Consider the following 56,659-nt stretch of genomic DNA (forward strand, 5'->3'; position numbering starts at 1 on the left):
CCTCCCGGAACAGGTCGGGAAGCACCTGCATGATCGCCACGTTCGCCGCTGCGTCGCGTAGGCGGTGCAGTCGGGTGGTCTCCTGCCAGAGCTGACTAGCCGGCCGCGGGATGCCGTCGAAAATGGGGGCGAGGTCGTACCGGCGCAGCTCGCGCAGGACGGATGACGCGGTGACCTGCCATTGATTCTCTTCGGGCGAGCTGTTGTACGGACGGCCGATCAGGTCATTTGGGTGGACATGGAGCTCAGCGGCGAGCAGATTGAGCAGGCCGACCCGGTCAAGTTCGATAAGGCCGCGTTCCATCTTCGACACCCACCCCTGAGACTTCCCCAGGGCGGCGGCGAGGTCAGCCTGCGGCATCCCGAGACGCAGCCGTGCGCTACGTGCGCGACGGCCGATCTCCTCGGCTTCTTCCAACATCAGCGCGCCCCCTTTGCGGTGTGGAACCAGCGGGGTTCAAGCGGGCGGCGATGCATCCGTGCTCCATCCGTCAGGCGTATGCCTCAGACGGTACCCAGGGCGCGCGACGGGTGTGGAGCGCTACAGGGCGAGAAGGGCGCCAGTAATGACAAAAGCGACCCCGCGCGGCCATGAGCGTCCGTAGGGGGCGGCTTGCCACTGGCGCACCTTGTCCGACGCGGCCCGTTTCGCTTCCGGGGTGACGGTGGCAGCCTCGCAGCGCCGGTACTTCCGGATGTGCGGCTCTAGCCCGCGTTGCCGCTGACCGGTCAGGCAGCCGGCGGGGGCACTCTCGGCCAGCTTGGCCACTGTCAGACCTGGGGTGTAGGCGCTGACGGAATGCCAGCAATTCGGGTACTGAAGGCCGGCGAGGCGGGCCTCCTCGATGCTGTTCGCGCAACGCCCGTAGGTACGGCCATCTCGACGTGGCTGGTCAGCTGCTGGCGACGGCCGACACGGTTCGACAGACGCCCGGATGCCGCGGTCTGCGAAACGGTGCATGACGTCTTGCATGGCCTGCCGGCGGGTGCCGGAGCAGGGGCGTTGCGATGACCTCGGCCGGGGTCGCCCCGAATCCGTCGACGACGGCCCGCAGAATCGAGCGGGGCGTCGAGGTGACTACGTCAACCGTTCCCTGTGCGAGGCGGTAAACGGCCTGAGCATTGGGGTGATCTCGGCCACCAGCCGAAACGCGTCATAGGACAAGGCGCCGAACTCGGCCACCGCGGCGCGGTGACCGGTGTCGAATGGCTGCTGCGATAGGGCTAGCGAACAGCAACCCTGACATGACCCCGGCTGTATGGCACGTGCTCAGCAATGAGCCCGGCCAAACAACAGACGGCCGGGCTCACTAGCTGCACGCCAGGCAAGGGGCCTGACCCTCGGCGGCCACCGGGGGCGGGCCCTTCACCATGTCTGGACCACGGCGAGGATCGCCATTACCTCGGCTTGCATGGCGGTGTCGTCCCATGTGCGTTCAGGCGTGCTCCTTGCAGTCCGGATCAGTGAGCCGTGCGGCGAAACGTGCCTGGGTCAGGACCATGAGGGCCGCGGTGCATCCGCCCAGCGCCATGACCGTGGACGGAGAGCTGTGGTCCAGGACGACTCCCCCTGCGAGGGCGCCAAGGGAGATCGTTGCCTGGAAGGAGGCGGTGAACAGGACCGAGGCCGCTTCCGGGGCATGCGGTGCCGCCTTGGAGAAGCAGGTCTGCGACGCGACCGGCACCGCGCCGTACGCGATGCCCCACACGATCAGCAGGATCACCGCGCCCGCCTGCCAGCGGCCCAACGCCGGAAGGAGGAGGGTCGCCGCGGCGATCAGACCGGCCGCTAGCCCGAGGACGGTCCGGGGGTAGCGGGCCACCCAGGCGCCGCCCAGGAAGTTGCCGAGGATGCCGGCGGCGCCGTAGAGCAGCAAGAACGTGGTGATCAGACCGCCGTTGGCGTGGGTGACCTGTTCCAGGAACGGTGTCACGTAGGTGTACGTGCCGAAGTGGGCCAGCACGACAAGGAACGTCAGCAAGAGCGCGAAGCGGATGTCGACGCCGCGGAGCATGCCGCCCAGGACGCTCAGCCGTGTGGCCTGGACGGGAGGAAGCGGCGGGACGAGCAGGAGCAGCATGACCAGTACGCCGACCGTCAGGGCTCCCATGACGGTGAAGGCCGTTCGCCATCCGGCGAGATCTCCGATGAGGGTGCCGGTTGGTACGCCGAGGACGGATCCCAGCGGGACGGCAGAGAAGATCACAGCGGTAGCCCTGCCGACCGAGGCCGGCGGCACCAGTCGTTCCGCCAGCCCCGCCCCGATCGACCAGAAGCCGCCGATGGTGATCCCGACCATGATCCGAGAGGTCAGTACGAGCCAGTAGTCGGGTGCCGCGGCGGCGAGGAAGTTCGCCAGTGCCAGCAGGAGCATGAAGGCGCACAGCATCGGTCGGCGGTCGAAGCGTGCGGTGACCGCGGTGACCAGTGGGGCGGCGACGGCCGCCAGGAAACCGGGCATGGTCATCATCAGTCCGGCCATCCCGTCCGAGACGGTGAAGCCGGATCCGATCGAGGTCAGCAGACCGATCGGCAGGATCTCGGTGGTGACGATGGCGAAGATCCCCAGCATCACCGAGACCACGGCCGGCCACCCCTTCAGCGGGGCCCGAGGGGTTGAGAGTCGGCCGTTGGCCGAAGCGGTGGTGGTGATCGGCATGGCGGCGTTCCGTCCTGTGAAAGGCAGTGCGTTCGCCATCAGCCCAGCAGGTTCCATCAAGCGGTGGCTGGCAGGTCTGCGACCGCACCCTCGCCCTTCAGGGGTGATGTCGCATACCCGCCATCAGCGCGGGCGCAGGCCGTCGATGAGCAAGGCGCAGATGGACCGCAAGGCGGCCTCGGACCCCCGGGCCTGCCACTCGGGGGCGTGGGCCGGGTGGTGGTAGGCCATGGTGGCGTCGAAGACGGTTCGCGCCGTCGCGGTGGGGTCGGGGGAGGCGAAGTCACCGCTGGCGACGCCGTCGGCGATGATGACGCGCAGTTGCCCGATCAGGTCGGTGACATGGTCGGCGGCGGCGCTGCTGTGCTCGGCCGTCAGGACCCGGTAGGTGGCGAAGAGCTCCGGGTCCTCGGTCACCAGGGTCCGCTTGACGGTGAAGAGCGTGGTGAACCAGGTGTGGAGCCGCTCGGGCGGGGCCTGCCGGGGGTCGGCGGCGATCGCCGCGAGGGGGTCGCGCGCCCGGCCGAGCCAGCGCCGGGTGACGGCTTCGCGCAGCGCCGCCTTGGACGGGAAGTGGCGGTAGACGCTGGCGTGGCTGACTCCCAGGGCCCGGGCCACGTCCAGCACCGTGGCCTTCGCCGGTCCATGGCGGCGCAGCACGTCCTCGGTGGCCGTCAGGATGGTCTCGGCGTCGAGGGGGCCCGAACGCATCAGGGCGCGCCGTTCCGTACGAGCCGCACCGCGCGGCTCCCGGCCCCGGCGACGGGCACCGACTGCTCCCTCAACTCCAGTTCCTCCTCGGCGGATCGGCGGAATGCGGCTGCGGTTCGGTGGCGCCCCGCAGGGGCGCGGGGCTGTGCCGATGTGCGGCTCCGCCGCGCGGGCGCGACCAGCCACGACGGCGCCGCGGACGATCGACGGCAGGTCAGGGCACTTCCAACGGAGCGCTCAGTGGCTCGTCAGAAGACCGCGAGCGGGTTGACGGGCACCCCGGTCAGTCCGTGGATACGCGGCGGCGCCACGGTGAGCAGGAAAGCATAGCGGCCCAGCTCCGCGCAGACGGCGGCGAGCTCGTCCACCTCGGCGGCGTCGATCAGGGGCAGGCCCATCAACGGGAGGGCGACCCGGTGCAGCGGCAGGGGGCAGGCGGGGTCGAGGTCCGGGTGCGCGTCGCCGATGTCGCCCGCGTAGAGCGACACACCGCGCCGGTGCATCCAGCGCACCGCGTCCAGGCTCATCCCCGGCATCGGCCGGTCGGGGTCGGGCGTCATGGGCCATCCGCAGCGCACCACCAGGGCGTCCCCGGACTCCAGCCGTACGCCCTGGCGCTCCTCGGCCGCCTCGAAGTCCCGTGCGGTGACCGCGTGGCCACTGGGCAGCGGGCCGTCGGCCGCCAGGTCGAGCAGGATTCCCCGGGTGGCGATCCCGGCGGCGTACGCCGCCGTGGAGCCGTGCCGGGCACCTGCCGGGGTCACGGCCTCGTCCACGGGCCGCCCCGGATAGACCCGCCCGTCCCGGATCGTGTGCCCCAGCGCGTCGAGGTGGGTCGAGCGCGGGTGGTGGTTGGTCACCAGCATCACATCCGCCGTGGCGGGCGCCGGGGAGCCGACGTACACCATCAGCTGCTGGACCGGCGAGGCGTCCTGGGTGGCGGGGGCGAAGGGGCCGCTGATGAGCGGCGCCGGCCGGATCGGAAGCGCGAGTGACACCGTCCGCCCGGTGCGGGCCTCCGCCGCGCCCCTGGCCCGGGCCTCACCGGTGATGAGGTTGAGCGTGCCGCGCTCGTCGTCCTCGCCCCACCGGCCCCAGTTGTTCGGCAGGTCCTCCGATGCGCCGGTTCCCGTGTGTTGTGTGTCCATGGCGTCGAAACGTACCGCCACGGGTTACAGAGTTCAAAATCTGTAACCTGGCTACGACCGGGGGAGCGTGCGGCCCGCGCGCGGGTGTATCGCCCGACACCAGGAGGCCCGGAGCCCCGGCACTCCACCCGGCAGGAGCTACGATCCCGGGGCAGCCGATGACATGGGGGGAGCCGTGAGCGAAACCGCGGCGCAGCTCGTCAGCGCCCTCCGCCGGGCCCGGCGCGACGCCACCGCCGAGGTGACCGTCCTGGCCGACCGGCCCGACGGCACCGTCGTCCGGTGCGGCCATGTCGTGGCCAAGGCGCATCCGCCCGGCACGGACCCGGCCGAGCTGGCCGTCCGGCTCGGCGTCGCGGCCCACCCCCGGTGCGCGGAGATACTGCTGCCGCCGGTCGACGGCACGGACGTGCTGCCCGACGGCCGGCAGGTCACCCTCTGGCCGTACGGCGAACCCGTGGCACCCGACGCGCCGGACGCCGCCCCCTGGGCCGAGGCGGGGAAGCTGCTGGCCCGGCTGCACACCGTGCCGATCGCCGAACTGCCCGGCCCGCTCCCGGCGATGCGCGGCCCGGTCAAGGCGGCCCGCGCCATCGCCCGGCTGCGGGCGGCGGCGCTCCCCGACAGCGCGGCCACCCGGGCCGTGCTGCGGGCCTGGGCCGGACTGCCCGGCTGGGCGCGGGGCGTGGGCCGTACGGATCGCGTGGGTCTACGCGACGGCAACGAGGGCGGCGAGGACAACAGGCTCTGCCACGGCGATCTCCACCTCGGCCAGCTCATCCGCCACCGCGCCACCGACTGGCGACTGATCGACATCGACGACCTCGGCCTCGGCGATCCGGCCTGGGACCTCGCCCGCCCCGCCGCCTGGTACGCCGCCGGACTGCTCGCCGCCGAAGACTGGGAGCGGTTCCTGGGCGCGTACCGGGCGGCGGGCGGCTCCGCCGCGGGCGAGGGCGACCCCTGGCCGCGGCTGGATGTGCCCGCCCGCGCCCTCACCGTCCAGACCGCCGCGCTCGCGCTCGCCAAGGCGGCGGCCGCCGGGCGGGCGTTGGACGAGGCCGAGGAGGCGATGGTGGAGGCGGCCGTCCGTATCGCCCACTTCATGGAGGCCGCGGGATGAGGCCGTAGGGTGAAGTCCACGCGCCCGGACGCATGTTCCGGCGCGCCTGTCCGAAGCATGAGGAGTTGAGCGGACCATGCAGTGTCCCAAGTGCCATGCGCCGATGCACACGTACAACCGCAACGGCGTGCAGATAGAGCAGTGCAGCGGCTGCCGGGGGATCTTTCTGGACTACGGGGAGCTGGAGGCGCTGACTCGCCTTGAGTCGCAGTGGACCCAACAGGTGCCACCCGCTCCGCCCGGCGCGCCGCAGGCGTACCCGGCGGCACCCGCGTGGGGCGCCCCGCAGCACGGGCACCACGGCGGCCACCACGGCCACCATGGCCACCACAAGCGCGGCTTCGGGCACATGCTCTTCTCGTCCTGAGAAGCCTGCGGGTTCATGAGGCCCGGGAACGTCGGAGGGCCGGAGCGTTCGCTCCGGCCCTCCGACGATCGATGTGGACGATACTGGGATTGAACCAGTGACCTCTTCCGTGTCAGGGAAGCGCTCTCCCGCTGAGCTAATCGTCCGCAGGACTGCGTGCGCGATACTGGGATTGAACCAGTGACCTCTTCCGTGTCAGGGAAGCGCTCTCCCGCTGAGCTAATCGCGCGTGGTGGATCCGCGAGGATCCGAGTGGACGATACTGGGATTGAACCAGTGACCTCTTCCGTGTCAGGGAAGCGCTCTCCCGCTGAGCTAATCGTCCGAGGTGGAGACGGGATTTGAACCCGTGTAGACGGCTTTGCAGGCCGTTGCCTCGCCTCTCGGCCACTCCACCAACCGTGGGGGTCGAAACCCCCACTCCGAGCGGACGACGAGATTCGAACTCGCGACCCTCACCTTGGCAAGGTGATGCTCTACCAACTGAGCCACGTCCGCAGGTGTCGTTTCTCCGGGGCGCTTCCGCGTCCCGGCGACGTGTTGAACTCTAGCGGATTCCGGGGCCAGCTCAAATTCCGTTTCCGCAGCGTGCTGCCCTGCTCGCGCGCCGCACTCCCTCCCGAGGCCGCCCTGACCTGGGCACCATAGACTCACAACCGTGCCCGACCTGCCCCCGCTCGCCCGCTTCGGCGGCCTGCTCGCCACCGATCTACGGGATGTCACCAGCGACCCGTCGGCCCTGGAAACCCAGGGTTTCTGGGCCGTTGTCGCGGACTTCGAGGGCCGTCTGGTCTGCGCTCGCTTCGGCGAGGTACGGACCGAGCCGGTGCCGCCGCCCGCGCCCGGTGGCTGGCGCGGCCCCGGGCCCGGGGAGTGGACCTCGTCACTGGACCGGGCCGCCTACACCGCGGGGGTGCGCACCGTGCGGCGGCGGATCGCGGCCGGCGAGGTCTACCAGGCCAACCTCTGCCGGGTGCTGTCCGCGCCGCTGCCCGATCCGGCCGGGGCCGATGTGGACGCGCTGACCTCGCTGCTGGCCCTGGGCAACCCCGCTCCGTACGCGGGCACCGTAAGGCTGCCGGCCCACGGGGTGGAGGTCGCCACCGCCTCGCCCGAACTGTTTCTGCGGCGCACCGGGCGCACCGTGGAGTCCGGCCCCATCAAGGGCACCGGCCGCGTCCCCGAGGACCTGCTGGAGAAGGACCACGCCGAGAACGTGATGATCGTGGACCTGGTCCGCAACGACCTGGGCCGGGTCTGCGCCACCGGCTCGGTGACCGTCCCGGCGCTGTGCGCGGTCGAACCGCACCCCGGTCTGGTCCACCTCGTCTCCACGGTGCGGGGCGAACTCGCCCCCGGCGCCGGCTGGCCGGAACTGCTCGCGGCCACCTTCCCGCCCGGCTCGGTCACCGGCGCGCCCAAGTCCAGCGCGCTGCGCGTCATCGAGGAGCTGGAGACCGCGCCCCGGGGCCCGTACTGCGGCGGTATCGGCTGGGTCGACGCCGACCGCGGCACCGGTGAGCTGGCGGTCGGGATACGGACCTTCTGGATCGACCGCGGCCCGGCCGGGGCCGTGCTGCGGTTCGGCACCGGGGCGGGCATCACCTGGGGCTCCGAACCGGAGCGCGAATGGGACGAAACGGAACTCAAGGCCGCCCGGCTGCTCGCGGTAGCGTCGGGTGTACAGCAGACGACGGGTGTACAGCGGACAACGGGAAGGGCGACGCGATGAAACCGGCCATCTGGCTCGATGGATCCCTCTGCGACCCGGACAGCGCCATGGTGTCCGTGTTCGACCACGGGCTCACGGTCGGCGACGGCGTCTTCGAGACCGTCAAGGCCACCGAGGGGCGGGCGTTCGCGCTCACCCGCCATCTGCGGCGGCTGGCCCGCTCGGCCGCGGGCCTGGGACTCCCCGAGCCGGACCTGGACGAGGTGCGGCGGGGCTGCGAGGAGGTGCTCAAGGCCCACCCCGTGGCGTTCGGACGGCTGAGGATCACCTACACCGGAGGGATCTCGCCGCTCGGCTCCGACCGCGGCACGGCCGGGCCCACCGTGGTGGTGGCACTGGTCGAGGCGGCCCGCAGGCCCGACGCCACGGCAGTGGTCACCGTCCCCTGGGCGCGCAACGAGCGCGGGGCGCTCTCCGGCCTGAAGACCACCTCGTACGGCGAGAACGTGGTCGCGCTCGCCCGCGCCCGCGAGCAGGGCGCCACCGAGGCGCTCTTCGGCAACACGGTCGGCGCGCTCTGCGAGGGCACCGGCTCCAATGTCTTCGTGGTACTCGACGGCCAGCTGCACACCCCGCCGCTCTCCTCCGGCTGCCTCGCCGGGATCACCCGCGCCCTGGTGCTCGAGTGGGTGGGCGCCAAGGAGACCGATCTGCCGCTGGACGCGCTGTACCGGGCCGAGGAGGTCTTCGTGACCTCCACGACCCGCGATGTACAGGCCGTCCACCGCGTGGACGGCCACACCCTGCCCGGCGCTCCGGGGCCGGTCACCGCCGAGGCCCTGCGGATCTTCGTCGAGCGAGCGGCCGCCGATATCGATCCCTGAGCGGGCGGCGGGGACATCGACCCCTGAGCGGGCGGCGGGGACACCGACCCCTGAGCGGCCAAGCCGGGGACCTCACCGGCAGGTCGTGGCGGATCCGCGCCGGAAAACGGGTGACGACCGCCCGGCGGGCCGGTAGAACACCTTCGTGACCACCACTCTGCGCCCCACCGCGCCCGAACGGCACACCGACGGCGGCGGACGTGCCCGCGCGTACGAGGTGTGCGTCAACGGCCGCCCCGTCGGCACCGTACGCCTCGCCACCGACGCCCGCCTGGGCCCGGCGGCCGGGCGTATCGAGCGGCTCCACATCGACGAGGGCGAGCGGCACCGGGGCCGCGGCACGGTCGCCGCGCTCGCCGCCGAGGAGGTGCTGCGCGGCTGGGGCTGCACCCAGCTGACGGTGAGCGTCCCCGCGTCGGCCACGACCGCCCTCGGGCTCACGGCCGCGCTCGGCTACCGCGAGCGCGGCCGCAACATGCTCAAGCGGCTCATGGACCCGCCCGAGCTGCCCGAGGGCAGCGCGATACGCCCCCTCGGGGAGGCCGACTACCCGGCGTGGCACGCCCGCGAGCGGGCCGGATACACAGCCGATCTGCTGGCGCGCGGACTCACCCGGCAGCAGGCCGAGACCAAGGCGGACGCCGACTACGCGACGCTGCTGCCGCAGGGCCCGGACACCCCCGCGGCCCTGCTGCGCGTCCTCGCCCACAGCGGCACGGACGTGGGCACCATCTGGATCGCGCTGCGCGAGGGGGAGCCCGACGCCGCCGAGAGCGGGGAGGCGTACGTCTACGCCGTCGAGGTCGCCGAGGCGCACCGCGGCCATGGACACGGCCGCACCCTGATGCTGGCCGCCGAGCGCGCGAGCCTGGCGCACGGGGCGCACAGCCTCGGTCTGTACGTCTTCGGCGGCAACACCCCGGCGCTGCGGCTGTACGAGTCGCTGGGCTACGAGCCGATCGAGTACCAGCTCTACAAGCCGCTGCTGTAAGGGCCTGCTCTGAGCACCCTCAGGGCTTCAGGACCGCTCACCGCTCACCGTTCGGCGACGAGCCGGGCGGCGATCTCCTCGACGCGCTCCCGCAGCCCCTCCTGGCTCTTGCCGCCGTCGAGCCGCTCGCCGCCGATCACGTACGTGGGCGTGCCGGTGACCCCGATCGCCTTGCCCTCGGCCTGGTCCGCGTCCACGATCAGGATGTGCCGGCCGTCGACCAGCGCGGTGTCCATCTCCTCGGCGTCAAGACCCAGTTCCCGGGCCACCTCCACCAGCACCGGCTCACCGCGGCTCCCGAGCTCCTCGGCGCGCTCCAGGACCGCCTCGACGAACGGCCAGCCGCGCCCCTGGGCGATGGCCTCCTCGGCCGCCTGAGCCGCCGCGTGGGCGTGCTGGTGGCGCTCCAGCGGGAAGTGGCGCAGCCGGATGTCCAGCGAGTCCTGGAAGCGGTCGCGCAGCGCGCGCAGATCGCCCAGCGCGGTACGGCAGTCGGGGCACTGCAACTCGCACCAGACATCGAGCACGGGGCGGGGGGAGGGGTCGGTGTGGCTCATGGGGCCAGTCTTCCAGCCCCCGGACCCTGATCCGTACCCGGAGATGTCCCTGATCCCGGGCTCGGGCCATGGCCCCGGCCGCCTTACGGGGTGCACGATGGACGTACCGGAAGCCCAGTCCGCGGGAGGAACGATGCTGACCGACACCATCTGCGCCGCGCTGTCCGCGGCCGGTCTCGGCATCGCCGGGCTGACCGCCTACCGCAAGCGGTTCCTGGCGGCGACGCGGATCGCCGCCTACGCCCTGATCCCGCTGGGCCTGGCCATGACCGGCGTCCTGGACTGGCTGACCGACCTGGTCTTCAAGCCGAGCATCTGGCTGGGCTTCGGCCTGCTGGGCCTCTCCTGGGGGCTGTTCATGATCACGCGGGCGGTCGAGCACCGCTCCGGCGGCACCCGTAAGGAGCGCCGCGCGGCGGCCGCGGCCGAACGGGCCGGCGGGGTGTCCGCGGGGGCCTCGGAGCCCGCGCTGGGGCCCGGCCGGGGGGCCACCGGGGTCAAGGCGTCGGGGAAGCCGAAGACCAAGGGTGGAACGAGCTCTGGCACAGATGACTTCTCCGACATCGAGGCCATACTCAAAAAGCACGGCATCTGACAAGCGACCGATCAAAAAACGATCACCGCTCGCAGGCGGGCTCATGGCTGGGTCATGATCTCCGCGAGATGTTGCAATCACCGCCCGGGGAGCAATCCCCCATCGAAGGACCCCCTGTTCCGCCGAGCGACGAGACCCGTGGCTGTCTCTTCGCCCTCTCGCAGCCGCCGCTGATGCTGTTCCTGGCGTTCATCGGCACTCTGCTCTTCGTCACCGCCGTCCACGACCTCTACCGGTGGTGATGCGTCCCGCCCGGCATCCGACCGCCGTACCCGGACGGTCAGCTCGCGGCCTCGCGGCGCCGGGCGCGGTACGCGGCGACATGCAGCCGGTTGCCGCAGGTGCGGCTGTCGCAGTAGCGCCGGGAGCGGTTGCGGGACAGATCCACGAAGGCGTGGCGGCAGTCCGGGGCCTCACAGCGGCGCAGCCGCTCCCGCTCGCCCCCCACCACGAGGAACGCCAGCGCCATCCCGCCGTCGGCGGCCAGGTGGTCGGCCAGCGAGGCACCGGGCGCGAAGTAGTGCACATGCCAGTCGTAGCCGTCGTGGTCGGTGAGCCGGGGCGTGGTGCCGGCCGCGGCGATCATCGCGTTGAGCAGTTCGGCGGTGCGGCGGGCGGCGGCCTCGTTCCCGGCCGCCGCGAAGACCTCGGCGAACCGGGTCCGTACGGCCCGTACCGCGGTGAGGTCGCGCTCCCCGAGCGCGCCGATGTCGCTGATGGCATTGCGCTCGACGAACCGGCGCAGTGCGGCGACATCGGCGAGGTCGTCCTGGTCCGCGCCCTCGGGCGCGGTGTTCACCAGATCGACGACGGCGTCGAGCGCGCACCGGGTGTCGTGGTTGATCAGCACGATTGGCTCCCTGACCGGCTGGGTCGGCGGCTGCCCCTGGGCTGCCCTCGATCTGCCCGACTCTAGTCCTGCCGGGCCCCCGGACGTATCTCAGGCGGCCCAGGGCGGTCGTGGACGCTGCCGGACGGTCACACGACGGTGCCGTCACCGCGGGTGCTGCCGCGGCGACGGCACCGTCGCCTGCCTCTGCCGTTGTCGGGATTGCCATGGTCGGGATCGTCGGTACGTGATGCGGTCGCGCCCCGGCTCGCGCCGTCTCCCCGAGTCGGACGGCCGAGCGCTCAGCTCTCGCCGGGTCTCAGCTCTCCGCCAGGATGTGGGAGAGCTCTGTGTCGAGGTCGAAATGGCGGTGTTCGGTACCGGGTGGCACCGCGGCGTCGGTTCGCTTCAGGAACGACTCCAGGGCCCGCGCCGGGGCTTCGAGCAGTGCCTCCCCCTCCGGGGAGCTCAGGGCGATGCAGACGACTCCCTGGCCGTGGCTGCGGGACGGCCACACCCGGACGTCGCCGGTGCCGGTGGGCCGGTGCAGACCCTCGGCGAGAAGATCGCGGGCAAACACCCATTCGACCGTCTCTTCGGCTCCGGTGTGGAAGGTGGCGTGCACGGCGTAAGGGTCGGCCGTGTCATACCGCAGGCCCGCGGGTACAGGCAGTGAGGATTCGCTCGACACAACGAGGCGCAGGTGCAGCTCGCAGCTGACCGTGGTGTTCATAAGCGCCAGGGCCTTTCGCTCAGTGTGCGCTCGGGGATTCGCACGTCGGCGAAATCGACATGCCACCTACGGTGCCGTTGTAAACCCCTCTGACCGTTTTGCGGCTCTTCTGGTAGCTCATGCGGCCCAGCTCTGGGGCGGGCGCTACCGCCGTTCCGGTGACTTCAAACGATCAGGTAAGTTGGGTCACATGAATGCGGAGAGTGACGGGCGGCGCGGGGCCGGCGAAGCGGGGTCCCGGGTCGCGACGGGGGGCGATGAGCCGAAGAAGGAGCCGGTATGGGGCTCCCGGGCGCCGCGGTTCATCAAGCGGTCGCGCCCGCTGCACCTGAGCTGGCAGGTCGGCGTGTTCATCGTCGGCCTCGGGGTCGTGGCCCTGGGCGTCATCCTGCTGCCCCTGCCCGGTCCGGGATGGCTGGTGATCTTCGCCGGAATGGCGATCTGGGCGACCGAGTTCGTCTGGGCCCAGCTGGTGCTGGCCTGGACCAAGCGCAAGGTCACCGAGGCGGCGCACCGAGCCCTGGATCCGAGGGTGCGCAGGCGCAATCTCATACTGACCACGATCGCGGTGGTGATCTGCGCCGTGGCGGTCTCGGCCTATGTGTGGAAGTTCGGCGTCGTGATGCCGTGGAAGATCGAGCAGTGAGCGGTCCGGCGTCGTAGGACTGGTCATGAGCACGGTCCGGCATGCGCTAATGTTGTGCGTGCGCCAGGGCGATTAGCTCAGTGGGAGAGCGCTTCGTTCACACCGAAGAGGTCACTGGTTCGAACCCAGTATCGCCCACCCTGGACCGAGGGCCCGGAAGGCATCTGCCTTCCGGGCCCTCGGCGTTGTCGCATGTCCGAAGGTGTCCGGGGCCAGGTGGTCGACGCGAGCCCCAAGCGCTTTCGTTGAAGCGCTTCACCTCGATCCTGAGTGATCCTGTCCGAACCGTTGACGTACGCCTCATTGGTCCCTAACTTGTCCCGGCAAGCGCTTGCCTAAAACGTTTCAAGCTAGCGGGGGCAGTCGGACGACCTGCCCCGGAGGGGCGTGTCATGGGTGCTGGGCGATGGACGGCGAGGGCGAGAGAGGTCCGGGCGGTCGCGGCCGTGGTGGCCGCGCTGGGGCTGCTGGTCACCGGCTGTGGCGGGGGAAGCGGTTCCGGGGACGGCAAGGTGACCATCCGCTACTCCTGGTGGGGCGCCAAGGACCGCGCGGAGCTGATCCAGAAGACGGTCAAGCTGTTCGAGAAGGAACATCCGAACATCAAGGTCAAGACGGACTTCTCCGAATACACCGACTTCTGGAGCAAGTTCAATACCCAGGCCGCGGGCGGAAACGCCCCGGACGTCTTCCAGAACTCCTACGCCTTCCTGCGCAAATACGGCGACAAGAACCTCCTGCTGGATCTGAACGGTCAGGCCGACGCCGGAAATCTCAGCCTGAAGGGATTCCGCGACGGACTGGAGAAGGCCGGGGATATCGACGGCAAGCTCCTCGGAGTGCCGGTCGGCGCCAATACCTTCGCCTTCTTCTACAACCCGGACGCGTTCAACAAGGCCGGGGTGACCGTCGAGGACGGATGGACCTGGGACGACTTCTTCGCGGCCGCCAAGAAGGTGCGCAAGAGCGACGGCACCCTCTACGGCGCCAGCGACAACGCCAATGTGATGTACCTCTACGACCTGTATCTGCGGCAGAACGGCAAGGCGTTCTTCACCAAGGACGACAAGCTCGGCTTCACCAAGGACGACCTCACCGAGTGGTGGGGGCGCTGGCAGCAGCACGCCAAGGCCGATGAGCTGGTGCCGGGCAAGAAGTCCGAGCAGGCAAAGCCCAAGGCGTCGATCAGCGCCGATCTGTCGGCCTCCGAGTTCACCTGGGACAACTTCCTGGTCCGCTTCGCCGCCGAGACCAAGACCACCCTCGACCTCGGGCCCATCCCGACCACGGACGGCAAGCGCACCGGCCAGTACCTCTCCTCGCTCATGCTCAGCGGCTCCGCCCGCACCCAGCACCCCAAGGAAGTCGCCCAGTTCATCGACTTCATGACCCATGACCCCGAGGTGGGCAAGATCATGGGCTACAACCGCGGCATCCCGGCGACCACCGCCCAGTACGACGCCTACAAACCCGAGGGTGTCGACGCCAAGATCGCCGCGTATGAGAAGAGCGTGCGCGCCAAGCTGGAGCCGATCACCCCGCATCCGGCCGGCGCCGATGTCGCCGAGGCCGCCTTCCTGAGGATCTACACCCAGGTCGCGCTGGGGCAGTCCTCGATGGGCAAGGCGGTCGACCAGTTCTTCAGCGAGGCCGAGTCCGCGCTCGGCTCGTGAGGAGAGCTTCCGTGACACCGACCACGACGCGTGCGGCGGACGGAGTGCGGCATCCCGGCGGGACGACCCCCGGGAAGGCCGCCCCGGGCGCCCGCCCCGCCCCGGCGGCTGGGCGGCGCCAGGGCCGCCGGGAGACCCTCGCGGGCTATCTCTTCCTGACGCCCTGGTGCATCGGGATTCTGCTGCTCACCCTCGGCCCGATGCTTGTCTCGCTCTATCTGGCGTTCACCGACTACAACCTCTTCGACTCGCCCAAGTGGATCGGGTTCAGGAACTTCCAGGACCTCTTCGCGGACGACCGCTGGTGGACCTCGGTCCAGGTCACGCTGAAGTACGTACTGATCGGCACCCCGCTGAAGCTGGCGGCGGCGCTCGCCGTGGCGCTGCTGCTGGTCAAGCCCCGTAAGGGCCAGGGTTTCTACCGCTCGGCGTTCTACGCCCCCTCGCTCATCGGGGCCAGCGTGAGCATCGGCGTCGTCTGGCGGGCGATCTTCAACGATGACGCGGTCGTCGACAAGTCGATGAGTCTCTTCGGATGGGATGTCGGCGGCTGGATCGGCGACCCGGACTGGGCGCTGCCCACCCTCATCACCCTGACCGTCTGGCAGTTCGGCGCGCCGATGGTGATCTTCCTGGCCGGGCTGAAGCAGGTGCCCGGCGAGCTGTACGAGGCCGCCGAGATGGACGGCGCCGGGCGCTGGCGGCGGTTCCGGTCCATCACCCTGCCGATGATCTCGCCGGTGCTCTTCTTCAACCTCCTGCTGGAGCTCATCCACTCGTTCCAGGTCTTCACCTCGGCGGTGGTGATCGCGGGCTCGGGCACCAACACCGGAGGACCGGGCGACTCCCTGCTGGTCTACGGCTGGTACCTCTACGAGCAGGGCTTCCGCAATCTGCGCATGGGCTACGCCGCCGCGATGGCCTGGATGCTGATGCTCGGCATCGGCCTGGTGACCGCCGTGCTGTTCAGGACCCAGCGCGGCTGGGTGCACTACGAGGAGGATGCCCGGTGAGTTCGTTTGTGGCGGTCGGGCGGCGACGGGCACGGTCCGTCGTGTGGCATGCGGGGGCGCTCGCCGTGCTGGCGGTGATCCTCTACCCCGTGGTGTGGGTGATCGGCGGCTCGTTCAAGCCCGGTGACCAGATCGTCGGCAGTCTCCAGTTGCTGCCCACCGATCCGATCACCGACAACTACCGCCGGCTCGGCGACGGCATCGCCGACGTGCCGATCTCGACCTTCTTCGCCAACTCGCTGCTGCTGGCGGTCGGTTCGGTGATCGGGGTGCTGTTCTCCTGCTCGCTGGCGGCCTACGCCTTCGCCAGGATCCGCTTCGCCGGGCGCAACGCGCTCTTCACGCTCATGATCTCCACCCTGCTGCTGCCGTTCCAGGTGCTGATCATTCCGCAGTACATCCTGTTCCAGAAGCTGGACCTGATCAACACGTATGTGCCGCTGCTGCTCGGCAAGTACCTGGCGGCGGACGCCTTCTTCGTCTTCCTCATGGTGCAGTTCATGCGCGGGCTGCCCCGGGAGCTGGACGAGGCGGCCCGGCTGGACGGCTGTGGCCATCCGCGCATCTACTGGAACATCGTGCTGCCGCTGTGCCGCCCGGCCCTGATCACCAGCGCGATCTTCACCTTCATCTGGTCCTGGAACGACTTCATCGGGCCGCTGCTCTACCTCAACGAACCGGACAAGTACACGGTCTCGATGGGCCTGAAGCTCTTCATCGACCAGGACTCCGTCGCCGACTACGGAGGCATGGTCGCCATGTCGTTGGTCGCACTGCTGCCGGTGCTGCTGTTCTTCCTGGCCTTCCAGCGCTATCTGGTCGAGGGCGCGGCGACTTCCGGGCTGAAGGGCTGAGGCCGTCATGGGAAGGGGCATGGAAGCTGCCAGGGGAGCAGCCGCCGTACGGCGCGCCGCGCACGTCCCGCCGCGCTTCGCGCTGTTCGCCGAATGTCTGCTGACCGGCGTCTGGGTGGTGCTCGCCGCCCTGCCGCTGGTCACCCTGCTGCCCGCGTTCGCCGCCGGCTGTGCGCATCTGAGCCGCCATCTGGACGGGGAGCGGTCCACCTGGCGGGACTTCCTGGCCGGGCTGCGGGAGGCGACCCGGAGCGGCTGGCGGTTCTCCCTGCTGTGGTGGGCGGCGCTCGCGCTGCTCGCCTTCGATCTGCGGGTGGCCCGCTCCGGGGCCCTGCCCGGCGGGCCCGCGCTGATCGCCGTGAGCGTGGCGGGTCTGCTCGCGGTGGTCGTCCTCGGGCTGCGGACCGCGGCCTCACGGCGGCCCGGCACCGCATGGCCGGCCGCCGCCCGTACCGCCGCACACCAGGGGCTGGCCACCGACCCCGGCGGATCGCTGCTGCTCATCGGCGGGCTCGCGGTACTCGCCGTGGCCGCCTGGCAGATGCTGCCGCTGATCGCCCCGGCCGCGGGCGCCCTCGCGGGCTGTGCGGTCGCGGTGGAGCGCCGCGCCCGCGTCTGACCCGGCATCCACCCTCTCCAGGCGCCGCCCGCCCCACCGGCGCCTCCTCCGCCGACTCATGTCATGCACCTGCCCCCGTACGAAAGGTGAAGCCGACATGCCCCCGATCCCCCGACGCAACCTCCTCAAGGCCGCCGCCGCCACCGGCACCGCCGTGCCGTTCTCCTGGCTGCTCGCCCACAACGCCCCGAAGGCCGCCGCCGACAGCCCCGCCGAGAAGGCCGCCGACGAGCCCGTGGACATCACCTGGCTGGAGGACGGCGGCCTGGGCGCGGCCGCGGGCTCCACCTTCGGCGTCCCCTGGCCCAAGGGCGCCCATCCCGGCGACCGGACGTTCGCGCTGACCACCGCCGACGGCACACCTGTGCCCGTGCAGACCTGGGCCACCGCCTACTGGCCCGACGGCTCGCTGAAGTGGACCGCGCACGCGGCGGGGGAGGGCCTCACCGGCAGCGCCTACCGGCTCACCACCGGCACGCCCGCCGCGCCCGCCAAGAAGGTCACCGTCTCCGAGAGCGGCGGCAGGATCACCGTCGACACCGGGGTCATGAGGGCCGTCATCGGTAAGGACGGCAAGCAGCTCGTACGCTCCGTCATCCGCGGCTCCACCGAGATCGCCCGCGACGGCAGGCTGGTCCTGCTCCGCCAGGGCGCCGTGGACGACGGCGACCACGGCCGCGCCGAATGGGAGCGGTTCGACGGCGAGATCGGCGGGGCGGAGGTCGAGCAGAAGGGCCCCGTCCGCGCGGTCGTCCGCATCGACGGCAAGCACCGTAAGGGCCGCCGCGCCTGGCTCCCCTTCAGCGTCCGGCTCTACTTCTACGCGGGCGCCGAGTCGTTCCGTATGGTGCACACCATCACGTTCGACGGCGACCAGACCGCCGGTCATGAGTCTGGGGACTTCATCCGGGGCCTCGGCGTCCGCTTCTCCGTGCCGATGCGCGACGCGGCGTACGACCGTCACATCCGCATCGCGGGCGAGGGCAAGGGATTCCTCACCGAGGCCGTCAAGGGCGTGACCGGGCTGCGCCGCGACCCCGGCGCCGCCGTCCGCGAGGCCCAGTTCAAGGGCGAGAAGCTGGCCGACCCCGCCACCTGGGACCAGCGGGTCACCTCCCGGCTGCACCTCATCCCCACCTGGGGCGACTACACCCTCTCCCAGCTCTCCGCCGACGGCTTCACCCTGCGCAAGCGCACCAGGCCCGGCCACGGCTGGATCGCGGCGGGCGGCGGCGGCCGGGCGAGCGGCTTCGGCTACGTCGGCGGCGTCAGCGGCGGACTCTCCTTCGGACTGCGCGACTTCTGGGAGAAGTTCCCCGCCCAGCTGGACATCCGCGGCGCCGCCGGAACCGAGGCCGAGGTCACCCTGTGGCTCTGGTCGCCCGAGGCCCAACCCATGGACCTGCGCTTCTACCACGACGGCATGGGCCAGGACACCTACCCCGAACAGCTCGAGGGCCTCGAGATCACCTACGAGGACTACGAGCCCGGCTTCGGCACCCCGTACGGCATCGCCCGCACCAGCGAACTCACCTTCTGGGCCAACGCGGCCACCCCCGACGCCGACACCCTCGTCCGGCAGGCCGCCGCCGTGCGCACCCCGCCCCAACTGGCCGCCGGACCGGCCCATCTGGCCCGCGCCAAGGTCTTCGGCGGCCTCTTCGCCCCCGTCGACCGCTCCACCCCCGCCAAGGCGAAGGTCGAGGACCGGCTGGACTTCCTCTTCGACTACCACAAGGGCCAGGTCGAACAGCGCCGTTGGTACGGTTTCTGGGACTATGGCGACATCATGCACACCTACGACGGCGACCGGCACCAGTGGCGGTACGACGTCGGCGGCTACGCCTGGGACAACTCCGAGCTCTCGCCCGACCTGTGGCTGTGGCTGGCGTATCTGCGCTCCGGCCGCTCCGACATCTTCCGCTTCGCCGAATCCATGACCCGGCACACCGGCGAGGTCGACGCGTACCACCTCGGCAAGTGGGCCGGGCTCGGCACCCGCCACGGCGTCCAGCACTTCGCCGACAGCGCCAAACAGCAGCGCATCTCCACCGCCCTGTACCGCCGCTTCTCCTACTTCCTCACGGCGGACGAGCGGATCGGCGACATCATGCACGCCCTCGTCGACTCCGACGAGACGTTCCTCGTCCTCGATCCGCAGCGCAAGGTCCGCGACGATCCCGACTACGAGCCCGATCCGCACGCCCTGGACATCGGCTTCGGCACCGACTGGAGCGGCCTCGCCGGGGCCTGGCTCACCGAATGGGAGCGGCGCGGGCCGAAGGCGAAGAAGGCCGAGGCGCGGCTGCGCTCCACCATGGAGACCATCGCGGCCCAGCCCAACGGCTTCGTCCAGGGCAGCGGGCTGTACGACCTCGACACCGGCAAGTACGCCATCGCCGACCGGCCGAAGGTCAGCGTCTCCCATCTGTCCGCGGTCTTCGGCCTGGTCGAGGTCTGCGCCGAGGTGATCGACCTGATCGACCTGCCCAAGTTCAAGGAGGCATGGCTGGACTACTGCCGCTACTTCAACGCCACCAAGGCCGAGCAGAAGGCCCGCTACGGCACCGACTTCGGCTCGCTGATCCTGGTCCAGGGCCACTCCCGGCTCGACGCCTACGCCGCCGTCCAGCTGAAGGACGACAAGCTGGCCGCCCGCGCCTGGCAGAAGTTCACCGAGCACCACGAGGGCGACGGCTATCCGGATGCCACCGTCAGCTGGAAGTCGGTGCAGGTAGAGGGCCCGGACGTGCTGGAGCCCGGCGTCGAGGCGGCCTGGGTGAGCACCAACGCCACCGCGCAGTACGGCCTGGCCGCGATCCAGAACCTCGCGCTCGTCGGTGACAAGCTGCCGGGCTAGCCAGGCACTGATGGCCGGACCAGACTGAGGGCATGGACTGGTGTCATTACCGCTTCCGCAGCCGATGGGACCTCGACGCCCCGCCCGCCGCCGTCTTCGCGGTGCTGGCGAACGGCGACGCCTATCCGCGGTGGTGGCGCCAGGTCCGTGAGGTCCGGCGGATCGACGAGCGCAGCGGGGCCGCCCGCTTCCGCTCCCTCGTCCCGTACGACCTGCGGCTGATCGTCAGCGAGGCGCGCCAGGACCCGGCGGACGGCGTGCTGGAGATCGGCTTCGCGGGCGATCTGGAGGGATGGGCGCGCTGGACGGTGCTGCCCGAGGGGACCGGCACCCGCGCCCTCTTCGAACAGGAGGTGGTGGCCCGCAAGCCGCTGCTGCGCCGTCTCGCGCTCATCGGGCGTCCCGTCTTCCGGGCCAACCACACCCTGATGATGCGCGCGGGGCTGCGGGGGCTGCGGGCGCACCTCGCCGCGCGGACAGCGGGTCCGGCCGGGGCGCCGCCCGGTCCGGCCGCCGGGCCCTCCGGCGGAAATGCGGTTTGAACCAAACCCGCCGCGACCTGTATTGTTCAGGTCGTTCCGCCGGGGAGATCCCGAAGGGAACAACCCGGGCGATTAGCTCAGTGGGAGAGCGCTTCGTTCACACCGAAGAGGTCACTGGTTCGAACCCAGTATCGCCCACCACCCCAGGAGGCCGGGCCGCCAGCAGGCGGCCCGGCCTCCTGTTTGTGTGCTTGTACGGCCGGGAGCGGGGTATCCGGATAAAACTTCCGTGGGTGACGATGTGGAGGGGAACTCATGGCCGTCGCGACCGCAGCCGTCCTGTCCTTGGACTGTGCCGAACCCGAAGAGCTCGCCGAGTTCTACGCCCGGGTGCTCGGCGCCGAGATCCAGCCGCTGACCACCCCCGACCGGGTCGAGATCGTCGCACCCGGCGGGTCGCGGATGGCCTTTCTGCGGGACCACGGCTTCGCCCCGCCGAGCTGGCCCCGGCCGGACGACTCCCAGCAGGCCCATCTGGACCTGCTGGTGGAGGACATCGACGCCGCGGAGCGTCAGGTCGTCGACCTGGGCGCGCGACCGCTGGACACCAAGAACAACGGTGGCCTGCGCGACATACGGCTCTACTCCGATCCGGCCGGCCACCCCTTCTCGCTCCGCCGGGTCTGAGCGTTCAGGCGCACGGCGCCCGGCCCGAGCGTTCAGGCGCACCCGGGCCTGAGCGCCAGGCGCACCGCGCCCGGCCCGAGCGTTCAGGCCGCGGCCGGCAGGTCCGGCCGCAGCGGCCACGCCGGATCGCAGACCTCGTCCGAGCCGTTGAGCGCGAACCACGCCTGTAGCCCCCGGGCCTGCGCCGCGTACCAGACCGTCTGGCGCGCGTGCAGCTCGGCGGGGGTCAGCGTCTCCAGACGGGAGGCGAACCGGCGGCCCACCGCCCGTACGACATGCAGTGCGGCCGCCGCGTCCGCCGCCGCGTCATGCGCGCCGGTCAGCTCCACGCCGTAGTGCGCACACAGATCGATCAGGGTGCGGCGGCCCTTGCGATAGCGGTCCAGATGCTTGTCCAGCACCCGCGGATCCAGAACGGTCATGGAGCGCAGCGAGAGATAGCCCGCCAGGCTGGAGTTGCGATGCCGCTTCAACTCCCGGTCCAGCAGGGTCAGATCGAACGGCGCGTTCATGATCACCACCGGGGTGCCCCGCGTGACCTGCTCCGCTATCGCCCGTGCCACCTCGTCCACCACCGGCGCCGGCCATCTGCCGTGCCGCTGGAGATGAGCGTCGGTCAGACCGTGTATCTCGGTGGCGGCCGGTGGCACCGGCACGCCCGGACTCACCAGCCAGCGCCGGACCTCCGGCAGGCTTCCGGTCCCGCGCTGCACCACCAGGGCCGCCGATACGATCCGGTCATGCTCGACATCGACACCAGTGGTCTCCGTGTCAAAGGCGGCGAGCGGCCCTTCGAACCAGGACGGCATGGCCTCAACTCCTCGTGCATTTCCCCTCGATGACATCTGATCCCGCCCCGACCAGGTGATACCCGGAGGGAGGACCGCGAACCGCCGCTGTTTGCCGAGGTCCTGACGCGGAGACAACACAGGTGTACGAAGCCGGCGACGACCGGAAGGCGTCACGGACATGACGCTCGCAACACCCGACCCGGCCCCGACGGCGAGCGGCCTTGCCCTGAGCGGATCACCTCCCGTGCGTGGCCAAATCGCCACCACCGCCTGTATGGAGACCCTTCAGGTGGGCTATCTGCACGCGGTGGCCGCCGCCGCGGGCTGCTCACTGGCCCAGCCCTTCCCCGACCACGGCATCGACTGGCATGTCAGCCACAGCGCGCCCGGCCACGCCGTTGACGACGAGGTCACCATCAAGGTGCAGCTCAAGGCCACGTACCAGATCGCGCCCGACCCGCCGGGGCCGACCTTCGCCTTCACGCTCGACAACGACCACCTGGTCAAGCTGGCCCGCAGCCCGGTCTCCGTGCACAAGATCCTCGTGGTGATGATCGTGCCGCGCGGGCAGGAGGACTGGCTGCGAGCCGGGCATGACCGCCTGTCCCTGCGCCACTGCTGCTACTGGATCAATCTGGCCGGTCACGCGGTCACGGGCCGCCGCCGGACCACCGTGCGGATCCCGACCTCGCGGATCTTCGACGACCGCGCGCTCTGCGAGATCATGACCCGGGTCGGGGCGGGAGGGAGACCGTGATGGACGGACCATGGCCCCAGGACGACCAGGCACCCCTGTCGGTCCCGCGCCCCGACGAGGTGGATCCGGCCGTCCTCGGCGCCCTGCTCGCCCGGCACGGCTGGCGCCGCCGTGGCGGCGCCCCGGGGGCCTATGCCCGCTGGACCCCGCCGGGCCGGCTCGCGGGCGGCACCAGCCTGCTGGTGCCCGAGAGCCGGGACTTCCCCGACAGCGGCGATCTGCTCGGCGAGGCCCTGATGGCGCTCAGCCGCAGCGCCGCGCCCTCCGCCCGCGAGGTGCTCACCGGCCTCGCCGTGCCCAGCGACGAGATCCGCTGGCGGCGCGAGGTGCCCGAATCCCCCGGCTCCACCTCCGCCTGGACCGCGCAGGAGCGGCTGCGCGCCGCCGCCCGGGACACCCTGCTGGCCGGGGCGCTCGCCGCCCGCGGCCGCGCGGGGTACTACGGCGCCCGGCACCGCCGCGCCGCCGAGGCGTCCCTGGAGCGGGTGCTGACCGGGCCCCCGGGCGCCGGGTCCGGCGGCCGTGAGCTGACCGTCTTCGTGCCCGTCCAGGAGGACGGCCGCGCCATCGCCGTCACCCTGCTGCGCGCGCTGTACGCCCTCCGGGACGCCGCCGACTACCACCGGACGACCGGCGGGATGGAGGCGTATGACGCGGCGGTCGCGGCGGGGGCCAGCCGGGAGCTGACCGAGGCGGTGATCGCCCTGGTGCAGGGCACGGAGGGGGCGCGGGTGGCGCTGGAGTGGTCACCGGCCGCCGGTCCGCCGCCGGGGTTCGCCGCCCGGCCCGATCCGGTGGAGTTCTCGCCCGGCGACCTCCCGGGGCTGAGGGAGGCGGGCGCCCGCTATGTCCGGGGTGAGCCGTCCGTTCCGGTGTGCCTCACCGGTGCGGTGGTGCGGCTGCGCCGCACCGGCCCCGGCGGCCCCGGGACGGTGCGGCTGCGGGTGCTCTCCGGGGCGGAGGTCGCGCAGGTGCGGATCACCCTGGACGAGGAGGACTACCGCATCGCCGGCCATGCCCATCTGGTGGGGTTGCCGATCCGGGTGCGGGGGCGGCTGGAGAGCCGCGGCGGTTTCCGGCGGCTCAGCGGGGCCGGTGGCGTCACCCCGGTCCAGGTGGACGAGGCCGAGCGGGACCGGCTGGTCAAGTCGCTCCAGGAGAACCTGGACTTCTTCGAGGAGGCGTGCGGCGGCGGCCCCTGACCGCCGCCGGGCTCGTCATGGCGTCCGGCGGGCGTCACCCCGCGCGGTGACGGCGTCCACAACCGTTTCGCGGTCCCGCCCGTCGGCTCGGTACGATTCACGCTGCGCGGCATACGCCGCGGGGAGCCATCCATCAGTCAGGAGAGACCGGTGTCAGACGTCCGTGTGATCATCCAACGCGATTCCGAGCGGGAAGAACGCGTGGTGGCCACGGGCACTACGACGGCGGACCTCTTCACCGGCGACCGCTCGATCGTCGCCGTGCGCGTGGGCGGGCAGCTCAAGGACCTGGCGTACCAGCCGGCCGAGGGCGACGAGATCGAGCCGGTGGAGATCACCAGCCAGGACGGTCTGGACATCCTGCGCCACTCCACCGCGCATGTGATGGCCCAGGCGGTGCAGGAGCTGTTCCCGGACGCGAAGCTGGGCATCGGCCCGCCGATCAAGGACGGCTTCTACTACGACTTCGACGTCGAGACCCCGTTCCACCCGGACGATCTCAAGCGCATCGAGAAGAAGATGCAGGAGATCCAGAAGCGGGGGCAGCGGTTCTCCCGCCGCGCGGTCACCGACGAGGAGGCGCGCGAGGAGCTGTCCGCCGAGCCGTACAAGCTGGAGCTGATCGGGCTCAAGGGGTCGGCGGCGGACGCCGCGGAGGGCGCGTCCGCCGAGGTCGGCGCGGGCGAGCTGACCATCTACGACAACCTCGACGCCAAGACCGGCGAGCTGTGCTGGAAGGACCTCTGCCGCGGTCCGCACCTGCCGACCACGCGGAACATCCCGGCCTTCAAGCTGATGCGCAGCGCCGCCGCGTACTGGCGGGGCAGCGAGAAGAACCCCCAGCTCCAGCGGATCTACGGCACCGCCTGGCCGACCAAGGACGAGCTGAAGGCGTACCTGGACTTCCTCGCCGAGGCCGAGAAGCGCGACCACCGCAAGCTGGGCGCGGAGCTGGACCTGTTCTCCTTCCCCGACGAGCTGGGCTCGGGCCTCGCGGTCTTCCACCCCAAGGGCGGCGTGATCCGCAAGGAGATGGAGCAGTACTCGCGGAAGCGGCACGAGGAGGCGGGGTACGAGTTCGTCAACACCCCCCACATCACCAAGGCCAAGCTCTTCGAGACCTCCGGCCATCTGCCGCACTACATGGACGGCATGTTCCCGCCCATGGAGTTCGAGGGCCAGGACTACTACCTCAAGGCCATGAACTGCCCGATGCACAACCTGGTCTTCCGGGCGCGCGGGCGGTCCTACCGCGAGCTGCCGCTGCGGCTCTTCGAGTTCGGCACGGTCTACCGGTACGAGAAGTCCGGCGTCGTCCACGGCCTGACCCGGGCCCGGGGGTTCACCCAGGACGACTCGCACATCTACTGCACCAAGGAGCAGATGGCCGATGAGCTGGACAACCTGCTCACCTTCGTGCTGGACCTGCTCCGCGACTACGGCCTGAGCGACTTCTATCTGGAGCTGTCCACCCGGGACGACTCCGACAAGTTCATGGGCAGCGACGACCAGTGGGAAGAGGCCACGGAGGAGCTGCGCAAGGCCGCCGAGAAGCAGGGCCTGGAGCTGGTCATGGACCCGGGCGGCGCGGCCTTCTACGGCCCCAAGATCTCGGTCCAGGCCCGGGACGCGATCGGCCGCACCTGGCAGATGTCGACCATCCAGGTCGACTTCAACCAGCCGGCCCGGTTCGAGCTGGAGTACACCGCGGCGGACGGCTCCCGACAGCAGCCCGTCATGATCCACCGGGCGCTCTTCGGCTCGATCGAGCGCTTCTTCGCGGTCCTGCTGGAGCACTACGCGGGCGCCTTCCCGGTGTGGCTCGCCCCGGTCCAGGCGGTCGGCATCCCGATCGGCGACACCCATGTGCCGTATCTGGAGGAGTTCGCCGCGCAGGCCAAGGCGAAGGGCCTGCGGATGGAGGTGGACTCGTCCTCGGACCGGATGCAGAAGAAGATCAGGAACGCCCAGAAGTCCAAGATCCCGTTCATGGTGATCGCCGGTGACGAGGACGTCGCGAACGGCGCGGTGAGCTTCCGCTACCGCGACGGCTCGCAGAAGAACGGCATCCCGATCGACCAGGCGCTGGCCGAGATCGCCGACGCCGTGCAGCGCCGGATCCAGGTCTGATCCAAGAGCGGTCTCCACGGAGGCCGGGATTCCGAGGGGCGGCCCTGGCCAGGGCCGCCCCTCGGCTCTTCCTCACCCCTGCGGGGCGAATATGCTGGCCCGCATGACGAGTGAGCCGGAACAGCAGATCGGAGTGGGGACGCCTGACGCGTTCCAGCGCCTGTGGACGCCCCATCGGATGGCCTACATCCAGGGGGAGAACAAGCCGACCGGCCCTGGCGCGGGCGACGGCTGTCCGTTCTGCTCCATTCCGGAGAAGTCCGACGAGGACGGCTTGATCATCGCTCGCGGCGAGTCCGTGTACGCCGTGCTCAACCTGTACCCGTACACCGGCGGTCATCTCATGGTCGTCCCGTTCCGGCACATCGCCGACTACACCGAGCTCACCGCCGAGGAGACGGTGGAGCTCGCGGAGTACACCAAGGCCGCGATGACCGCGCTGCGTACCGCCTCGGGTGCGCACGGTTTCAACATCGGCATGAACCAGGGGACCGTGGCGGGCGCCGGGATCGCGGCGCATCTGCATCAGCATGTGGTGCCGCGCTGGGGCGGGGACACCAACTTCATGCCGGTGATCGGCAGGACCAAGGTGCTGCCGCAACTCCTCGCCGACACCCGCCGGTTGCTCGCCGACGCCTGGCCCCGGCCGGGGGTCTGAGCCGCCGCTCATGGGTCGGGCCCTGGTCACATGGCCAGGGCCCGACCCATTCGCGTTCGCCTTGCGCGTCGTGCCCTTACGCGTCGTACAGATCGGCCTTCTTCGGGGCGGCGTCCTGGACCTGGCCGCTGAGCGTCAGCGAGCGGTTGCCGAAGCGCTCGGTGTCCACGCCGTGGTGCTTGAGCACGCCGATGGCCGCCTCATGGACGACCCGCAGCACCGGCGTGGCGGTGCGCAGCGCGTCATCCGCCATGAAGCGGTGCCGCCAGGGCTTGTCCGCCCAGGCGTGGCGCAGACCGAACGGCTCGGGCAGCACCAGCTTGCCGCCGAGGTGGTCCAGAATCGGCGGGTACCAGGTGAAGGGGGCGCGCGCGGTCAGCCGCACGACCTCCTTCGCGTTCACCAGCGGCAGCGGGATGGACTTGGTCTCCCAGAACCGGAAGGTCTTGGCGACCGTCTTGGAGGGTGCCGAGGGCTTGCTGGTGAACAGCGGGTGCACCGGCCCGAGCGCATGCCCGGTGACCTCGATCCGCAGCGTCTTGTGCAGCAGGGTCACCGTGATCATCAGGGTGATCACCAACTGGCCGTCCCAGAGCACGAACTGCACGCCCAGGTAGTGCCGGTCACCGGCGCCGAACTGCTGCTGGTCGCAGATCCGCTGGAGGTCGACGCCCTTTATCTGGAAGCCCTCCTCCTCGGAGGTGCCGCCGCGCTCGACCGCCTTGGCCCCCTCGCCGATCGGCGACACCACCCAGTGGCGCACGGAGGGGGTGGGGAAGCCGCCGGTGTGCAGCGGGGTGCGCTCCAGCATGCGCAGCTGGTCGTGGATCGCCCGTATGACGTCCCAGCTGCGGAAGGGGTCGATCTCCTTGTCGGGATCGGCCGAGACCAGGTCCTCGGCCAGCTGCCAGCTGCCCCAGCGGGTGCCCATGCCCAATATGCCCTTGGGACCGGCGTAGAAGACCACATTGCTGTACTGCTCGGCGGTGAGCTTGTGGAGCGCCTTGCGGAGCTCCTCGGCGGAGGTCTGGCCCGGGTGGTTGGGCACCGTCTCGGGCACCTTGGCGCCGACGCCGCCGCCCCCGAGCAGCCCGCCCCAGGAGTCCCGCAGGTCCTTGGCGGTCCGCTCGCAGATCTGCTTGGCGATGTACCAGCCGATGATCGGGGCGACCACGACGCCCCGGAGATAGATCCCCCAGAAGCCCCCGAAGGGCAGCTTGATCAGGAAGATGACGACCATCACGCCGAGCGCCACCAGCAGCGCCGTGCCGAGCGCGCCCATCCGCTTGTCCTGGGCCCCGGCGACCGAGCGGCGCAGCTGGAAGGCGCCGAGCCACAGCAGCGTCCCGGGCAGGAACAGCAGCCCGAAGATCACCATGACGGCGGTGAGCCGGGCGTCACGGGTCTTGCGTATGCGGTTGGCGGCCAGACAGTGCTCGACGACCGTCTGGGGCTCTATGCCGAAGGACTGGATCACCTGGCCCCGGCCGCCGCCGAGCATTCTCGTCTGGACGGCGCGCGCGAACGCCTCGCCCAGATTCGGCTCGAAGAGCGAGATCCTCGGCTTCTTGACCTCCGAGACCGTCCACTCCGAATTGGCGTCGAGCAACTTTGCCACGGGGTCGTCGCGGTAGGCGGCCGACGCGAGTGCCTGCGTCGCCGCCGTCTGTCCCGCCGCTCCCGACAGGGGAACCTGCGCCCCGGGACTGAAGTCGAATCCGTCCGTCACCAACGCCCCCAATACGGCACGCTCTTGCGCTGCGACCTCAGCGTATCCGGGGTGTGCACCGCCTGTCGCCAGGGCGTGTGCGGCCTGTGGAAAACCCTCGTGGAGCAGACCGCCCGCGGAACCGCCGGTGGGCGGCCGACGGCGAAGGCCCGCCCACCTCGGAGCGGTTGGGGCGGGCGGGCCGTGACATACGCCACGGTCGGGCCCGGACATGGCCGTGCGCTACGCCATGGACGGGCCCTGAACTACGCCTCCGCGGCGACCTGTTCGCGCATCCGCTCGGCCAGCTGGTGGGGCATTGGCTCGTGCCGGGCGTAGGAGCGGCTGAACCGTCCCGTGCCATGCGAAAGCGATCGCAGATCGACCGCGTACCGACCGATCTCGATCTCCGGCACATCCGCCTTGATCAAGGTCTGTCCCCCGCCGGACTGTTCGGTGCCGACGACCCGGCCGCGCCGGCCGGACAGATCGCTCATGACGGCGCCGACGTAGTCGTCCGAGACCAGCACGCCCACCTCGACCACCGGTTCCAGCAGGTCGATCCGGGCGTCGGCGGCCGCCTCGCGCAGCGCGAGCGCGCCCGCCGTCTGGAAGGCGGCGTCGGAGGAGTCCACCGAGTGGGCCTTGCCGTCCAGCAGCGTGACCCGCACATCGACCAGGGGATACCCGGCGGCGACCCCGCGCGCGGCCTGGCCGCGCACGCCCTTCTCGACGGACGGGATGAACTGCCGGGGCACCGCGCCGCCCACGACCTTGTCCACGAACTCGATGCCCGAGCCCTCGGGCAGCGGCTCCACCTCGATCTCGCAGATCGCGTACTGGCCGTGCCCGCCGGACTGCTTGACATGGCGGCCGCGCCCGGCCGACTTCGCCCCGAAGGTCTCGCGCAGCGAGACCTTGTACGGCACCGCGTCCACCTGGACGCCGTACCGGCTGCGCAGTCGCTCCAGCGCGACGTCCATATGCGCCTCGCCCAGGCACCACAGCACCACCTGATGGGTGTCCGGATTCTGCTCCAGGCGCATCGTCGGGTCCTCGGCGACCAGCCGGGACAGGCCCAGCGACAGCTTGTCCTCGTCCGGTTTGCTGTGCGCCTGGATGGCCACCGGCAGCAGCGGATCGGGCATCTGCCAGGGCTCCATCAGCAGCGGCTGGTCCTTGGACGAGAGGGTGTCCCCGGTCTCGGCGCGGGTCAGCTTGGCCACGCACGCCAGATCGCCCGCGATGGCCTGGGGGAGGGTGCGCTGCTGCTTGCCGAAGGGCGCGGACAGGGCGCCGACCCGCTCGTCCACGTCGTGGTCCTCGTGACCGCGGTCCTCCAGACCGTGTCCGGACACATGGACGGTCTCGTCGGGGCGGAGGGTGCCGGAGAAGACCCGCACCAGGGAGATCCGGCCGACATACGGATCGGAGGAGGTCTTGACCACCTCGGCGGCCAGCGGACCGTCCGGATCGCAGCTCAGCGGCGGGCGCGAGGCGCCCTGCGGAGTGGTGACGGCGGGTGTCTCGCGCTCCAGCGGGGACGGGAAGCCACCGGTCACCAGGTCCAGCAGTTCGACGCTGCCCAGGCCCTGCTTCGACCCCGGCGCGGCGGGCGCCGCCGCCAGGACGGGGTGGAAGCTGCCGCGTGCGACGGCCTTCTCCAGATCCTCGATCAGCGTCTTGACGTCGATCTCCTCACCGCCGAGATAGCGGTCCATGAGGGTCTCGTCCTCGCTCTCGGCGATGATCCCCTCGATGAGCCGGCCGCGGGCCTCCTCGACCAGCGGCAGCTGGTCCTCCTGGGGCGGTGATTCGGTACGCGTACCCGAGGAGTAGTCGAAGACCCGCTGGGTGAGCAGCCCGATGAGCCCGGTCACGGGGGCGTGCCCGTCCGGCCCCGGCTCACCGCGCAGCGGCAGGTACAGCGGCAGTACGGCGTCGGGGTCGTCGCCGCCGAAGCTGTCCCGGCACAGCTCGGTCATCTCCTCGAAGCTGGCGCGGGCGGCCTCGAGGTGGGTGATCACGATCGCGCGCGGCATCCCGACCGCGGCGCACTCGTCCCAGATCATGCGGGTGGCCCCGGTGATCCCCAGGGCGTCCTGGGCGGCCGAGACAACGAAAAGGGCCGCGTCCGCCGCTCGCAGACCGGCCCTGAGTTCCCCGACGAAATCGGCATAGCCCGGGGTGTCCAGGAGATTGATCTTCATCCCGCCCCATTCGACGGGGACCAGCGACAGCTGGATCGAACGCTGCTGCCGGTGCTCGATATCGTCGTAGTCCGAGAGACAGCCGCCGTCCTCGACCCTGCCCGCTCGGTTGACCGCGCCCGTCGCCAGCGCGAGGGCCTCCACCAGCGTCGTCTTTCCGGTCCCACTGTGGCCGACCAGAACCACATTCCGCAGGGAGCTGGGCCGGTCGGCCGCCACTGCCCTTCCGGCGGCCCCTGGGTGTGTACTCGTCTTGTCGCCCATGTGTCTCGCCTCCCGGTCGACACCTTGCGATACTTCGAGCTTTCCACCCCTGTAACGGTGCGTCCATACGTCACACATGCGGCCGTACCGCGCACGGGGTCGCGTAGCCGTCCGACAGGTGCACGGCGCCCCTCCGGGGCGTGGCTACGATGGGCGCGCCGGTGGCCTCTTGACCACCCGGCCCGTTTCGACCCCCCGGGAAGGCCATGCTGAACAAGTACGCGCGTGCATTCTTCACGCGTGTTCTCACACCGTTCGCCGCCCTGCTGATCCGTCTCGGGGTCAGCCCCGACGCGGTGACCCTCACCGGCACCGCCGGCGTGTGCGCGGGCGCACTGGTCTTCTACCCCCGGGGGGAGTTCTTCTGGGGCACCGTCGTCATCACGCTGTTCGTCTTCTCCGACCTGGTCGACGGCAATATGGCGCGGCAGCTGGGGCGCTCCAGCCGCTGGGGGGCGTTCCTCGACTCCACGCTCGACCGGGTGGCCGACGGCGCGATCTTCGGCGGTCTGACGTTGTGGTACGCGGGCCGCGGGGACGACAATGTGCTGTGTGCGGTGACGATCTTCTGCCTCGCCAGCGGCCAGGTGGTCTCGTACACCAAGGCCCGCGGCGAGAGCATCGGCCTGCCGGTGAACGTCAACGGGCTGGTGGAGCGTGCCGAGCGACTGGTGATCTCACTGGTCGCGTGCGGCTTCTCGGGGCTGCACAAGTTCGGCGTGCCGCATATCGACATCCTGCTCCCGATCGCGCTGTGGATCGTGGCCGTCGGCAGCGCGGTGACCCTCGTCCAGCGGGTGGTGACGGTGCGCCGGGAGGCCGCCGAGGCGGACGCCGGGGAGCGGACGGTGCCCCAGGGGGGCGAGGCGCGGTGAGGGAGAGGCTGACCGACGCGCTGTACGGACTCGGCTGGAGCGTGGTCAAGAAGCTCCCGGAGCCGGTCGCCGTGGCGCTCGGGCAGCGCATCGCCGATCAGACGTGGAAGCGGCGCGGCAAGGGCGTACTGCGCCTGGAGGCCAATCTGGCACGCGTGGTGCCGGACGCCTCGCCCCGGCGGCTGGCCGAGCTGTCGCGGGCGGGCATGCGCTCGTACCTGCGCTACTGGATGGAGTCCTTCCGGCTTCCGGCGTGGAGCCCGGAGCGGATACGGGGCGGGTTCGACGTCAAGGACGTGCACTATCTGGTGGACGGACTCGCCGAGGGCCGGGGCGTGATCCTGGCGCTGCCGCACATGGGCAACTACGACCTCGCCGGGGCCTGGGTGACCACCCATCTGGGGGTGCCCTTCACCACGGTCGCGGAGCGGCTGAAGCCGGAGTCGCTGTACGACCGGTTCGTGGCCTACCGCGAGGGGCTGGGCATGGAGGTGCTGCCGCACCAGGGCGGGAGCGCCTTCGGGACGCTGGCGCGGCGGCTGCGCGCGGGCGGGCTGGTGTGTCTGGTGGCCGACCGCGATCTGTCGGCCTCGGGCGTGGAGGTGTCGTTCTTCGGCGAGCGGGCGAAGATGCCGGCCGGTCCCGCCGCGCTCGCCCTCCAGACCGGCGCCCTGCTGCTGCCGGTGACCCTCTGGTACGACGAGTCGCCGGTGATGCGCGGACGGGTCCACCCACCGGTCGGGGCGCCCGGGGACGGGAACCGCGCGGAGCGGATCGCCGTCATGACCCAGGAGGTGGCCGACGCCTTCGCCTCGGGGATCTCCGAGCACCCGGAGGACTGGCACATGCTCCAGCGGCTGTGGCTCGCGGACCTGGACCGCGGTCCAGGCGGCGCTGGAAGTCCCGAGGGCCCCGGAAGCCCTGGGCGCCCTGAAGAGGGCCCCGGAAGCCCTGGACGCCCTGAAATGGAGAAGCCTTGAGGATCGGGATCGTCTGCCCGTACTCCTGGGACGTCCCAGGCGGCGTCCAGTTCCACATCCGCGACCTGGCCGACCATCTGATCCGGCGCGGCCACCAGGTCTCCGTGCTGGCCCCGGCGGACGACGAGACGCCGCTGCCGCCCTATGTGGTCTCCGCCGGGCGCGCGGTACCGGTGCCGTACAACGGCTCGGTGGCCCGGCTGAACTTCGGGTTCCTGTCGGCCGCGCGGGTGCGCCGCTGGCTGCACGACGGTGCCTTCGACGTCATCCACATCCACGAGCCCACCTCGCCCTCGCTGGGCCTGCTGGCCTGCTGGGCGGCCCAGGGGCCGATCGTCGCGACGTTCCACACCTCCAATCCCCGCTCCCGGGCCATGATCGCCGCGTATCCGATCCTCCAGCCGGCGCTGGAGAAGATCAGCGCGCGGATCGCGGTGAGCGAGTACGCGCGCCGGACGCTGGTGGAGCACCTGGGCGGGGACGCGGTGGTGATCCCCAACGGCGTCGATGTGGACTTCTTCGCGGACGCCGAGCCGAAGGAGGAGTGGCAGGGGGAGACGATCGGCTTCATCGGCCGGATCGATGAGCCCCGTAAGGGGCTGCCGGTGCTGATGCGCGCCCTGCCGAAGATCTTCGAGGCCCGGCCGGGGGCGCGGGTGCTGATCGCCGGACGCGGCGACGAGAAGGAGGCCGTGGCCGAACTGCCGGCGCCGCTGCGGGAGCGCGTGGAGTTCCTGGGGATGGTCAGCGACGAGGACAAGGCGCGGCTGCTGCGCAGCGTCGATGTCTACATCGCGCCCAATACGGGCGGCGAGAGCTTCGGCATCATCCTCGTCGAGGCCATGTCGGCGGGGGCCGCGGTCCTCGCCAGCGATCTGGACGCGTTCGCCCAGGTGCTGGACGGGGGAGCGGCGGGCGAGCTGTTCGCCAACGAGGACGCGGACGCCCTGGCCGCCGCCGCGGTGCGGCTGCTGGGGGACGAGAAGCGGCTGGTCGAGCTGCGGGAGCGGGGCAGCCGGCACGTACGGCGCTTTGACTGGTCGACGGTGGGGGCGGACATCCTCGCGGTCTACGAGACGGTGACGGACGGGGCGGCGTCGGTGGCCGCGGACGAGCGTACGCGGCTGTGGGCGCGGCTGGGGCTCGCGAGGGACTGAGCGCTCCGCTGGAAGCGTCGCGATCGGGTGTCGGCTGCCGCGCCGTCGTGGCTGGTCGCGCCCGCGCGGCGGAGCCGCACATCGACACAGCCCCGCGCCCCTCCGGGGCGCTGCCCGAACCGCGGCGGACTTCCTCCGACCTGCTTGAGACCCGCCCGGAGGCGCCACACACCGCCGCGCGCGGTGGCCCCGGCTGAGGGCTCCTCCCCGGACTCCGGGGACGGCAGGCGGTAGCGTGGCGGGCCGTGAGCACCTTGATCTGGATCGCGGTCGCACTGGTCGTCATCGCCGTCTACCTGAGCTGGACCGCGGGACGCCTCGACCGGCTGCACAGCCGTCTGGACGCGGCGCGGGCCGCCCTGGACGCGCAGCTGCTGCGGCGTGCCTCGGTAGCCCAGGAGCTGGCCACCGCCGGAGTGCTCGATCCCGCCGCCTCGATCGTGCTGTACCAGGCCGCGCACGCCGCCCGGCAGGCCGAGGAGGAGCACCGCGAGGTCGCCGAGAGCGAGCTGACCCAGGCGCTGCGGGCCGTCTTCGAGGACAGCGCCCAGGCCGAGGCGGTACGGGAGGCACCGGGCGGCGAGGACGCGCTGGGGGAGCTCACGGAGTCGGTGAGGCGGGTGCCGATGGCCCGGCGGTTCCACAACGACGCGGTGCGCGCGGCCCGGGCGCTGCGCCGCCATCGCATGGTGCGCTGGTTCCGGCTGGCGGGCCACGCTCCGTTCCCGCTCGCCTTCGAGATGGACGACGAGCCACCGGCGGCGCTCGGGCGGGTGCCGGGCACCGAGGATGCCGAGCGCTGAGGAGTCCCGCCGAGGGGGCCCGTCTGCGCCGAGGCGCTGACCACCCTTCGCATACCGAGGATTCACCGGTCGCTTCGAGCCACCGGCCTTTGATTGGCCCTTGCCGATCCCCGGCCCGACGCGGTTTTGTCATTCGTGTAGCACGCACGCTCATGACCTGGACCAGATGGCCGGGTCATGTACCGGTATCGAACGGCCCTACGATGGGCTCATCGCACTTTTCATTATCGAGTGAGGTCAAACCGTGTCCATCACGCCCGCCAGCACGTCCAACTCCGACGCCCCCGCGACCGGCACCGCCCGCGTCAAGCGCGGTATGGCCGAGCAGCTCAAGGGTGGCGTGATCATGGACGTCGTCACCCCCGAACAGGCCAAGGTCGCCGAGGACGCCGGAGCCGTCGCGGTGATGGCCCTCGAGCGGGTGCCGGCCGACATCCGTAAGGACGGCGGCGTGGCCCGGATGTCCGACCCGGACATGATCGAGGGCATCATCAACGCCGTCTCCATCCCGGTGATGGCCAAGTCGCGGATCGGCCACTTCGTCGAGGCGCAGGTGCTTCAGTCGCTCGGCGTCGACTACATCGACGAGTCCGAGGTGCTCACCCCCGCCGACGAGGTCAACCACAGCGACAAGTGGTCCTTCACCACCCCGTTCGTCTGCGGGGCCACCAACCTGGGCGAGGCGCTGCGCCGGATCGCCGAGGGCGCGGCCATGATCCGCTCCAAGGGCGAGGCCGGTACCGGCAACGTCGTCGAGGCCGTGCGCCACCTGCGTCAGATCAAGGGCGAGATCGCCCGGCTGCGCGGCCTGGACAACCATGAGCTCTACGCGGCCGCCAAGGAGATCCGCGCCCCCTACGAGCTCGTCGCCGAGATCGCCCGGACCGGCAAGCTGCCGGTGGTGCTGTTCTCCGCCGGTGGCGTCGCCACCCCGGCCGACGCCGCGCTGATGCGCCAGCTCGGTGCCGAGGGCGTGTTCGTGGGCTCCGGCATCTTCAAGTCGGGCGACCCGGCCAAGCGCGCCGCCGCGATCGTGAAGGCCACCACCTTCTACGACGACCCCAAGGTCATCGCGGAGGCGTCCCGGAACCTCGGCGAGGCCATGGTCGGCATCAACTGCGACACCCTCCCCGAGTCCGAGCGCTACGCCAGCCGCGGCTGGTAACCGGCGCCCGTACGGCACCACATGGCACCGCGCGCCCCGGCCCACCGGCCCGGCGCGTGGTGCCCCTGACGTTCGAGAGGTCTGCGCTTCCGTGACTACGTCGTCCATACCGGCTACGTCCACCGCCGACGCCCCCGTGATCGGTGTGCTCGCCCTCCAGGGCGATGTCCGCGAGCATTTCGCCGCGCTCACCGCGGCCGGGGCCACGCCCCGGCAGGTCCGCAGGCCCGAGGAGCTCGCCGAGGTCGCGGCCCTGGTGATCCCCGGGGGCGAGTCGACCACCATGTCCAAGCTGGCGATCATCTTCGGGCTGCTGGAGCCGCTGCGCGAGCGGGTCCGGGCCGGGATGCCGGTGTACGGTACGTGCGCGGGCATGATCATGCTCGCGGACAAGATCCTCGACGGCCGGGACGACCAGGAGACCATCGGCGGCATCGACATGATCGTGCGCCGTAACGCCTTCGGCCGTCAGAACGAGTCCTTCGAGGCCGAGGTCGACATCCAGGGCATCGAGGACGGTCCGGTCGAGGGGGTCTTCATCCGCGCACCGTGGGTCGAGTCCGTGGGCGGCGGTGCCGAGGTGCTCGCGACGTTCGACGGGCACACCGTCGCCGTCCGGCAGGGCAATGTCCTGGCGACCTCGTTCCACCCCGAGCTGACCGGGGACCACCGGGTCCACCGGCTCTTCGTGGAGATGGTGCGGGGCGCGTAGCGCCCGGTTGAGGGTGGTGGCGGGAGACCTCGCCGCAGGCTGGGCCGATCCCGGTAGGATCTCAGGCGTTCGTACAGCAATGGGTTACGCGAAGGAGACAGGCGGATGTCCGGCCACTCTAAATGGGCTACGACGAAGCACAAGAAGGCCGTGATCGATGCCAAGCGCGGCAAGCTCTTCGCGAAGCTGATCAAGAACGTCGAGGTCGCGGCCCGGATGGGCGGTGCCGATCCGGAGGGCAACCCGACGCTCTTCGACGCCATCCAGAAGGCGAAGAAGCAGTCGGTTCCGAACAAGAACATCGACAGCGCGGTCAAGCGTGGTGCCGGTCTCGAGGCCGGTGGCGCCGAGTACGAGACGATCATGTACGAGGGCTACGGCCCCAACGGCGTGGCGGTCCTCATCGAGTGTCTGACCGACAACCGCAACCGCGCCGCCTCCGACGTCCGCGTCGCGATGACGCGCAACGGCGGTTCGATGGCCGACCCGGGCTCCGTGTCGTACCTGTTCAACCGCAAGGGCGTCGTCATCGTCCCCAAGGGCGAGCTCACCGAGGACGACGTGCTGGGCGCGGTCCTGGACGCGGGCGCCGAGGAGGTCAATGACCTCGGTGAGTCCTTCGAGGTCATCAGCGAGGCCACCGACCTGGTCGCGGTCCGCACCGCCCTCCAGGAGGCGGGCATCGACTACGACTCGGCCGATGCCAACTTCGTGCCCACGATGCAGGTCCAGCTCGAGGAGGACGCCGCGCGCAAGATCTTCAAGCTGATCGACGCTCTCGAGGACAGCGACGACGTGCAGAACGTCTTCGCCAACTTCGACGTCTCCGACGAGGTCATGGCCAAGGTGGACGCCTGACGGCGGATCGGCGCGGCGGTCGACGAAAGGGACGGGCCGGCGGGGCAGCACCCCACCGGCCCGTCGGCGTTGTCCGCGGGTGTTGTCGGCGGTAGCCGCTAGCCTGCGCAGGAACAGGTGACCGAAGCGCGGTGAGGGGAGGGGCGCGGTGCGTGTGCTGGGCGTGGACCCGGGGCTGACCCGGTGCGGCGTCGGCGTGGTCGAGGGGGTCGCGGGCCGCCCGCTGCGGATGCTCGGCGTCGGCGTCGTACGGACCGGGGCGGACGCCGCGACCGCCGACCGGCTCGTCCTCATCGAGCGCGGCATCGAGGAGTGGCTGGACGCCCACCGGCCGGAATTGGTGGCCGTGGAGCGGGTGTTCAGCCAGCACAACGTCCGCACCGTCATGGGCACCGCCCAGGCCAGCGCCGTCGCCATGCTGTGCGCGGCCCGCCGCGGGCTGCCGGTCGCGCTGCACACCCCCAGCGAGGTCAAGGCGGCCGTCACCGGATCCGGGCGCGCCGACAAGGCGCAGGTCGGCTCGATGGTCACCCGGCTGCTGCGGCTGGACGCACCGCCCAAACCGGCCGACGCCGCCGACGCGCTGGCGCTCGCCATCTGCCATATCTGGCGGGCCCCCGCGACCAACCGCCTCCAGCGGGCCGTCGCCGCCCACCGCACCACAAGCCCCGCCCGCACCCCGAGCCCCGCCCGCACCCCGAGCAACCCCGCCCGCACCCCGAGCAGCGCGCGCACCACGAAAGGCCGTACCTCATGATCGCGTTCGTCTCCGGTCCGGTGGCGGCCGTCGCCCCGGACACCGCCGTGATCGAGGTCGGCGGGGTCGGGATGGCGGTCCAGTGCACCCCGGCCACCCTGGCCGGGCTGCGCGTCGGCCAGCAGGCCCGGCTGGCCACCTCCCTCGTCGTCCGGGAGGACTCGCTGACCCTCTACGGCTTCGCCGACGACGACGAGCGCCAGGTCTTCGAGCTGCTCCAGACCGCCAGCGGGGTCGGCCCCCGGCTGGCCCAGGCCATGCTGGCCGTGCACTCCCCGGACGCGCTGCGGCTCGCGGTGTCCACCGGGGACGAGAAGGCGCTCACCGCCGTCCCCGGCATCGGCAAGAAGGGGGCGCAGCGGCTGCTCCTCGAGCTCAAGGACCGTCTCGGCGAGCCGCTCGGCTCGGCCGTGCCCGGCGCCCGCTCGGCGGCCGCGCCCGGCTGGAGCGACCAGCTGCACACCGCGCTGGTCGGCCTCGGCTACGCCACCCGGGAGGCCGACGAGGCGGTGGCCGCCGTCACCCCGCGGGCCGAGGAGACGGTGGCCGCGGGCGGCACACCCCAGGTGGCTCAGCTGCTGCGGGCCGCCCTCCAGACCCTGAACCGCACACGGTGAACCACCGCGGCCGCGGCAGGCCGCGACCGGCGGCACCACCGAAGACGACATCGCGAGGCGAAACGCAGTGAACTGGGACGAGACCCCACCGGCCACCGCCGACGACGCCCCGTCCGGCGCGGGCGGCAGGCTGGTGGGCGCCGACGCCGACGGCGACGACCAGGCGGTGGAGGCCGCGCTGCGCCCCAAGGACCTCGGCGAGTTCGTCGGGCAGGAGCGGGTCCGCGAGCAGCTGGACCTGGTGCTCAAGGCGGCCCGGCAGCGCGGCGGCACCGCGGACCACGTACTGCTCTCCGGCGCTCCCGGACTGGGCAAGACCACTCTTTCCATGATCATCGCCGCCGAGATGGGCGCCCCGATCCGGATCACCTCCGGCCCCGCCATCCAGCACGCCGGCGACCTGGCCGCGATCCTCTCCTCCCTCACCGAGGGCGAGGTGCTCTTCCTCGACGAGATCCACCGGATGTCCCGGCCCGCCGAGGAGATGCTCTACATGGCGATGGAGGACTTCCGCGTCGACGTCATCGTCGGCAAGGGGCCCGGGGCCACCGCCATCCCGCTGGAGCTGCCGCCGTTCACGCTGGTCGGCGCCACCACCCGGGCCGGGCTGCTGCCGCCCCCGCTGCGCGACCGCTTCGGTTTCACCGGCCACATGGAGTTCTACGCCCCGGCCGAGCTGGAGCGGGTCATTCACCGCTCCGCCGGGCTGCTCGACGTGACCATCGAGTCCGAGGGCGCGTCCGAGATCGCGGGCCGCTCCCGCGGCACCCCCCGAATCGCCAACCGTCTGCTGCGCCGGGTGCGCGACTACGCCCAGGTCAAGGCGGACGGCGTGATCACCCGCGAGATCGCCGCCAGCGCCCTGGCCGTCTACGACGTGGACGAGCGCGGCCTGGACCGGCTGGACCGGGCGGTGCTCAGCGCCCTGCTCAAGCTGTTCGGCGGCGGCCCGGTGGGCCTGTCGACCCTGGCGGTCGCGGTGGGCGAGGAGCGTGAGACGGTGGAGGAGGTCGCCGAGCCCTTCCTGGTCCGGGAGGGGCTGCTGGCCCGTACCCCCCGGGGACGGATCGGCACCCCGGCGGCCTGGGCGCATATGGGGCTCACCCCACCGCCGCAGACCGCCGCCGGCGGTCAGGCGGGCCTCTTCGAGACATGACGAGCCGGGGGCGCTCCACGGTGGTGCGTGGCGTGTCATGACGGGCCGGACGGGCCCTGGCAAGGCATAAGCGCTCGCTTACCCTGCATCATGGCGTAGAGGACCAATAATGGCGGGGTCAGGAACCCCGGTACCGCGCCGGGCGTTGTTCCATTGGCGTGGGCTCGCTTAGACTCCGCCGATGCCGTCCGTATGCCGTCCGCTCACTGTGCGGTATACCCACCCCCGTAGACCAGGCCGCTCCCCGCGGTCGTGTGAAGGAATTTCCGTCCCGTGAATATCGTGACTCTCCTGCCGTTCATCGTGCTTATCGGGGCCATGTTCCTGATGACGCGTTCGGCCAAGAACAAGCAGCGCCAGGCCCAGCAGATGCGCAGTGATATGCAGCCGGGTTCCGGCGTGCGGACCATCGGCGGCATGTACGCGACGGTCAAGGAGGTCCACGACGACACGGTCCTCCTCGAGGTGGCCCCCGGCGTGCACGCGATCTACGCGAAGAACGCGGTGGGAGCCGTCCTGCCGGACGACGAGTACAACCGCGTGGTGCACGGCATCGACCCCGACGAGGACGCTGCCGACGACACCCCTGTCGTTCCCGACGACGCCTCCTCGCTGACCGAGGCGGCCGACGCCGACCCGTCCACCGACAAGGTCGGGCTCAAGAAGGCCGACGCGGCCGACAAGGCCGACGACGCGGCCGAGAAGTCCGACGCGGCCGACGAGGCGGACGGCAAGGCCGGGGAGACGGACGTCAAGAAGATCGAACTCGGCAAGGACGACGCCGCCGCGGCGAGCACCTCCGAGGACGACAAGCGGGACGGCGGCACCGACGCGAAGTAAGTCCGTCACCCGGGAACCGCGGCGCGCCCTCGATCGGCGCGCCGCGGTTCCCTGGACGGTCTAGGCTCCGGCGGGGGCTTGTCCCCACAAGACTTCGTGCCGTCCCGCGCACACCCGATGCGGGGCGGTTGGACAGGGAGATACGAGAAGGTGGCAGCACCGAAGAAGGGCCGCAGGTCCTCCGGGTCACAGGGCAGGCCAGGGCGCCCCTTGGCCGTCATCCTGATCGCCATCGCGGCGCTGACCGGAGGCATGTTCGTCTCCGGTCACACCACGCCGCGACTGGGTATCGATCTCGCGGGCGGCACCAGCTTCACGCTGGAGGCCAAGAATCAGCCGGGCAAGCCCAACGCGATCAACACGGACAACATGAACACCGCCGTGGGGATCATCGAGCGGCGGGTCAACGGCCTGGGTGTGTCCGAGGCCGAGGTCCAGACGCAGGGCGAGAAGCACATCATCGTGAACATCCCCAAGGGGACGAACGCGAAGCAGGCCCGGCAGCAGGTCGGCACCACCGCCCAGCTCTACTTCCGGCCCGTGGTCACGACCACCAGCGGCCAGAAGACCCCCGAGAAGCCCAACTCCACCCCCAGCCCGTCCGCCAGCGCCAGCGGCAAGGGCCAGGACAAGGGCGACGACAAGGGCGGCAAGCCGTCCGGCACGCCGTCGGCCTCGTCATCGGCCTCCTCGTCCTCCTCCGCCAGCCCCAGCACCCAGGGACGGGCCCTCTCCGAGGGCCTCAAGGCCGACGAGAAGCCGAGCGGGAGCCCCTCGCCGTCGAACACCCCGAAGCCCGACCCGTCCAAGAGCCCCTCGGGCTCCAACGACCAGGAGAAGCTGGCCAAGGAGTTCGCGAAGCTGGACTGCACCACCAAGGCCGGACGCGCCGCGGCGGCCGAGAAGGCGGCCAACGCCAAGCCGACGGACCAGGTGCTGGCCTGTAGCCAGAAGGGCGACGCCAAGTTCGTCCTCGGCCCCTCCGAGGTCGAGGGCACCGACGTGGACGACGCCTCGGCGGTCTTCGAGAGCCAGAACGGGGCGGGCTGGATCGTCCAGCTCGACTTCAACGGCAAGGGCTCCAAGAAGTTCGCCAAGACCACCGGCGAGCTGACCAAGCAGCAGTCCCCGCAGAACCGCTTCGCGATCGTCCTGGACGGCGAGGTCGTCTCCGACCCCGAGGTCACCCAGGGCGCCATCACCGGCGGCCGGGCCACCATCTCCGGCGGCTTCACCCAGCAGAGCTCCGAGGACCTGGCCAACGTGCTGTCCTTCGGCGCGCTCCCGCTGTCCTTCGACATCGCCGACGAGACCACCGTCTCCGCCGCGCTCGGCGGTGAGCAGCTGGACGCCGGCATGATCGCCGGTGCCATCGGCCTCGCGCTCGTCGTGATCTACCTGGTCGTCTACTACCGCGGTCTCGCCCTCGTGGCCATGGCCAGCCTCGCGGTCTCCGCGATCCTGACGTACACGATCATGGTGCTGCTCGGCCCGGGCATCGGCTTCGCGCTGAACCTCCCGGCGGTCTGCGGCGCGATCGTGGCCATCGGTATCACCGCCGACTCGTTCATCGTCTACTTCGAACGGATCCGCGACGAGATCCGGGAGGGCCGCTCGCTGCGCCCCGCCGTCGAGCGCGGCTGGCCGCGGGCCCGGCGCACCATCCTGGTGTCCGACTTCGTGTCGTTCCTGGCCGCCGCGGTGCTCTACATCGTCACCGTCGGCAAGGTGCAGGGCTTCGCCTTCACCCTGGGTCTGACCACGCTGCTCGACGTCGCGGTGGTGTTCCTCTTCACCAAGCCGCTGATGACGATCCTCGCCCGCCGCCCGTTCTTCGGGAACGGCCACTCGTGGTCCGGCCTCGACCCCAAGCGCCTCGGGGCCACTCCGCCGCTGCGCCGCCGCCGTTCCGCCCGCCCCGGCCCCGCCGACACGAAGGAGGCGTGAGATGTCGCGACTCGGCAATCTCGGCGCCAGGCTCTACCGAGGCGAGGTCGGCTACGACTTCGTCGGCAAGCGGAAGATCTGGTACGGCATCTCGATACTGATCACCATCACGGCCATCGTGGGCCTGGCGGTGCGCGGCCTGAACATGGGCATCGAGTTCTCCGGCGGCGCGGTCTTCACGACCCCCAACACCAAGGTCTCCAGCACCGATGCGCGCCAAGCCGCCGAGGAGGCCTCCGGCGGCCACACCGTCGTCGTCCAGGAGCTCGGCCGCGGCGGGCTGCGGATCCAGATCAGCGAGCTGGGCACCAAGGAGGCGCTGCCGGTCCAGGAGAAGCTCGCCAAGGAGCTGGGCGTCAAGACCAACAAGATCGACACCCAGCTGGTCGGCCCGAGCTGGGGCGAGCAGATCGCCAGCAAGGCCTGGCAGGGTCTGGCGATCTTCATGGTGCTGGTGGTGATCTATCTCGCCATCGCCTTCGAGTGGCGGATGGCGCTGGCCGCCCTGGTCGCCCTGATCCACGACCTCACCATCACCGTCGGTGTCTACGCACTGGTCGGCTTCGAGGTCACCCCGGGCACCGTGATCGGTCTGCTGACGATCCTCGGTTATTCGCTCTACGACACCGTCGTGGTCTTCGACGGTCTCAAGGAAGCGTCGAAGGACATCACCAAGCAGACCCGCTTCACCTACAGCGAGATCGCCAACCGCAGCCTCAACTCGACCCTGGTGCGGTCCATCAACACCACGGTCGTGGCGCTGCTGCCGGTCGGCGCGCTGCTGTTCATCGGTGGCGGTCTGCTCGGCGCGGGCATGCTCAACGACATCTCCCTGGCGCTCTTCGTCGGCCTCGCCGCCGGTGCGTACTCCTCGATCTTCATCGCGACCCCGCTGGTCGCCGATCTGAAGGAGCGCGACCCGAGGATGAAGTCCCTGGCCAAGCGGGTGAAGGCCAAGCGTGCCGCGGCCGCCAAGGCCGAGGCGGCCGACCCGGCCGCCGAGGAGGACGACGCCCCGGCCCTGGAGGACGCCGCCGCCGCCCCTTCCGGAGTCGTCGGCCCGCGCCGTCAGCCCGCCTCCCGCAACCGGGGGCGCGGCCGACCGTCCGGCAAGCGGCGTTGAGCGGGGGAGCCCGAGAGATGACCGAGACCACGGAGACCACGGCGGGCAGCCCGGACGGATTCGGCGGCGCCTCCGCCGAGGAGCTGCGCACGCTGCTGCTCAGCCGCATCCAGGACGTGCCGGACTACCCCAAGCCCGGCGTGATGTTCAAGGACATCACCCCGCTGCTCGCCGACGCCGCGGCCTTCGGCGCCCTCACCGAGGCGCTCGCCGAGCTCTGCCTCCGGCACCGGGCGGACAAGGTGGTGGGCCTGGAGGCGCGCGGCTTCATCCTCGCCGCCCCGGCCGCCGTCCGCGCCGGAATCGGCTTCGTACCGGTCCGCAAGGCGGGCAAGCTCCCCGGGGCGACGCTCGCCCAGCGTTACGAGCTGGAGTACGGCACGGCCGAGATCGAGATACACGCCGACGCGCTGGAGCCCGGCGACCGGGTACTGGTGATCGACGACGTGCTGGCCACCGGCGGCACCGCCGAGGCGTCCCTGCGGCTCATCCGGCGGGCCGGCGCCCAGATCGCCGGGGTCGCCGTGCTGCTGGAGCTCGGCTTCCTCGACGGCCGCGACCGGCTGCTGGGCTCGCTCGACAGCGCGCCGCTGGAGGCCCTGATCACGGTCTGAACCGGACTCACGGGCCCGTGCACCGGGCCGGGAGGACCGCCGGAGGGCGGGGACGCGCACCGCCGGGTCCCCGCCCTCCGCCATGCCGCCCCACGCCCCCGTCATGCCCGGCTTGGCGGTCGAGAGGCAAGCGGAGTGGCGGGATCGATACCATGGCAGCCCGACCTTCTCGGGTCCGGACCGCTAGGAGTGCTCTTGCCAGACGAGGCCCAGCCGCTCTCGCCCAAAGTCCGTCCGGGCGGAACCCCCTCCGCACAGCCGGACGCGCCCACCGCCGCCGAGCCGACGGCGGCCCCAGGCGTGCCCAGGAACAGCGGTGACGGCGCGGTCCGGCGCGGCCCCGAGCAGACCAGCCCGAAGCCCACCGCGGGCCGCGGCAACAGCCTGCCCGCCACCACGCCCCCCGCGCGCCCGGTACAGAGCCCCGCGCCCCGCTCGGGCTCGTCCAACCGCGTCCGGGCCCGGCTGGCGCGCCTCGGCGTCCAGCGCTCCAGCCCGTACAACCCGGTGCTGGAGCCGCTGCTGCGCATCGTGCGCGGCAACGACCCCAAGGCGGAGGCCGCGACGCTGCGCCAGATCGAGCGCGCGTACCAGGTGGCCGAGCGCTGGCACCGCGGCCAGAAGCGCAAGAGCGGCGATCCGTACATCACCCACCCCCTCGCGGTGACCACGATCCTGGCCGAGCTGGGTATGGATCCGGCCACTTTGATGGCCGGGCTGCTGCATGACACCGTCGAGGACACCGAGTACGGCCTGGACACCCTGCGCCGTGACTTCGGCGACCAGGTCGCCCTGCTCGTGGACGGCGTCACCAAGCTGGACAAGGTCAAGTTCGGCGAGGCGGCCCAGGCCGAGACCGTGCGGAAGATGGTCGTCGCCATGGCCCGGGACCCCCGGGTGCTGGTGATCAAGCTGGCCGACCGGCTGCACAACATGCGCACCATGCGCTACCTCAAGCGGGAGAAGCAGGAGAAGAAGGCCCGCGAGACCCTCGAGATCTACGCCCCGCTCGCCCATCGCCTGGGCATGAACACCATCAAATGGGAGCTGGAGGACCTCGCCTTCGCGATCCTCTACCCCAAGATGTACGACGAGATCGTGCGGCTGGTCGCCGAGCGGGCGCCCAAGCGCGACGAGTACCTGGCCGTCGTCACCGACCAGGTCCAGGGCGATCTTCGGGCGGCGCGGATCAAGGCGACCGTCACCGGCCGCCCGAAGCACTACTACTCCGTCTACCAGAAGATGATCGTGCGCGGCCGCGACTTCGCCGAGATCTACGACCTGGTGGGCATTCGGGTACTCGTCGACACGGTCCGCGACTGCTACGCGGCGCTCGGGACCATCCACGCGCGGTGGAACCCGGTGCCCGGGCGGTTCAAGGACTACATCGCGATGCCCAAGTTCAACATGTACCAGTCGCTGCACACGACGGTCATCGGACCCAGCGGCAAGCCGGTCGAGCTCCAGATCCGCACCTTCGACATGCACCGCCGCGCCGAGTACGGCATCGCCGCGCACTGGAAGTACAAGCAGGAGGCGGTGGCGGGCGCCTCCAAGGTGCGCACCGATGTGCCCCGTAAGGCGGGCAAGGACGACGCCATCAACGACATGGCGTGGCTCCGGCAGCTCCTGGACTGGCAGAAGGAGACCGAGGACCCGGGCGAGTTCCTGGAGTCCCTGCGCTTCGACCTCTCCCGCAACGAGGTCTTCGTCTTCACGCCCAAGGGCGATGTCATAGCGCTGCCGGCCGGGGCCACCCCGGTCGACTTCGCCTACGCCGTGCACACCGAGGTCGGCCACCGTACGATCGGCGCCCGGGTCAACGGGCGGCTGGTCCCACTGGAGTCCACCCTGGACAACGGCGACCTGGTGGAGGTCTTCACCTCCAAGGCGGCGGGCGCCGGGCCGTCCCGCGACTGGCTGGGCTTCGTCAAGTCGCCGCGCGCCCGTAACAAGATCCGCGCCTGGTTCTCCAAGGAGCGCCGCGACGAGGCCATCGAACAGGGCAAGGACGCGATCGTCCGGGCGATGCGCAAGCAGAACCTGCCCATCCAGCGGATCCTGACCGGCGACTCGCTGGTCACCCTCGCCCATGAGATGCGCTACCCCGACATCTCCGCGCTCTACGCGGCGATCGGCGAGGGCCATGTCTCCGCGCAGAACGTGGTGCAGAAGCTCGTCCAGGCGCTCGGCGGCGAGGAGGCCGCCAACGAGGACATCGCCGAGACCGCCCCGCCGATCCGCCGCACCAAGCGCCGCTCCAGCGCCGATCCGGGCGTGGTGGTCAAGGGCGTCGAGGATGTGTGGGTCAAGCTGGCCCGCTGCTGTACGCCGGTGCCCGGCGACCCCATCATCGGCTTCGTCACCCGCGGCAGCGGCGTCTCGGTGCACCGCGCCGACTGCGTCAACGTGGACTCGCTCTCCCAGCAGCCCGAGCGCATCCTCGACGTCGAGTGGGCGCCCACCCAGTCGTCGGTCTTCCTGGTGGCCATCCAGGTGGAGGCGCTGGACCGGTCCCGGCTGCTGTCGGACGTCACCCGCGTGCTGTCCGACCAGCACGTCAACATCCTCTCCGCGGCCGTGCAGACCTCCCGCGACCGGGTGGCCACCTCGCGCTTCACCTTCGAGATGGGCGACCCCAAGCACCTGGGACACGTGCTGAAGGCCGTACGCGGCGTGGAGGGCGTCTACGACGTCTACCGGGTCACCTCGGCCCGCGCCCGCTGACCACACGACGGTGGCGGCCCCCGGCGCCTTCGCACCGGGGGCCCCCGCCGTACGCGGATCAGCGCGCGCTCAGCCGCCGAACTCCTGGAGGCCCTTCAGCGCCTGGTCCAGCAGCGCCTGCCGGCCCTCGAGCTCCTTGGAGAGCTTGTCGGCCTTCGCGTTGTTCCCCGCCGCGCGGGCCGCGTCGATCTGGGACCGCAGCTTGTCGACGGCGTCCTGGAGCTGGCCGGTGAGCCCCGCGGCGCGCGCCCGCGCCTCGGGGTTGGTCCGCCGCCACTCCGTGTCCTCGGCGTCCTGGATGGCCCGCTCCACCGCGTGCATCCGGCCCTCGATACGGGCGCGGGCGTCCCTCGGCACATGGCCGATGGCCTCCCACCGCTCGTTGATCGACCGGAAGGCCGCGCGGGACGCCTTCAGATCCGAGATCGGCAGCAGCTTCTCGGCCTCGACGACGAGCTCCTCCTTACGGGTGAGATTCTCCCGCTGCTCGGCGTCACGCTCCGCGAAGACCTCGCTACGGGCCTGGAAGAAGATGTCCTGCGCACCGCGGAAGCGGTTCCACAGGTCCTCCTCGGACTCGCGCTGGGCACGGCCCGCGGCCTTCCAGTCCGACATCAGCTCCCGGTACCGGGCCGCGGTCGGACCCCAGTCGGTGGAGCCGGAGAGCGCCTCGGCCTCGGCGACCAGCTTCTCCTTGGTCTGCCTGGCCTCCTCGCGCTGGGCGTCCAGGGCCGCGAAGTGCGCCTTGCGCCGCTTGGAGAAGGCCGAGCGGGCGTGCGAGAAGCGGTGCCACAGCTCGTCGTCGGTCTTGCGGTCCAGCCGGGGCAGGCCCTTCCAGGTGTCCACCAGGGCGCGCAGCCGCTCCCCGGCGGCCCGCCACTGCTCGCTGGCGGCCAGCTGCTCGGCCTCGGCGACCAGGTCCTCCTTGGCCCTGCGGGCCTCGTCGGCCTGGACCGCCTTGGCCGCCTTGCGCTGCTCGCGGCGGACCTCGACGTCCCCGGCGAGCTTGTCGAGCCGCTTCCTGAGCGCGTCCAGGTCGCCGACCACATGGTGCTCGTCGACCTGATGGCGGATGTGCTCGATGGCCGCTGTCGCGTCCTTGGCGGACAGGTCGGTGGTCTTGACCCTGCGCTCGAGGAGGCCGATCTCGACGACCAGCCCGTCGTACTTGCGCTCGAAGTAGGCGAGGGCCTCTTCCGGCGATCCCGCCTGCCACGACCCGACGACCTGCTCCCCGTCGGCCGTACGCACGTACACGGTCCCCGTCTCGTCGACGCGGCCCCAAGGCTCGCTGCTCACAGCGCCTCCTCCACATGATGCCGGGGCGGGCGCGCGGCCCGCGGGCATCGTCCACAGTTTCTTCCGGCCGGGATACGTCCTGGCCGGTCTCATATCAGGGTGGCGGCCATCGGGCCAGGCACCCTACACAACGCCAACATAGGCGACCGGTGCCCCGGCTGTCCGTATCCTGCGCGACCGAAATTTCGCAGTACGCGAGCCCGACGACCTCAGGACTTGCCGACCGTCGCCTTGTTGATCACCACGCTGGCGTTCGGGGCGGTGTTCATCGTCTGGTCCGGGGGAGCCGCCCCGGCGTTGGCGATCTTCTCCAGGACCTTCATCCCGGCCTTGTCCACGATGCCGAAGGGTGTGTAGTCCGGCGGGAGGTCGCTCTTCTTGTAGACCAGGAAGAACTGGCTGCCGCCGGTGTTCCGGCCCTGCTTGGTCTGCGGGTTGTACTGGTTGGCCATGGCGACGGTCCCGGCCGGGTACTTGCCGCCCTTGATCGAGGAGTCCTTGAGGTTCTCGTCCGGGAGGGTGTAGCCGGGGCCGCCCGCGCCGGTGCCCTGCGGGTCACCGCACTGGAGCACGTAGATCCCCTGGTTCACCAGCCGGTGGCACTTGGTGTGGTCGAAGTAGCCCTTGCCCGCCAGGAAGCTGAAGGAGTTGACCGTGTGCGGCGCCTTGCCGGCGTCCATGGTCACGGAGATGTCCCCGCAGGTCGTCTCCAGCTTCATCGTGTACGAGGCCGACTTGTCGATCGTGACCGCCGGTTCCTTCTTCCACGACATCTTCTTCGGCTTCTTGCCCGCGACCGCCTTCGCCTCCTTGGCACAGGGGTCGGGCGCCTTGCTGGTGGGGGCGGCCGAGGGGGTGGCGGAGGAGGCGGCGTCGTCCTTCTTGTCCTTGTCGTTCCCGGACAGCGCGCCCGTGGCCGCGACGGCACCGCCACCGGCCAGGACCACGGCCAGCACGGCGGCGATCACCACATTGCGCTGGCGGGACTTGTGCCGGGCGGTTTCGCGCCGCTGCTGCTGCCGAAGGTACTTCTCCCGGGCGAGTTGCCTCCGCCGCTGCTCGTTACTGACCACCGGGTCGTCTCCTCATGGCGTGTGCCGTCGGTGTGCTGCTGTTGTGTACGAGGGCTCGGCCGTACCGTATACGGGTTCGCTGTGGCCGGGGCGCCGCCGGTAGGCTCTGAAGCCGCCGACAATCTTCCACCGGACGACTTCTAAGGACGATCGTGCTCATTGCCGGGTTCCCCGCCGGGGCCTGGGGGACCAACTGCTATCTGGTCGCCCCCGCCGCCGGTGAGGAGTGCGTGATCATCGACCCGGGCCACCAGGCGGCCCAAGGCGTCGCGGAGGCGGTCGCGAAACACCGGCTCAAGCCCGTCGCCGTCGTCCTCACCCACGGCCACATCGACCATGTCGCCTCGGTCGTCCCGGTCTGCGGCGCGCATGACGTACCGGCGTGGATCCACCCGGCCGACCGCTACATGATGAGCGACCCCGAGAAGGCGTTCGGGCGCTCCATCGGCATGCCGCTGATGGGGGAGCTCACCGTGGGCGAGCCGGACGACCTCAAGGAGCTGGCCGACGGCGCCGAGCTGAAGCTGGCGGGTCTGGAGCTCACCGTCGCGCACACCCCGGGCCATACCAAGGGGTCGGTGACCTTCCAGATGCCCGAGCGGGCGGACATCCCGTCCGTCTTCTTCGCGGGCGATCTGCTCTTCGCCGGCTCCATCGGACGCACCGATCTGCCCGGCGGCGATCACGCCGAGATCCTCGAGTCGCTGGCCCGTGTGGTCCTGCCGCTCGACGACTCGACCGTGGTGCTGTCCGGCCATGGCCCCCAGACCAGCATCGGCCGTGAGCGCGCCACCAACCCGTATCTGCGCGAGGTGGCCGCCGGCCTGGGAGACGGCGCCCGGCGCCCGGCTCCGCGACGAGGAATGTGACGAGAGACTTCCGTTGAGCACCTTCAAAGCCCCCCGGGGCACGTACGACCTGATCCCGCCGGCCTCCGCGACCTACCTCGCGGTGCGCGAGGCGATCGCCGCACCGCTCAAGCGCTCCGGCTACGGCTATGTCGAGACCCCCGGTTTCGAGAACGTGGAGCTCTTCGCGCGCGGCGTCGGCGAGTCCACCGACATCGTGACCAAGGAGATGTACACCCTCACCACCAAGGGTGGCGACGAGCTCGCGCTGCGCCCCGAGGGCACCGCCTCGGTGCTGCGCGCCGCCCTGGAGGCCAATCTCCACAAGGCCGGATCGCTGCCGGTCAAGCTCTGGTACTCGGGCTCGTACTACCGCTACGAGCGCCCGCAGAAGGGCCGCTACCGCCACTTCTCACAGGTCGGCGCGGAGGCCATCGGCGCCGAGGACCCGGCCCTGGACGCCGAGCTGATCGTCCTGGCCCACGACGCCTACCGCTCGCTCGGGCTGCGGAACTTCCGCATCCTGCTGAACTCGCTGGGCGACGCCACCTGCCGCCCCGTCTACCGGGCCGCCCTCCAGGACTTCCTGCGCGCCCTGGACCTGGACGAGGACACCCGGCGGCGCGTGGAGATCAACCCGCTGCGGGTGCTGGACGACAAGCGCGAGGCGGTACGCGCACAGCTGGCCGACGCCCCGCTGCTGCGCGACTACCTGTGCGAGGAGTGCAAGGCGTACCACGCGGAGGTCCGCGAGCTGATCACGGCGCGGGGCGTGGCCTTCGAGGACGACGCGAGGCTGGTGCGCGGCCTGGACTACTACACCCGCACCACCTTCGAATTCGTCCACGACGGCCTGGGCTCCCAGTCCGCGGTCGGCGGCGGTGGCCGCTACGACGGCCTGTCCGAGATGATCGGCGGCCCGGCTCTGCCCTCGGTGGGCTGGGCGCTCGGTGTGGACCGTACGGTGCTCGCGCTGGAGGCCGAGGGCGTCGAGCTGAACCTCCCGGCCGCGGTCAGCGTCTTCGCGGTACCGCTGGGGGAGGAGGCCCGCAAGGTCCTCTTCGGCCTGGTCGGCGAGCTCCGTACGGCGGGCGTCGCCACGGACTTCGCCTACGGCGGCAAGGGCCTGAAGGCCGCCATGAAGGCCGCCAACCGCAGCGGCGCCCGCTACACGCTCGTGGCGGGCGAGCGCGACCTCGCCGAGAACGTGGTCCAGCTGAAGGACATGGACTCCGGCGAGCAGTCCCCGGTCCCGCTGACCGAGGTGGTCGAGGCGGTCCGCGCACGCCTTGCCTGAGGGGGCCTCAAAACGCGCCTGAGCGAGCCTCAAAAGGGGGCCCGGGGAACGTCCTGGGCCCCCCTTTCGACGCTTCCCGCCGGGGTCGTGGCCGACGGAAAGGCGCACGGCCTCACGGGCCGTCAACTCGGCCGGGGCGGATTCATCCTGCCAAACGATGCCGGTTCGGGACTGCCGCGCGCGTCCCCCGGAGGCGGGGCCCCGGCCCAGCAGGGACGACCGGGAGGCCCGTCTTATGTCCTCCGAACGGGGGACAGGGCACCATGGCATGACCGTGCTAAGCGCGCCCTACGGCGACAGCGGGTGCGGCACAATGGCCGTGCCCGACGGGGCTGGAGACGGCGGAGAGCGACGGACGGCGAGTATGGCGACGACAGTGATGGACGACGTGGAGTCCGGCGAGGCGCGGGAGGGCTCGCGGGCCGGGACGGGAGGCAGTCGCGCCTTCGCCCTCCTGCTCGTGGTCACCGGGGCGCTGGGACTGCTGGCCGCCTGGGTCATCACGATCGACAAGAACAAGATCCTCGAGTACAAGGCCGACGGTAAGGTCTTCACGCCCGGGTGCAGCCTCAACCCCGTCGTCTCCTGCGGCAACATCATGGAGAGCGACCAGGCGCAGGCGTTCGGCTTCCCGAACCCGATGCTCGGCCTCGTCGCCTACGGCATCGTGATTTGCGTGGGCATGTCACTGCTGACCGGGGCGCGCTTCCCACGCTGGTACTGGTTGACCTTCAACGCGGGCACGCTCTTCGGCGTCGGCTTCGTGACCTGGCTCCAGTACGAGTCGCTGTACGTCATCGGCTCCCTGTGCCTGTGGTGCTGCCTGGCCTGGGTCGCCACCATCGTGATGTTCTGCTACGTCACCGGCCACAACCTCAAGCACGGCTACCTTCCCGCGCCGGACGGGCTGCGGCGCGGGCTCATGGAGTTCCACTGGGTGGTTCCGGTGGTGTGGATCGGGGTCATCGGGATGCTGATCCTGACCCGCTGGTGGGATTTCTGGACCGGCGCCCAGGGCTGAGGCCGCACCTTCCGAACGCCGCGCGCGGCGGCGTTGTCGGTGGGTTGGCATAGGCTTCCCGGGTGGAGCCAGACCTGTTCACCGCCGCCGCAGAGGACCGCCAGGAGAAGGATCCGGCCAGCAGTCCGCTGGCCGTGCGGATGCGTCCGCGCACCCTTGACGAGGTCGTGGGCCAGCAGCATCTGCTGCGCCCCGGATCCCCGCTGCGGCGGCTCGTGGGCGAGGGCGGCGGGGGTCCGGCGGGGCCGTCGTCGGTGATCCTCTGGGGCCCGCCGGGCATCGGCAAGACGACGCTGGCGTATGTGGTCAGCCAGGCCACCCAGAAGCGCTTCGTGGAGCTGTCGGCCATCACCGCGGGGGTCAAGGAGGTCCGGGCCGTCATCGACGGCGCGCGCCGCTCCTCCGGGGCGTACGGGCGGGACACCGTGCTCTTCCTGGACGAGATCCACCGCTTCAGCAAGGCCCAGCAGGACTCGCTGCTGCCCGCCGTGGAGAACCGCTGGGTGACGCTGATCGCGGCCACCACCGAGAATCCGTACTTCTCCGTGATCTCCCCGCTGCTCTCCCGCTCGCTGCTGCTCACCCTGGAGCCGCTGACCGACGACGATCTGCGCGGGCTGCTGGGACGCGCGCTCACCGACGAGCGCGGGCTCGGCGGGGCGGTCACCCTGCCCGAGGACGCCGAGGCGCATCTGCTGCGGATAGCGGGCGGCGACGCCCGGCGGGCGCTCACCGCGCTGGAGGCGGGCGCCGGGGCGGCCCTGGACAAGGGCGAGTCCGAGGTCACGCTCACCTCGCTGGAGGAGGCGGTCGACCGGGCCGCGGTGAAGTACGACCGCGCCGGGGACCAGCACTACGACGTGGCCAGCGCCCTCATCAAGTCCATCCGCGGCTCGGACGTGGACGCGGCGCTGCACTATCTGGCCCGGATGATCGAGGCGGGGGAGGACCCGCGGTTCATCGCCCGGCGGCTGATGATCTCGGCGAGCGAGGACATCGGCCTGGCCGATCCCACCGCGCTGCCCACCGCCGTGGCGGCGGCGCAGGCGGTCGCCCTGATCGGCTTCCCGGAGGCCGCGCTCACCCTGAGCCACGCCACCATCGCCCTGGCGCTGGCGCCGAAGTCCAACGCCGCCACCACCGCGATCGGCGCCGCGCTGGCCGATGTGCGGGCGGGCCTGGCCGGGCCGGTGCCGCCGCATCTGCGCGACGGCCACTACCAGGGCGCCAAGAAGCTCGGCCACGCACAGGGCTATCTCTATCCGCACGATCTGCCGGGCGGCATCGCGGCCCAGCAGTACGCACCGGACAAGATCCACGGCAAGCGGTACTACGAGCCCACGCGGTACGGGGCCGAGGCGCGGTACGCGGATGTGGTGGAGCGGGTGCGGGCGCGGCTGCGCGGCGATCCGCCGCCGTCCGCCGACGGCCCGGCCGCCCCCTCGTCATAGCGTCAGCCCCCGTCGGCGGCCGCCCCCGTCGCCCCACCAGGGGACGCCCTCAGCGCGCCGCCGCGTCGAACAGGGCGTGCATCGCGTACCGCAGCTCGGAGACGTTCCGCACCGGCTCGGGAAAGTCGAAGCGCGCGTCGAACGGCCGGTCCGCCTCGTCCGTGAAGCGCACCCGCAGACCGAACCGGTCCAGCGCCACCGGGGTGGCCGGGCCCCGGGTGCAGACCAGGTCGGAGCGGTCGCCGAGCAGCGCGCACAGCCCGCGCACCTGCTCGCTGTGGGCGGCGTGCAGATGCTGGAGCAGATCGGCCTCGTGCCGGACCAGCGGATCGGGGTCGGCCGAGGTGAAGTCGTCCGGCTCGACGCTCTCCGCGCCCCACAGGTCGTCCACACACGCCTCGCCGACCTCCAGCCGCAGCAGCGCCCAGGCGGCTCCCCCGGCGGGCCCCACCCCGGCGGCCGGCCCACCGCGCCGCGACGGCCGCGGCGCCTGGACGAGGCCGAGCAGCTCGCCGACCGGATGCCGCTCGGCCAGCAGCGCCGCCGCGGTGCGTGTGCGCTCACCGCGGGGGACGGGGGTGAGCCAGCCGGCCACCCAGGCGCGGCCGCGGATCCGGTGGGGCATCGCGACGGGGGCGACGTCGGTGATCTCCATCACGCAGGTCAGCTCGTCGTCCTGGGCGTGGGTGGTGGCGTGAGCGGCGGGGGAGGCGCTGGGCACCAGCAGCAGCACGTCCCCGTCCGGGGCGACCGTACGGGCGGTGGGGCCGTCCGCCCCCAGGTCGTCCAGGGCCTCGATTCCGGGAATCGTCAACGAAGCCGTAGCCTTGGATTCAACGAGAGTACGTACGCGCTCTGCCGGTGTGGGCCGCAGGGTGCTTTCCATGGGACGCGGCTGACCCTCCTCGGGGCTCTGACCAGTGCTGGGCAGGGGGATCCCAGGTCGAAACATGCGTTCTCCTCGGCTAAGGTAAGGCTCACCTAACTTACATGGAGGTTCGTTCCCCGTGAACCAGTCGCGTCCCAAGGTCAAGAAGTCGCGGGCGCTCGGCATCGCTCTGACCCCGAAGGCCGTCAAGTACTTCGAGGCCCGCCCCTACCCGCCGGGCGAGCACGGCCGTGGCCGCAAGCAGACCAGTGACTACAAGGTCCGGTTGCTGGAGAAGCAGCGGCTGCGCGCCCAGTACGACATCAGCGAGCGCCAGATGGTCCGTGCCTACGACCGCGCCCGGAAGGCCGGAGGCAAGACGGGCGAGGCGCTGGTCATCGAGCTCGAGCGCCGTCTGGACGCGCTCGTTCTGCGGTCGGGCATCGCCCGCACCATCTACCAGGCCCGCCAGATGGTCACCCACGGCCACATCGAGGTCAACGGCCGCAAGGTCGACAAGCCGTCCTTCCGGGTCCGTCCGGACGACGTGGTGATGGTCCGCGAGCGCAGCCGCGAGAAGGTCCCCTTCCAGGTGGCGCGCGAGGGTGGTTACGCCCCCGACGGCGAGACCCCGCGCTACCTCCAGGTCAACCTGAAGGCGCTCGCCTTCCGCCTGGACCGGGACCCCAACCGCAAGGAGATCCCGGTGATCTGCGACGAGCAGCTCGTCGTCGAGTACTACGCCCGCTGATCCGGCGGAGCGGCACGTACGCACCCAAGCCCGCGGGTTCCCCCTCGACACCGGTCGACGGGGAACCCGCGGGCTTGTCCGATGGCGGGTCCGGACCGGGCGCCCGGCGGCCGTTATGCGTTTCGGGTGCGCGTCCGCGGCGCGATAAGGTCGATACCTGCCGCCCGCACCCGGATACCGCCCGAGAGCGGCGGGCGACGGACGACGCCGAACGACGCGTCATCACGACACGTCAGCGCGCCGAGCACGACCAACACGAGACAACGACGACGAGCGGCGACAGGGAGCGGTGCGACGTGTCCGGTGGAGAGGTGGCCGGGATCCTCGTGGCCGTCTTCTGGGCGATCCTGGTGTCCTTCCTGGCGCTGGCGCTGGTGAGGCTGGCCCAGACGCTCAAGGCGGCCACCCGGCTGGTGGCGGAGGTCACCGACCAGGCGGTGCCGCTGCTGAGCGAGGCGTCCGCGACCGTGCGCGAGGCCAACACCCAGCTCGCCCGGGTGGACTCGATCGCCTCCGACGTCCAGGAGGTCACCTCCAACGCCTCCGCGCTCTCCTCGACCGTCTCCACCGCCTTCGGCGGACCGCTGGTCAAGGTGGCCGCGTTCGGCTACGGCGTCCGGCGGGCGATCGGCCGCAAGGGGCGGCCGGAGGACGAGCCCGCGCCCGCGCGCAACGTCGTCATCGGCAAGACCCTGCCGTCCGCCCGCCGGGGCGGCCGCCGCAACCGTGGATCGAAGGGCTGACAGACCGGATGTTCCGCCGCACATTCTGGTTCACCACCGGCGTCGCCGCCGGGGTGTGGGCCACCACCAAGGTCAACCGCAAGCTCAACCAGCTCACCCCGGAGAGCCTGGCGGCGCAGGCCGCCGACCGCGCGGTGCTGGCGGGCCGGAGGA

Annotated in this window: 55 protein-coding genes and 7 tRNA genes (1 of these 62 cut by a window edge); 43 read left to right on the forward strand and 19 right to left on the reverse strand. The window is 71.1% G+C overall.

Features of this window, described 5'->3' with window-relative positions; all coding sequences use genetic code 11:
* The 5 genes from ABD329_RS29000 to ABD329_RS29020 all read right to left on the reverse strand — a co-directional run.
* A partial coding sequence (locus tag ABD329_RS29000) for a helix-turn-helix domain-containing protein (protein ID WP_344317135.1) occupies positions 1-421 on the reverse strand: 421 nt, incomplete at its 3' end.
* A 120-nt stretch (positions 422-541) separates the two neighbouring features.
* Entirely contained in the window at positions 542-973 is a 432-nt protein-coding gene (locus tag ABD329_RS29005; protein ID WP_344317136.1) for a phage minor capsid protein, read from the reverse strand.
* A gap of 463 nt (positions 974-1,436) precedes the next feature.
* Complete coding sequence (locus ABD329_RS29010; RefSeq protein WP_198277520.1) at positions 1,437-2,660, reverse strand: MFS transporter; 1,224 nt, start codon at positions 2,658-2,660, stop codon at positions 1,437-1,439.
* A gap of 123 nt (positions 2,661-2,783) precedes the next feature.
* Complete coding sequence (locus ABD329_RS29015; RefSeq protein WP_198277521.1) at positions 2,784-3,371, reverse strand: TetR/AcrR family transcriptional regulator; 588 nt, start codon at positions 3,369-3,371, stop codon at positions 2,784-2,786.
* A gap of 248 nt (positions 3,372-3,619) precedes the next feature.
* Entirely contained in the window at positions 3,620-4,519 is a 900-nt protein-coding gene (locus ABD329_RS29020; RefSeq protein ID WP_198277522.1) for a cyclase family protein, read from the reverse strand.
* 175 nt (positions 4,520-4,694) lie between these two features.
* Between ABD329_RS29020 and ABD329_RS29025 the strand changes: the two genes are divergently transcribed.
* Together ABD329_RS29025 and ABD329_RS29030 are read left to right on the forward strand one after the other, a co-directional pair.
* Positions 4,695-5,642, forward strand: coding sequence for a phosphotransferase (locus ABD329_RS29025; protein WP_309142736.1), 948 nt, complete (start codon positions 4,695-4,697; stop codon positions 5,640-5,642).
* Positions 5,643-5,718: 76 nt separating this feature from the next.
* Positions 5,719-6,009, forward strand: coding sequence for a TFIIB-type zinc ribbon-containing protein (locus ABD329_RS29030; protein ID WP_198277524.1), 291 nt, complete (start codon positions 5,719-5,721; stop codon positions 6,007-6,009).
* 74 nt (positions 6,010-6,083) lie between these two features.
* On the opposite strand, the gene ABD329_RS29035 is transcribed toward ABD329_RS29030, so the two are convergent.
* The 5 genes from ABD329_RS29035 to ABD329_RS29055 all read right to left on the reverse strand — a co-directional run bounded on the left by ABD329_RS29035 (position 6,084) and on the right by ABD329_RS29055 (position 6,507).
* Positions 6,084-6,155, reverse strand: a tRNA-Val gene (locus tag ABD329_RS29035).
* An 11-nt stretch (positions 6,156-6,166) separates the two neighbouring features.
* Positions 6,167-6,238 (reverse strand) — tRNA-Val (locus ABD329_RS29040).
* 24 nt (positions 6,239-6,262) lie between these two features.
* A tRNA-Val gene (locus ABD329_RS29045) sits at positions 6,263-6,334 on the reverse strand.
* Between the two features lies 1 nt (position 6,335).
* Positions 6,336-6,406 (reverse strand) — tRNA-Cys (locus tag ABD329_RS29050).
* 28 nt (positions 6,407-6,434) lie between these two features.
* Positions 6,435-6,507 (reverse strand) — tRNA-Gly (locus ABD329_RS29055).
* A 160-nt stretch (positions 6,508-6,667) separates the two neighbouring features.
* Between ABD329_RS29055 and ABD329_RS29060 the strand changes: the two genes are divergently transcribed.
* The 3 genes from ABD329_RS29060 (at position 6,668) to ABD329_RS29070 (ending at position 9,556) form a co-directional block, all read left to right on the forward strand.
* Positions 6,668-7,741, forward strand: coding sequence for a chorismate-binding protein (locus tag ABD329_RS29060; protein WP_198277525.1), 1,074 nt, complete (start codon positions 6,668-6,670; stop codon positions 7,739-7,741).
* Complete coding sequence (locus tag ABD329_RS29065) at positions 7,738-8,565, forward strand: aminotransferase class IV (RefSeq protein WP_198277526.1); 828 nt, start codon at positions 7,738-7,740, stop codon at positions 8,563-8,565. Before ABD329_RS29060 ends, ABD329_RS29065 begins: the two co-directional genes overlap by 4 nt.
* Positions 8,566-8,710: 145 nt before the next feature.
* Entirely contained in the window at positions 8,711-9,556 is an 846-nt protein-coding gene (locus ABD329_RS29070; RefSeq protein WP_198277527.1) for a GNAT family N-acetyltransferase, read from the forward strand.
* 44 nt (positions 9,557-9,600) lie between these two features.
* On the opposite strand, the gene ABD329_RS29075 is transcribed toward ABD329_RS29070, so the two are convergent.
* A complete protein-coding gene (locus tag ABD329_RS29075) occupies positions 9,601-10,113 on the reverse strand; it encodes a DsbA family protein (protein WP_198277528.1) in 513 nt (170 codons plus the stop codon).
* A gap of 133 nt (positions 10,114-10,246) precedes the next feature.
* On the opposite strand from ABD329_RS29075, the gene ABD329_RS29080 reads away from it, so the two are divergent.
* Together ABD329_RS29080 and ABD329_RS29085 are read left to right on the forward strand one after the other, a co-directional pair.
* Positions 10,247-10,708, forward strand: a complete 462-nt coding sequence (locus ABD329_RS29080; RefSeq protein WP_198277535.1) for a hypothetical protein — start codon at positions 10,247-10,249, stop codon at positions 10,706-10,708.
* 68 nt (positions 10,709-10,776) lie between these two features.
* Positions 10,777-10,950, forward strand: coding sequence for a hypothetical protein (locus tag ABD329_RS29085; RefSeq protein WP_198268756.1), 174 nt, complete (start codon positions 10,777-10,779; stop codon positions 10,948-10,950).
* A 38-nt stretch (positions 10,951-10,988) separates the two neighbouring features.
* Here the strand turns inward: ABD329_RS29085 and ABD329_RS29090 are convergent, their stop codons facing one another.
* Complete coding sequence (locus tag ABD329_RS29090) at positions 10,989-11,558, reverse strand: CGNR zinc finger domain-containing protein (RefSeq protein ID WP_198277529.1); 570 nt, start codon at positions 11,556-11,558, stop codon at positions 10,989-10,991.
* Positions 11,559-11,856: 298 nt separating this feature from the next.
* The gene (locus tag ABD329_RS29095; RefSeq protein ID WP_003959770.1) at positions 11,857-12,270 is read right to left on the reverse strand and encodes an SsgA family sporulation/cell division regulator; all 414 of its coding nucleotides are present in this window, start codon (positions 12,268-12,270) and stop codon (positions 11,857-11,859) included.
* 190 nt (positions 12,271-12,460) lie between these two features.
* Between ABD329_RS29095 and ABD329_RS29100 the strand changes: the two genes are divergently transcribed.
* The 10 genes from ABD329_RS29100 (at position 12,461) to ABD329_RS29145 (ending at position 21,104) form a co-directional block, all read left to right on the forward strand.
* Entirely contained in the window at positions 12,461-12,916 is a 456-nt protein-coding gene (locus tag ABD329_RS29100) for a TIGR02611 family protein (RefSeq protein ID WP_198277530.1), read from the forward strand.
* Between the two features lie 66 nt (positions 12,917-12,982).
* Positions 12,983-13,054: transfer RNA gene (locus ABD329_RS29105), tRNA-Val, on the forward strand.
* Between the two features lie 254 nt (positions 13,055-13,308).
* Positions 13,309-14,589 (forward strand): ABC transporter substrate-binding protein, encoded by a 1,281-nt coding sequence (locus ABD329_RS29110; RefSeq protein ID WP_198277531.1) that lies wholly within the window; start codon positions 13,309-13,311, stop codon positions 14,587-14,589.
* An 11-nt stretch (positions 14,590-14,600) separates the two neighbouring features.
* On the forward strand, positions 14,601-15,602 hold the full coding sequence (locus ABD329_RS29115; protein ID WP_198277532.1) for a carbohydrate ABC transporter permease: 1,002 nt from the start codon (positions 14,601-14,603) through the stop codon (positions 15,600-15,602).
* Positions 15,599-16,456: a carbohydrate ABC transporter permease gene (locus tag ABD329_RS29120; RefSeq protein ID WP_198277533.1), complete on the forward strand. Its 858-nt coding sequence runs from the start codon at positions 15,599-15,601 to the stop codon at positions 16,454-16,456. The genes ABD329_RS29115 and ABD329_RS29120 overlap by 4 nt, the downstream gene beginning before the upstream one ends.
* 19 nt (positions 16,457-16,475) lie before the next feature.
* Positions 16,476-17,075: a hypothetical protein gene (locus ABD329_RS29125; protein WP_344317137.1), complete on the forward strand. Its 600-nt coding sequence runs from the start codon at positions 16,476-16,478 to the stop codon at positions 17,073-17,075.
* A 97-nt stretch (positions 17,076-17,172) separates the two neighbouring features.
* Positions 17,173-19,935 (forward strand): exo-rhamnogalacturonan lyase family protein, encoded by a 2,763-nt coding sequence (locus ABD329_RS29130; RefSeq protein ID WP_198277088.1) that lies wholly within the window; start codon positions 17,173-17,175, stop codon positions 19,933-19,935.
* Between the two features lie 32 nt (positions 19,936-19,967).
* The gene (locus ABD329_RS29135; protein ID WP_198277087.1) at positions 19,968-20,477 is read left to right on the forward strand and encodes an SRPBCC family protein; all 510 of its coding nucleotides are present in this window, start codon (positions 19,968-19,970) and stop codon (positions 20,475-20,477) included.
* Between the two features lie 66 nt (positions 20,478-20,543).
* A tRNA-Val gene (locus ABD329_RS29140) sits at positions 20,544-20,618 on the forward strand.
* A gap of 114 nt (positions 20,619-20,732) precedes the next feature.
* Complete coding sequence (locus tag ABD329_RS29145; protein WP_198277086.1) at positions 20,733-21,104, forward strand: VOC family protein; 372 nt, start codon at positions 20,733-20,735, stop codon at positions 21,102-21,104.
* An 83-nt stretch (positions 21,105-21,187) separates the two neighbouring features.
* On the opposite strand, the gene ABD329_RS29150 is transcribed toward ABD329_RS29145, so the two are convergent.
* Positions 21,188-21,913, reverse strand: a complete 726-nt coding sequence (locus ABD329_RS29150) for a 3'-5' exonuclease (RefSeq protein ID WP_198277085.1) — start codon at positions 21,911-21,913, stop codon at positions 21,188-21,190.
* 256 nt (positions 21,914-22,169) lie between these two features.
* On the opposite strand from ABD329_RS29150, the gene ABD329_RS29155 reads away from it, so the two are divergent.
* From ABD329_RS29155 to ABD329_RS29170, 4 genes are all read left to right on the forward strand, one after another.
* Positions 22,170-22,652, forward strand: a complete 483-nt coding sequence (locus ABD329_RS29155) for a DUF4365 domain-containing protein (protein ID WP_243146464.1) — start codon at positions 22,170-22,172, stop codon at positions 22,650-22,652.
* Positions 22,652-23,854: a hypothetical protein gene (locus ABD329_RS29160; protein ID WP_198277084.1), complete on the forward strand. Its 1,203-nt coding sequence runs from the start codon at positions 22,652-22,654 to the stop codon at positions 23,852-23,854. Before ABD329_RS29155 ends, ABD329_RS29160 begins: the two co-directional genes overlap by 1 nt.
* Positions 23,855-24,004: 150 nt before the next feature.
* The gene (gene thrS / locus ABD329_RS29165; RefSeq protein WP_198277083.1) at positions 24,005-25,984 is read left to right on the forward strand and encodes a threonine--tRNA ligase; all 1,980 of its coding nucleotides are present in this window, start codon (positions 24,005-24,007) and stop codon (positions 25,982-25,984) included.
* A gap of 91 nt (positions 25,985-26,075) precedes the next feature.
* On the forward strand, positions 26,076-26,642 hold the full coding sequence (locus ABD329_RS29170) for an HIT family protein (protein WP_198277082.1): 567 nt from the start codon (positions 26,076-26,078) through the stop codon (positions 26,640-26,642).
* A gap of 76 nt (positions 26,643-26,718) precedes the next feature.
* Here the strand turns inward: ABD329_RS29170 and ABD329_RS29175 are convergent, their stop codons facing one another.
* Together ABD329_RS29175 and ABD329_RS29180 are read right to left on the reverse strand one after the other, a co-directional pair.
* A complete protein-coding gene (locus tag ABD329_RS29175) occupies positions 26,719-28,371 on the reverse strand; it encodes a hypothetical protein (RefSeq protein ID WP_198277081.1) in 1,653 nt (550 codons plus the stop codon).
* A 245-nt stretch (positions 28,372-28,616) separates the two neighbouring features.
* On the reverse strand, positions 28,617-30,824 hold the full coding sequence (locus ABD329_RS29180) for an elongation factor G-like protein EF-G2 (RefSeq protein ID WP_198277080.1): 2,208 nt from the start codon (positions 30,822-30,824) through the stop codon (positions 28,617-28,619).
* Between the two features lie 206 nt (positions 30,825-31,030).
* Between ABD329_RS29180 and pgsA the strand changes: the two genes are divergently transcribed.
* The 15 genes from pgsA (at position 31,031) to ABD329_RS29255 (ending at position 47,155) form a co-directional block, all read left to right on the forward strand.
* The gene (gene pgsA / locus ABD329_RS29185) at positions 31,031-31,699 is read left to right on the forward strand and encodes a phosphatidylinositol phosphate synthase (protein ID WP_020867095.1); all 669 of its coding nucleotides are present in this window, start codon (positions 31,031-31,033) and stop codon (positions 31,697-31,699) included.
* Positions 31,696-32,679, forward strand: coding sequence for a phosphatidylinositol mannoside acyltransferase (locus ABD329_RS29190; protein ID WP_309142716.1), 984 nt, complete (start codon positions 31,696-31,698; stop codon positions 32,677-32,679). The genes pgsA and ABD329_RS29190 overlap by 4 nt, the downstream gene beginning before the upstream one ends.
* Positions 32,676-33,836: a glycosyltransferase family 4 protein gene (locus tag ABD329_RS29195; protein WP_198277079.1), complete on the forward strand. Its 1,161-nt coding sequence runs from the start codon at positions 32,676-32,678 to the stop codon at positions 33,834-33,836. Before ABD329_RS29190 ends, ABD329_RS29195 begins: the two co-directional genes overlap by 4 nt.
* Positions 33,837-34,081: 245 nt before the next feature.
* Positions 34,082-34,639, forward strand: a complete 558-nt coding sequence (locus ABD329_RS29200; RefSeq protein WP_198277078.1) for a hypothetical protein — start codon at positions 34,082-34,084, stop codon at positions 34,637-34,639.
* A 244-nt stretch (positions 34,640-34,883) separates the two neighbouring features.
* Positions 34,884-35,804 (forward strand): pyridoxal 5'-phosphate synthase lyase subunit PdxS, encoded by a 921-nt coding sequence (gene pdxS, locus ABD329_RS29205; protein WP_198277077.1) that lies wholly within the window; start codon positions 34,884-34,886, stop codon positions 35,802-35,804.
* A gap of 91 nt (positions 35,805-35,895) precedes the next feature.
* Positions 35,896-36,516, forward strand: a complete 621-nt coding sequence (gene pdxT, locus ABD329_RS29210) for a pyridoxal 5'-phosphate synthase glutaminase subunit PdxT (protein WP_309142715.1) — start codon at positions 35,896-35,898, stop codon at positions 36,514-36,516.
* 105 nt (positions 36,517-36,621) lie between these two features.
* Positions 36,622-37,374 (forward strand): YebC/PmpR family DNA-binding transcriptional regulator, encoded by a 753-nt coding sequence (locus ABD329_RS29215; RefSeq protein WP_037951606.1) that lies wholly within the window; start codon positions 36,622-36,624, stop codon positions 37,372-37,374.
* Between the two features lie 148 nt (positions 37,375-37,522).
* Positions 37,523-38,131, forward strand: a complete 609-nt coding sequence (gene ruvC / locus ABD329_RS29220; protein WP_344317139.1) for a crossover junction endodeoxyribonuclease RuvC — start codon at positions 37,523-37,525, stop codon at positions 38,129-38,131.
* Positions 38,128-38,748 (forward strand): Holliday junction branch migration protein RuvA, encoded by a 621-nt coding sequence (gene ruvA / locus ABD329_RS29225; RefSeq protein ID WP_198280813.1) that lies wholly within the window; start codon positions 38,128-38,130, stop codon positions 38,746-38,748. The genes ruvC and ruvA overlap by 4 nt, the downstream gene beginning before the upstream one ends.
* A gap of 67 nt (positions 38,749-38,815) precedes the next feature.
* Positions 38,816-39,904 (forward strand): Holliday junction branch migration DNA helicase RuvB, encoded by a 1,089-nt coding sequence (ruvB, locus tag ABD329_RS29230; protein ID WP_198280814.1) that lies wholly within the window; start codon positions 38,816-38,818, stop codon positions 39,902-39,904.
* A 273-nt stretch (positions 39,905-40,177) separates the two neighbouring features.
* A complete protein-coding gene (gene yajC / locus ABD329_RS29235) occupies positions 40,178-40,744 on the forward strand; it encodes a preprotein translocase subunit YajC (RefSeq protein WP_198280815.1) in 567 nt (188 codons plus the stop codon).
* Positions 40,745-40,894: 150 nt separating this feature from the next.
* Entirely contained in the window at positions 40,895-42,691 is a 1,797-nt protein-coding gene (gene secD / locus ABD329_RS29240; RefSeq protein WP_198280816.1) for a protein translocase subunit SecD, read from the forward strand.
* Position 42,692: 1 nt separating this feature from the next.
* Complete coding sequence (gene secF / locus ABD329_RS29245) at positions 42,693-43,814, forward strand: protein translocase subunit SecF (protein ID WP_198280817.1); 1,122 nt, start codon at positions 42,693-42,695, stop codon at positions 43,812-43,814.
* 17 nt (positions 43,815-43,831) lie between these two features.
* The gene (locus ABD329_RS29250) at positions 43,832-44,428 is read left to right on the forward strand and encodes an adenine phosphoribosyltransferase (protein WP_246619000.1); all 597 of its coding nucleotides are present in this window, start codon (positions 43,832-43,834) and stop codon (positions 44,426-44,428) included.
* Positions 44,429-44,623: 195 nt separating this feature from the next.
* On the forward strand, positions 44,624-47,155 hold the full coding sequence (locus ABD329_RS29255; RefSeq protein ID WP_344317141.1) for a RelA/SpoT family protein: 2,532 nt from the start codon (positions 44,624-44,626) through the stop codon (positions 47,153-47,155).
* A 69-nt stretch (positions 47,156-47,224) separates the two neighbouring features.
* Here the strand turns inward: ABD329_RS29255 and ABD329_RS29260 are convergent, their stop codons facing one another.
* The gene (locus tag ABD329_RS29260) at positions 47,225-48,454 is read right to left on the reverse strand and encodes a DUF349 domain-containing protein (RefSeq protein WP_198281552.1); all 1,230 of its coding nucleotides are present in this window, start codon (positions 48,452-48,454) and stop codon (positions 47,225-47,227) included.
* Between the two features lie 209 nt (positions 48,455-48,663).
* Entirely contained in the window at positions 48,664-49,527 is an 864-nt protein-coding gene (locus ABD329_RS29265; RefSeq protein ID WP_344317142.1) for a peptidylprolyl isomerase, read from the reverse strand.
* 152 nt (positions 49,528-49,679) lie between these two features.
* Here ABD329_RS29265 and ABD329_RS29270 point away from each other — a divergent pair, with 152 nt between their 5' ends.
* The 4 genes from ABD329_RS29270 to ABD329_RS29290 all read left to right on the forward strand — a co-directional run bounded on the left by ABD329_RS29270 (position 49,680) and on the right by ABD329_RS29290 (position 54,144).
* Complete coding sequence (locus ABD329_RS29270; protein WP_198281407.1) at positions 49,680-50,396, forward strand: MBL fold metallo-hydrolase; 717 nt, start codon at positions 49,680-49,682, stop codon at positions 50,394-50,396.
* A 13-nt stretch (positions 50,397-50,409) separates the two neighbouring features.
* Complete coding sequence (hisS, locus tag ABD329_RS29275) at positions 50,410-51,672, forward strand: histidine--tRNA ligase (RefSeq protein WP_198281408.1); 1,263 nt, start codon at positions 50,410-50,412, stop codon at positions 51,670-51,672.
* Between the two features lie 364 nt (positions 51,673-52,036).
* Positions 52,037-52,693 (forward strand): vitamin K epoxide reductase family protein, encoded by a 657-nt coding sequence (locus ABD329_RS29285; RefSeq protein WP_198281409.1) that lies wholly within the window; start codon positions 52,037-52,039, stop codon positions 52,691-52,693.
* Positions 52,694-52,755: 62 nt separating this feature from the next.
* On the forward strand, positions 52,756-54,144 hold the full coding sequence (locus ABD329_RS29290) for a replication-associated recombination protein A (protein ID WP_198281410.1): 1,389 nt from the start codon (positions 52,756-52,758) through the stop codon (positions 54,142-54,144).
* A 49-nt stretch (positions 54,145-54,193) separates the two neighbouring features.
* Here ABD329_RS29290 and ABD329_RS29295 read toward each other — a convergent pair whose 3' ends face one another.
* On the reverse strand, positions 54,194-54,958 hold the full coding sequence (locus ABD329_RS29295; RefSeq protein WP_344317143.1) for a DUF2470 domain-containing protein: 765 nt from the start codon (positions 54,956-54,958) through the stop codon (positions 54,194-54,196).
* 193 nt (positions 54,959-55,151) lie between these two features.
* Here ABD329_RS29295 and rpsD point away from each other — a divergent pair, with 193 nt between their 5' ends.
* The 3 genes from rpsD to ABD329_RS29310 all read left to right on the forward strand — a co-directional run.
* Positions 55,152-55,763 carry a 30S ribosomal protein S4 gene (gene rpsD, locus ABD329_RS29300; RefSeq protein ID WP_020867071.1) on the forward strand — a complete coding sequence of 204 codons (612 nt, stop codon included), beginning with the start codon at positions 55,152-55,154 and terminating at the stop codon, positions 55,761-55,763.
* 296 nt (positions 55,764-56,059) lie between these two features.
* Complete coding sequence (locus ABD329_RS29305) at positions 56,060-56,506, forward strand: DUF948 domain-containing protein (RefSeq protein ID WP_198279011.1); 447 nt, start codon at positions 56,060-56,062, stop codon at positions 56,504-56,506.
* A gap of 8 nt (positions 56,507-56,514) precedes the next feature.
* Positions 56,515-56,659: the 5' end (the start) of a DUF6167 family protein gene (locus ABD329_RS29310; protein WP_198279010.1), read on the forward strand. Its footprint extends 185 nt past the window's final position; 145 of the gene's 330 nt are visible here — the first part of the coding sequence; its start codon is at positions 56,515-56,517; the stop codon falls past the right edge of the window.

The organism is Streptomyces javensis, from assembly GCF_039525925.1.
Classification (GTDB): Bacteria; Actinomycetota; Actinomycetes; order Streptomycetales; family Streptomycetaceae; genus Streptomyces; species Streptomyces asiaticus.

Coding starts and splice junctions, on each gene's coding strand:
- ABD329_RS29005 (WP_344317136.1), bottom strand. CDS start 973: ATGCAAGACGTCATGCACCGTTTCGCAGACCGCGGCATCCGGGCGTCT.
- ABD329_RS29010 (WP_198277520.1), bottom strand. CDS start 2,660: ATGCCGATCACCACCACCGCTTCGGCCAACGGCCGACTCTCAACCCCT.
- ABD329_RS29015 (WP_198277521.1), bottom strand. CDS start 3,371: ATGCGTTCGGGCCCCCTCGACGCCGAGACCATCCTGACGGCCACCGAG.
- ABD329_RS29020 (WP_198277522.1), bottom strand. CDS start 4,519: ATGGACACACAACACACGGGAACCGGCGCATCGGAGGACCTGCCGAAC.
- ABD329_RS29030 (WP_198277524.1), top strand. CDS start 5,719: ATGCAGTGTCCCAAGTGCCATGCGCCGATGCACACGTACAACCGCAAC.
- ABD329_RS29065 (WP_198277526.1), top strand. CDS start 7,738: ATGAAACCGGCCATCTGGCTCGATGGATCCCTCTGCGACCCGGACAGC.
- ABD329_RS29075 (WP_198277528.1), bottom strand. CDS start 10,113: ATGAGCCACACCGACCCCTCCCCCCGCCCCGTGCTCGATGTCTGGTGC.
- ABD329_RS29080 (WP_198277535.1), top strand. CDS start 10,247: ATGCTGACCGACACCATCTGCGCCGCGCTGTCCGCGGCCGGTCTCGGC.
- ABD329_RS29085 (WP_198268756.1), top strand. CDS start 10,777: ATGTTGCAATCACCGCCCGGGGAGCAATCCCCCATCGAAGGACCCCCT.
- ABD329_RS29095 (WP_003959770.1), bottom strand. CDS start 12,270: ATGAACACCACGGTCAGCTGCGAGCTGCACCTGCGCCTCGTTGTGTCG.
- ABD329_RS29100 (WP_198277530.1), top strand. CDS start 12,461: ATGAATGCGGAGAGTGACGGGCGGCGCGGGGCCGGCGAAGCGGGGTCC.
- ABD329_RS29110 (WP_198277531.1), top strand. CDS start 13,309: ATGGGTGCTGGGCGATGGACGGCGAGGGCGAGAGAGGTCCGGGCGGTC.
- ABD329_RS29125 (WP_344317137.1), top strand. CDS start 16,476: ATGGAAGCTGCCAGGGGAGCAGCCGCCGTACGGCGCGCCGCGCACGTC.
- ABD329_RS29130 (WP_198277088.1), top strand. CDS start 17,173: ATGCCCCCGATCCCCCGACGCAACCTCCTCAAGGCCGCCGCCGCCACC.
- ABD329_RS29135 (WP_198277087.1), top strand. CDS start 19,968: ATGGACTGGTGTCATTACCGCTTCCGCAGCCGATGGGACCTCGACGCC.
- ABD329_RS29145 (WP_198277086.1), top strand. CDS start 20,733: ATGGCCGTCGCGACCGCAGCCGTCCTGTCCTTGGACTGTGCCGAACCC.
- ABD329_RS29150 (WP_198277085.1), bottom strand. CDS start 21,913: ATGCCGTCCTGGTTCGAAGGGCCGCTCGCCGCCTTTGACACGGAGACC.
- ABD329_RS29155 (WP_243146464.1), top strand. CDS start 22,170: ATGGAGACCCTTCAGGTGGGCTATCTGCACGCGGTGGCCGCCGCCGCG.
- ABD329_RS29160 (WP_198277084.1), top strand. CDS start 22,652: ATGGACGGACCATGGCCCCAGGACGACCAGGCACCCCTGTCGGTCCCG.
- ABD329_RS29170 (WP_198277082.1), top strand. CDS start 26,076: ATGCTGGCCCGCATGACGAGTGAGCCGGAACAGCAGATCGGAGTGGGG.
- ABD329_RS29180 (WP_198277080.1), bottom strand. CDS start 30,824: ATGGGCGACAAGACGAGTACACACCCAGGGGCCGCCGGAAGGGCAGTG.
- pgsA (WP_020867095.1), top strand. CDS start 31,031: ATGCTGAACAAGTACGCGCGTGCATTCTTCACGCGTGTTCTCACACCG.
- ABD329_RS29215 (WP_037951606.1), top strand. CDS start 36,622: ATGTCCGGCCACTCTAAATGGGCTACGACGAAGCACAAGAAGGCCGTG.
- ruvA (WP_198280813.1), top strand. CDS start 38,128: ATGATCGCGTTCGTCTCCGGTCCGGTGGCGGCCGTCGCCCCGGACACC.
- secF (WP_198280817.1), top strand. CDS start 42,693: ATGTCGCGACTCGGCAATCTCGGCGCCAGGCTCTACCGAGGCGAGGTC.
- ABD329_RS29250 (WP_246619000.1), top strand. CDS start 43,832: ATGACCGAGACCACGGAGACCACGGCGGGCAGCCCGGACGGATTCGGC.
- ABD329_RS29285 (WP_198281409.1), top strand. CDS start 52,037: ATGGCGACGACAGTGATGGACGACGTGGAGTCCGGCGAGGCGCGGGAG.